This is a genomic window from Streptomyces sp. NBC_00237 (genome assembly GCF_026342435.1).
Lineage (GTDB): Bacteria > Actinomycetota > Actinomycetes > Streptomycetales > Streptomycetaceae > Streptomyces.
In genome coordinates this window covers 2703564-2759898 of sequence record NZ_JAPEMT010000002.1, presented here as the reverse complement: position 1 = coordinate 2759898, position 56335 = coordinate 2703564, and the positions used below count along the sequence as shown (strand labels likewise).

At 71.2% G+C, this 56335-nt stretch carries 54 protein-coding genes and 3 tRNA genes (1 of these 57 running past the window's edge); 34 read left to right on the top strand and 23 right to left on the bottom strand.

The annotated features are described in order from the left end of the window. Both OG897_RS26075 and OG897_RS26070 read left to right on the top strand, forming a co-directional pair. Positions 1-255, top strand: the end of a protein-coding gene (locus OG897_RS26075) for an ATP-grasp domain-containing protein (RefSeq protein WP_266659868.1). The gene continues 1029 nt to the left of window position 1, outside the view; only the last 255 of its 1284 coding nucleotides appear in the window; the start codon falls outside the window, past its left edge; the stop codon is at positions 253-255. Positions 256-312: 57 nt separating this feature from the next. Next, positions 313-1512, top strand: a complete 1200-nt coding sequence (locus OG897_RS26070) for an FAD-dependent oxidoreductase (protein ID WP_266659866.1) — start codon at positions 313-315, stop codon at positions 1510-1512. A gap of 540 nt (positions 1513-2052) precedes the next feature. Here OG897_RS26070 and OG897_RS26065 read toward each other — a convergent pair. Together OG897_RS26065 and OG897_RS26060 are read right to left on the bottom strand one after the other, a co-directional pair. Then, on the bottom strand, positions 2053-4044 hold the full coding sequence (locus tag OG897_RS26065) for a CocE/NonD family hydrolase (RefSeq protein ID WP_266660514.1): 1992 nt from the start codon (positions 4042-4044) through the stop codon (positions 2053-2055). A gap of 31 nt (positions 4045-4075) precedes the next feature. Next, complete coding sequence (locus tag OG897_RS26060) at positions 4076-5611, bottom strand: peptide MFS transporter (protein ID WP_266660512.1); 1536 nt, start codon at positions 5609-5611, stop codon at positions 4076-4078. Between the two features lie 229 nt (positions 5612-5840). On the opposite strand from OG897_RS26060, the gene OG897_RS26055 reads away from it, so the two are divergent. The 6 genes from OG897_RS26055 (at position 5841) to OG897_RS26030 (ending at position 12373) form a co-directional block, all read left to right on the top strand. Next, the gene (locus tag OG897_RS26055) at positions 5841-6851 is read left to right on the top strand and encodes a polyprenyl synthetase family protein (protein ID WP_266659864.1); all 1011 of its coding nucleotides are present in this window, start codon (positions 5841-5843) and stop codon (positions 6849-6851) included. A gap of 121 nt (positions 6852-6972) precedes the next feature. After that, on the top strand, positions 6973-7983 hold the full coding sequence (locus tag OG897_RS26050) for a CHRD domain-containing protein (RefSeq protein ID WP_266659862.1): 1011 nt from the start codon (positions 6973-6975) through the stop codon (positions 7981-7983). Between the two features lie 290 nt (positions 7984-8273). Beyond that, positions 8274-9560 (top strand): DUF2092 domain-containing protein, encoded by a 1287-nt coding sequence (locus tag OG897_RS26045; RefSeq protein ID WP_266660510.1) that lies wholly within the window; start codon positions 8274-8276, stop codon positions 9558-9560. A gap of 27 nt (positions 9561-9587) precedes the next feature. Beyond that, the gene (locus OG897_RS26040) at positions 9588-10640 is read left to right on the top strand and encodes an ABC transporter ATP-binding protein (protein WP_266659860.1); all 1053 of its coding nucleotides are present in this window, start codon (positions 9588-9590) and stop codon (positions 10638-10640) included. After that, positions 10627-11544 carry an ABC transporter permease gene (locus OG897_RS26035; protein WP_266659858.1) on the top strand — a complete coding sequence of 306 codons (918 nt, stop codon included), beginning with the start codon at positions 10627-10629 and terminating at the stop codon, positions 11542-11544. The genes OG897_RS26040 and OG897_RS26035 overlap by 14 nt, the downstream gene beginning before the upstream one ends. A gap of 238 nt (positions 11545-11782) precedes the next feature. After that, positions 11783-12373 (top strand): TetR/AcrR family transcriptional regulator, encoded by a 591-nt coding sequence (locus OG897_RS26030; protein ID WP_266659857.1) that lies wholly within the window; start codon positions 11783-11785, stop codon positions 12371-12373. A gap of 62 nt (positions 12374-12435) precedes the next feature. Here the strand turns inward: OG897_RS26030 and OG897_RS26025 are convergent, their stop codons facing one another. The 9 genes from OG897_RS26025 to OG897_RS25985 all read right to left on the bottom strand — a co-directional run bounded on the left by OG897_RS26025 (position 12436) and on the right by OG897_RS25985 (position 24665). Beyond that, positions 12436-13788 carry a M28 family metallopeptidase gene (locus OG897_RS26025; RefSeq protein WP_266659855.1) on the bottom strand — a complete coding sequence of 451 codons (1353 nt, stop codon included), beginning with the start codon at positions 13786-13788 and terminating at the stop codon, positions 12436-12438. Between the two features lie 198 nt (positions 13789-13986). Next, positions 13987-14487 carry a hypothetical protein gene (locus OG897_RS26020; RefSeq protein WP_266659853.1) on the bottom strand — a complete coding sequence of 167 codons (501 nt, stop codon included), beginning with the start codon at positions 14485-14487 and terminating at the stop codon, positions 13987-13989. 149 nt (positions 14488-14636) lie between these two features. Then, positions 14637-16256, bottom strand: a complete 1620-nt coding sequence (gene abc-f / locus OG897_RS26015) for a ribosomal protection-like ABC-F family protein (protein ID WP_266659851.1) — start codon at positions 16254-16256, stop codon at positions 14637-14639. A 302-nt stretch (positions 16257-16558) separates the two neighbouring features. Then, entirely contained in the window at positions 16559-17539 is a 981-nt protein-coding gene (gene rarD / locus OG897_RS26010; RefSeq protein ID WP_266659849.1) for an EamA family transporter RarD, read from the bottom strand. 166 nt (positions 17540-17705) lie between these two features. After that, positions 17706-18785, bottom strand: a complete 1080-nt coding sequence (locus OG897_RS26005; RefSeq protein WP_266659847.1) for a 2-oxoacid:ferredoxin oxidoreductase subunit beta — start codon at positions 18783-18785, stop codon at positions 17706-17708. Further along, positions 18778-20784 (bottom strand): 2-oxoacid:acceptor oxidoreductase subunit alpha, encoded by a 2007-nt coding sequence (locus OG897_RS26000; protein ID WP_266659845.1) that lies wholly within the window; start codon positions 20782-20784, stop codon positions 18778-18780. The genes OG897_RS26005 and OG897_RS26000 overlap by 8 nt, the downstream gene beginning before the upstream one ends. Positions 20785-21087: 303 nt before the next feature. Continuing rightward, positions 21088-21747, bottom strand: a complete 660-nt coding sequence (locus OG897_RS25995; protein ID WP_266660508.1) for a response regulator transcription factor — start codon at positions 21745-21747, stop codon at positions 21088-21090. A 183-nt stretch (positions 21748-21930) separates the two neighbouring features. Continuing rightward, the gene (locus OG897_RS25990) at positions 21931-23256 is read right to left on the bottom strand and encodes a sensor histidine kinase (RefSeq protein WP_266660506.1); all 1326 of its coding nucleotides are present in this window, start codon (positions 23254-23256) and stop codon (positions 21931-21933) included. Between the two features lie 230 nt (positions 23257-23486). Further along, positions 23487-24665 (bottom strand): sensor histidine kinase, encoded by a 1179-nt coding sequence (locus OG897_RS25985; protein WP_266660504.1) that lies wholly within the window; start codon positions 24663-24665, stop codon positions 23487-23489. Positions 24666-25068: 403 nt separating this feature from the next. On the opposite strand from OG897_RS25985, the gene OG897_RS25980 reads away from it, so the two are divergent. The 13 genes from OG897_RS25980 to OG897_RS25920 all read left to right on the top strand — a co-directional run bounded on the left by OG897_RS25980 (position 25069) and on the right by OG897_RS25920 (position 36890). After that, entirely contained in the window at positions 25069-25443 is a 375-nt protein-coding gene (locus OG897_RS25980; protein ID WP_266660502.1) for an NADH-quinone oxidoreductase subunit A, read from the top strand. Beyond that, entirely contained in the window at positions 25434-26063 is a 630-nt protein-coding gene (locus OG897_RS25975; RefSeq protein WP_266659843.1) for an NADH-quinone oxidoreductase subunit B, read from the top strand. The genes OG897_RS25980 and OG897_RS25975 overlap by 10 nt, the downstream gene beginning before the upstream one ends. Then, on the top strand, positions 26060-27217 hold the full coding sequence (locus tag OG897_RS25970; RefSeq protein WP_266659841.1) for an NADH-quinone oxidoreductase subunit C: 1158 nt from the start codon (positions 26060-26062) through the stop codon (positions 27215-27217). The genes OG897_RS25975 and OG897_RS25970 overlap by 4 nt, the downstream gene beginning before the upstream one ends. After that, positions 27214-28182 (top strand): complex I subunit 1 family protein, encoded by a 969-nt coding sequence (locus OG897_RS25965; protein WP_266659839.1) that lies wholly within the window; start codon positions 27214-27216, stop codon positions 28180-28182. The genes OG897_RS25970 and OG897_RS25965 overlap by 4 nt, the downstream gene beginning before the upstream one ends. A 2-nt stretch (positions 28183-28184) precedes the next feature. Then, the gene (locus OG897_RS25960) at positions 28185-28844 is read left to right on the top strand and encodes a 4Fe-4S binding protein (RefSeq protein ID WP_266659837.1); all 660 of its coding nucleotides are present in this window, start codon (positions 28185-28187) and stop codon (positions 28842-28844) included. Next, positions 28844-29494 (top strand): NADH-quinone oxidoreductase subunit J, encoded by a 651-nt coding sequence (locus OG897_RS25955; RefSeq protein WP_266660500.1) that lies wholly within the window; start codon positions 28844-28846, stop codon positions 29492-29494. The genes OG897_RS25960 and OG897_RS25955 overlap by 1 nt, the downstream gene beginning before the upstream one ends. Then, on the top strand, positions 29494-29907 hold the full coding sequence (gene nuoK, locus OG897_RS25950) for an NADH-quinone oxidoreductase subunit NuoK (protein ID WP_266659835.1): 414 nt from the start codon (positions 29494-29496) through the stop codon (positions 29905-29907). Before OG897_RS25955 ends, nuoK begins: the two co-directional genes overlap by 1 nt. Continuing rightward, the gene (locus OG897_RS25945; RefSeq protein WP_266659833.1) at positions 29904-31901 is read left to right on the top strand and encodes an NADH-quinone oxidoreductase subunit L; all 1998 of its coding nucleotides are present in this window, start codon (positions 29904-29906) and stop codon (positions 31899-31901) included. Before nuoK ends, OG897_RS25945 begins: the two co-directional genes overlap by 4 nt. A 3-nt stretch (positions 31902-31904) precedes the next feature. Then, positions 31905-33479, top strand: coding sequence for a NuoM family protein (locus tag OG897_RS25940; protein WP_266659831.1), 1575 nt, complete (start codon positions 31905-31907; stop codon positions 33477-33479). 17 nt (positions 33480-33496) lie between these two features. Continuing rightward, positions 33497-35074, top strand: a complete 1578-nt coding sequence (locus OG897_RS25935; protein WP_266660498.1) for an NADH-quinone oxidoreductase subunit N — start codon at positions 33497-33499, stop codon at positions 35072-35074. 150 nt (positions 35075-35224) lie between these two features. After that, positions 35225-36088 (top strand): zinc metalloprotease HtpX, encoded by an 864-nt coding sequence (htpX, locus tag OG897_RS25930; protein ID WP_266659829.1) that lies wholly within the window; start codon positions 35225-35227, stop codon positions 36086-36088. Beyond that, positions 36085-36477, top strand: coding sequence for a YccF domain-containing protein (locus OG897_RS25925; protein ID WP_266659827.1), 393 nt, complete (start codon positions 36085-36087; stop codon positions 36475-36477). The genes htpX and OG897_RS25925 overlap by 4 nt, the downstream gene beginning before the upstream one ends. A 140-nt stretch (positions 36478-36617) precedes the next feature. Then, on the top strand, positions 36618-36890 hold the full coding sequence (locus tag OG897_RS25920) for a GlsB/YeaQ/YmgE family stress response membrane protein (RefSeq protein WP_266659825.1): 273 nt from the start codon (positions 36618-36620) through the stop codon (positions 36888-36890). Here the strand turns inward: OG897_RS25920 and OG897_RS25915 are convergent. The 3 genes from OG897_RS25915 to OG897_RS25905 form a co-directional block, all read right to left on the bottom strand. Then, positions 36879-37544: an alpha-ketoglutarate-dependent dioxygenase AlkB gene (locus tag OG897_RS25915; protein ID WP_266659823.1), complete on the bottom strand. Its 666-nt coding sequence runs from the start codon at positions 37542-37544 to the stop codon at positions 36879-36881. The two genes, OG897_RS25920 and OG897_RS25915, sit on opposite strands and share 12 nt — an antisense overlap. Continuing rightward, positions 37541-38056 (bottom strand): methylated-DNA--[protein]-cysteine S-methyltransferase, encoded by a 516-nt coding sequence (locus OG897_RS25910; RefSeq protein WP_266659821.1) that lies wholly within the window; start codon positions 38054-38056, stop codon positions 37541-37543. Before OG897_RS25910 ends, OG897_RS25915 begins: the two co-directional genes overlap by 4 nt. A gap of 263 nt (positions 38057-38319) precedes the next feature. Beyond that, positions 38320-38808, bottom strand: coding sequence for a YajQ family cyclic di-GMP-binding protein (locus OG897_RS25905; RefSeq protein ID WP_266659819.1), 489 nt, complete (start codon positions 38806-38808; stop codon positions 38320-38322). 237 nt (positions 38809-39045) lie between these two features. Between OG897_RS25905 and OG897_RS25900 the strand changes: the two genes are divergently transcribed. Continuing rightward, positions 39046-39127 (top strand) — tRNA-Tyr (locus OG897_RS25900). A gap of 88 nt (positions 39128-39215) precedes the next feature. On the opposite strand, the gene OG897_RS25895 is transcribed toward OG897_RS25900, so the two are convergent. The 5 genes from OG897_RS25895 to OG897_RS25875 all read right to left on the bottom strand — a co-directional run bounded on the left by OG897_RS25895 (position 39216) and on the right by OG897_RS25875 (position 42757). Then, positions 39216-39722: a GyrI-like domain-containing protein gene (locus tag OG897_RS25895; RefSeq protein ID WP_266659817.1), complete on the bottom strand. Its 507-nt coding sequence runs from the start codon at positions 39720-39722 to the stop codon at positions 39216-39218. Positions 39723-39841: 119 nt separating this feature from the next. Then, entirely contained in the window at positions 39842-40498 is a 657-nt protein-coding gene (locus OG897_RS25890; protein WP_266659815.1) for an SDR family oxidoreductase, read from the bottom strand. A 91-nt stretch (positions 40499-40589) separates the two neighbouring features. Beyond that, on the bottom strand, positions 40590-41147 hold the full coding sequence (locus OG897_RS25885; RefSeq protein ID WP_266659813.1) for a hypothetical protein: 558 nt from the start codon (positions 41145-41147) through the stop codon (positions 40590-40592). Between the two features lie 51 nt (positions 41148-41198). Next, on the bottom strand, positions 41199-42443 hold the full coding sequence (locus tag OG897_RS25880; protein WP_266659811.1) for a hypothetical protein: 1245 nt from the start codon (positions 42441-42443) through the stop codon (positions 41199-41201). Positions 42444-42601: 158 nt separating this feature from the next. Further along, on the bottom strand, positions 42602-42757 hold the full coding sequence (locus tag OG897_RS25875) for a hypothetical protein (RefSeq protein ID WP_266659809.1): 156 nt from the start codon (positions 42755-42757) through the stop codon (positions 42602-42604). A gap of 352 nt (positions 42758-43109) precedes the next feature. Between OG897_RS25875 and OG897_RS25870 the strand changes: the two genes are divergently transcribed. The 5 genes from OG897_RS25870 (at position 43110) to OG897_RS25850 (ending at position 48200) form a co-directional block, all read left to right on the top strand. Then, entirely contained in the window at positions 43110-43454 is a 345-nt protein-coding gene (locus OG897_RS25870; RefSeq protein WP_266659807.1) for a hypothetical protein, read from the top strand. 44 nt (positions 43455-43498) lie between these two features. Next, positions 43499-45067 carry a cell wall metabolism sensor histidine kinase WalK gene (locus OG897_RS25865; RefSeq protein ID WP_266660496.1) on the top strand — a complete coding sequence of 523 codons (1569 nt, stop codon included), beginning with the start codon at positions 43499-43501 and terminating at the stop codon, positions 45065-45067. Next, on the top strand, positions 44997-45656 hold the full coding sequence (locus OG897_RS25860) for a response regulator transcription factor (protein ID WP_266660494.1): 660 nt from the start codon (positions 44997-44999) through the stop codon (positions 45654-45656). The genes OG897_RS25865 and OG897_RS25860 overlap by 71 nt, the downstream gene beginning before the upstream one ends. 317 nt (positions 45657-45973) lie before the next feature. Then, positions 45974-46594 (top strand): carbonic anhydrase, encoded by a 621-nt coding sequence (locus OG897_RS25855; protein WP_266659806.1) that lies wholly within the window; start codon positions 45974-45976, stop codon positions 46592-46594. Positions 46595-46688: 94 nt separating this feature from the next. Beyond that, entirely contained in the window at positions 46689-48200 is a 1512-nt protein-coding gene (locus tag OG897_RS25850; RefSeq protein WP_266659804.1) for a SulP family inorganic anion transporter, read from the top strand. A gap of 125 nt (positions 48201-48325) precedes the next feature. Here OG897_RS25850 and OG897_RS25845 read toward each other — a convergent pair whose 3' ends face one another. Further along, positions 48326-49576, bottom strand: coding sequence for an amidohydrolase family protein (locus tag OG897_RS25845; RefSeq protein WP_266659802.1), 1251 nt, complete (start codon positions 49574-49576; stop codon positions 48326-48328). 251 nt (positions 49577-49827) lie between these two features. Between OG897_RS25845 and OG897_RS25840 the strand changes: the two genes are divergently transcribed. The 6 genes from OG897_RS25840 to OG897_RS25815 all read left to right on the top strand — a co-directional run bounded on the left by OG897_RS25840 (position 49828) and on the right by OG897_RS25815 (position 52483). Further along, positions 49828-49900: transfer RNA gene (locus tag OG897_RS25840), tRNA-Thr, on the top strand. 48 nt (positions 49901-49948) lie between these two features. Continuing rightward, positions 49949-50021 (top strand) — tRNA-Met (locus OG897_RS25835). An 89-nt stretch (positions 50022-50110) separates the two neighbouring features. Further along, positions 50111-50275 carry a 50S ribosomal protein L33 gene (gene rpmG / locus OG897_RS25830; protein WP_007265873.1) on the top strand — a complete coding sequence of 55 codons (165 nt, stop codon included), beginning with the start codon at positions 50111-50113 and terminating at the stop codon, positions 50273-50275. Positions 50276-50443: 168 nt separating this feature from the next. Further along, complete coding sequence (locus tag OG897_RS25825; RefSeq protein ID WP_266659800.1) at positions 50444-50899, top strand: MaoC family dehydratase N-terminal domain-containing protein; 456 nt, start codon at positions 50444-50446, stop codon at positions 50897-50899. 1 nt (position 50900) lies between these two features. Then, on the top strand, positions 50901-51329 hold the full coding sequence (locus tag OG897_RS25820) for a MaoC family dehydratase (RefSeq protein WP_266659798.1): 429 nt from the start codon (positions 50901-50903) through the stop codon (positions 51327-51329). A gap of 98 nt (positions 51330-51427) precedes the next feature. After that, positions 51428-52483, top strand: a complete 1056-nt coding sequence (locus tag OG897_RS25815) for a UDP-N-acetylmuramate dehydrogenase (protein ID WP_266659796.1) — start codon at positions 51428-51430, stop codon at positions 52481-52483. A gap of 10 nt (positions 52484-52493) precedes the next feature. Here the strand turns inward: OG897_RS25815 and OG897_RS25810 are convergent, their stop codons facing one another. After that, a complete protein-coding gene (locus OG897_RS25810) occupies positions 52494-53126 on the bottom strand; it encodes an NAD(P)-dependent oxidoreductase (protein WP_266659794.1) in 633 nt (210 codons plus the stop codon). A 109-nt stretch (positions 53127-53235) separates the two neighbouring features. Between OG897_RS25810 and OG897_RS25805 the strand changes: the two genes are divergently transcribed. Beyond that, a complete protein-coding gene (locus tag OG897_RS25805; protein WP_266659792.1) occupies positions 53236-53868 on the top strand; it encodes a TetR/AcrR family transcriptional regulator in 633 nt (210 codons plus the stop codon). A gap of 1 nt (position 53869) precedes the next feature. Here OG897_RS25805 and OG897_RS25800 read toward each other — a convergent pair whose 3' ends face one another. Further along, on the bottom strand, positions 53870-54922 hold the full coding sequence (locus OG897_RS25800; RefSeq protein ID WP_266659790.1) for an adenosine deaminase: 1053 nt from the start codon (positions 54920-54922) through the stop codon (positions 53870-53872). A gap of 147 nt (positions 54923-55069) precedes the next feature. Continuing rightward, complete coding sequence (locus OG897_RS25795; protein WP_266659788.1) at positions 55070-56296, bottom strand: pyridoxal phosphate-dependent aminotransferase; 1227 nt, start codon at positions 56294-56296, stop codon at positions 55070-55072. Positions 56297-56335: the final 39 nt, after the last annotated feature.

The following is a 56335-nucleotide window of genomic DNA, read 5'->3' as shown; positions in this document are numbered from 1 at the left end:
GAGGGGGAACAGCGCGCCGGGCACCGCTTCGTGGTCGAGAACATCGACCTGCCCGCACTCCTCGCGTACCGCCGCAGCGGGTACACGACGCCGCACGTCCCGAGGCGGGCGGACTCCACGGAGCTGGCGTGGTTCGCGGCGGACGACCCGAAACCGGCGCTGGCGATGCTGGCGCGGATGGTGGGGCCGGGGACGCGGCACCTGTACGAGATGTACGGGGCGCGGCGGGCGGGGCGGCGCGGCACCGCCACATAGGGGTGGGTCGTGCCGGGTATGCAGTCTTTCTGTTTCACCCTGGGGAGGGGAACTTCTGTGATTCTGCCGGTCGTTGTCATCGGTGCCGGGCCCTACGGTCTGTCCACCGCCGCACACCTCAAGGCCCGCGGTGTCCCGGTGCGGGTCTTCGGCGACCCGATGGTCGCCTGGCGTACCAAGATGCCCGCCGGGATGCTGCTCAAGTCGACCCCGGCCGCGTCGAACATCGACGCGCCGCAGCCGGGACACGACCTGATCGACTTCTGCGCGGAGGCGGGGGTGCGGCGGTACGAGTCGGACTGGGACCTGATCCCGGTCGAGGACTTCGCCGCGTACGGGCAGTGGTTCGCGGGGCGGCTGGTTCCGGAGCTGGAGCGGGTGCGGGTCGTTTCGGTCGACCGGACGGGGTCGCAGTTCGCCGTGAAGCTGGACTCGGGCGAGGAGGTCCGGGCACGGGCCGTGGTGGTGGCGAGCGGGCTTTCGGGGCTGGCGAGGATGCCGAGGGAGCTGGTGGCGGCGGCGCCCGACGGGCCGTCGGCGAGCGGGCCGATCTCGCATGCCGCGCAGCATCGGGATCTGGGCGCTTTCGCGGGCAAGGACGTGCTGGTGGTGGGCGCGGGGCAGTCCGCGCTGGAGAACGCCGTGCTGATGGCGGAGGCGGGGGCGAAGTCGGTGCGGGTCGTGGCGCGGAGGAGGGGGGCGGTGGCCTTCGGGGATGCGCCGGACCGGCAGCCCCGGTTGCGGCCGGAGTCGCCGTTCGGGCGGGCCTGGTCGCTGTACGGGCTGACGTATCACGCGTCGTACGTGCGGGGGCTGCCCGCTCCGGCGCGGCACTATCTGGTGCGGCGGGTGCTCGGGCCGCTCGGGGCGTGGTGGCTGCGGGAGCGGTTCACGGGGCGCGTGCAGGTGACGGACGGGCGGCGGATCGTACGGGCGCGGGTGGAGGACGGGCGTCCGGTCCTCACGCTGGGGGGTGGTGAGGGGCCCTCGGCGGAGATCGGAGCCGATCACGTGATGGCGGCGACCGGGTACCGGACCGATGTCGCGGCCATGGACTTCCTGGGGGACGGGCTGCGGACGGAGCTGGTCACGTCCCGGGGGACTCCGGTGCTGGATGCGGGGTACGGGTCGTCCGTGCCGGGGCTCTTCTTCACGGGGGTTTTGGCGGCGGGGTCGTTCGGGCCTGTGATGAGGTTCGTGTGTGGGACGGAGTACGCGTCGAAGAGGCTGGCCACCGGCCTAACCCACCTCACCTGACCCCTCCCCGGGCTCCGCCCCGCCCCGCCTCCCTCCGGGCTCCGCCCCCACCCCGCCTCCTCCGGGCTCCGCTTCCGCCCAGCCTCCTTGGGCGGCGGGGCTCGCCCAGCCCCCTCCGACTCCGCCTAGCCCTCCGCCCAGCCCCCCCCTGGCGCTCCGCCTCGCCTCGCCCCCTTGGGCTCCGCCCTCCGCTTCCGTCTAGCCCCCTTGGGCGGCGGGGCCGCCCCCCGGGGGCGGGACGGGCGGGCAAGGGGGCGGCCCCCTCCGCTCCGGGCTCGCCCCGGAGCCGCCCGCCCTTACCTCCGCCCATGGGTGCGCCGCACCCCAGTGCGCCTGCGGCGGGCTGCCCCTCCCCGCCCCTTCACCTAAAGCGCTCGCCGCGCGGCTGTCCCGGAGACGTGCGGGTGCGTGGGGGCTGGTCGCGCAGTTCCCCGCGCCCCTCAAGGGGCGCACCCTCCCAGCCCCAGCGAAGCAGGGAGCGCCCCCGCGGCGGAGCCGCGTAGAGATACAGCCCCGCGCCCCTGCTTCGCAGCCCGAGAGCTAGCCCGCCGCACGCGGGATCCTGCGTTCCCACACCCTGTGGAAGACCACCTCGCCCCCCTCCCTGCACGTCACCTCGCTGTACGTCACGAAGTCCGAAGCGTCGCAAGTGATCTCGGACCGGGTGACCACCTCCGTGTCCCACGCCAGGTCCGGGCGGCGCAGCCGGATCGTCCAGTCGGAGCGGGTGCGCGCCGACAGGGGGTCCTTCTCGTTGATCGTGTACGTCTCCAGCGCTTCCTCGGTGAATTCGAGGCCGTCCGGGTAGATCCGCGTGCCGCCGTAGCGCGGGTCCACCTCCAGCTTCCACTCGCCCTTGGCCACGTCCCGTACGACCAGGCGCTCGGGGCGCTGGTCGGGGTCGGACGGGAACTCCACGTTCAGCGGAGGCGACTGTTCCGGCGCTTCGAAGCGAATCCCCGCGTCCTCCGTGTGCGCGCGCACCGGCAGTTCCAGCGACGAGCCCGCCGGGTCCAGGACGAAGCCCGCCGAGTCCGCCTGCGGCCAGATCCACGGCCAGTACGCCGAGGAGACGGAGAGGCGGACGCGGTGGCCCGGCGGGAAGGTGTGGCCGATGCCGTTCAGTTCGAAGGAGACGTCCTCGGTCGCGCCCACCGGCCATGCGTCCGCGCGGTCCCTGCCGTGGCGGGCCGAGAGGTTGAGGACGCCCCGGGTGACCAGCGTCGACGCGCCGTCGGGGGCGACGTCGCAGAGCCGGGCGACGGCCTGGCCGCGCGGCACGTCCATCGTCAGGCGCAGCCGGACCTTCGCCCGGCCCAGGATCTCGATCGGCGCGTCCGTGACGGGGAAGTCGAAGCTCGCCGACTTGGCGTCCTCGTCGCGCTGGTCCGGCGGCAGGTCGGAGTCGTTGCCGAACGGGAAGAAGCGGCCCGCGTCGAGGCCCGTGTTCATGGGCGAGTCGACGACCACGGGCGGGCCCTGGAGACCGTACGAGACGGGGGTGACGAGGGGGGACGGCCAGGACGTGTCACCGACCCAGCGGCCGGGGAGGGAGGGATAGGTCGTGGCGGGCGGGTGCGACTCGCTGATCCAGGAGCGGAGGAGGGGTTCGGCCATGATGCCGGTGTCCTCGTCCTTCAGGTGCTGGTCCCACCAGCGCAAGGTTTCCTGGAGGAAGCCGATCGCCGGGCCCGGCGGCAGGCCCCGGTCCGGGTACTGGTGCGACCACGGGCCGATCAGACCCCGTACGCGGGAGGGGTCGAGGTGTTCCACCAGGCGCAGGACCGTGTCGCGGTACGGGTCGTGCCACCCGCCCACCGCGAGCACCGCCGCGTCGATCGCGGAGTAGTCCTCACAGACGCTGCCGTGCTTCCAGTAGTCGTCGCGGGTCTGGTGGGCCAGCCAGGTGTGGATGAAGGGGTCGACCGCGTCGAGGCGCTTCAGCCACATGTCCTTCCACCCGTCCCCGACCTGCGCCGGGTCCGGCGGGCGGGACACGAAGGCGAGCATGGTGGCCGCCCAGGCGTGCATGTCGACGGCGAGGACCGAACCGCCCATGTAGTGCACGTCGTTGTCGTAGCGGTCGTCGGCCGAGCAGACGGTGACGATCGCCTTGAGGGGCTCCGGGGCGAGGGCCGCGATCTGGAGGGAGTTGAAGCCGCCCCAGGAGATGCCGAACATGCCGACCTTGCCCGTGCACCAGGGCTGTTCGGCGAGCCAGTTGACGACCTCGACGCCGTCGGCCAGCTCCTGGGCGTCGTACTCGTCGCCCGGCAGGCCCTCGCTGTTGCCGTGCCCCCGCACGTCGACGCGTACGGACGCGTAGCCGTGGCCCGCGTACCAGGGGTGGCGCTGCCAGTCGCGCGGCGCGGTCCAGTCGCTGAGGCGGTACGGGAGGTATTCGAGGAGGGCGGGGACGGGTGCGTCGGTGACCGGGCGCCAGATCCTGGCGTACAGGTGCGTGCCGTCGGCCAGCGGGATCGTGATGTCCTCGCGGGTCGTGGCGTACGGGAAGTCGGTGCGTATCTGCAAAGGACGCGTGGGATGCATGGGATGGGCCACCTCAGTGAACGGGGTGCATGGTGCGCTTGAGCCAGGGGGCGGCGGCGATGACGGCGATGCCCGCCGCGACCGCGACGGCGCCGTTGACGCCGAAGTAGGCGGGGTTGGAGACCTGGCCGTACAGCTTCACGGTCTGCGCCTGGATGCCGTTGGCGAGCGCGAGGGACAGGAACCAGAGGGCCATGGTCTGGCTGGCGAAGGCCCTCGGTGCGAGCTTCGTGGTGGCGGACATGCCGGAGGTCTGGAGCAGGATGTCGCCGAGTCCGAGGAGGAGGTACGAGCCGACGATCCACCAGGCGGCCATCTTGTACGTGTCGCTCGTGTGGCCGGAGGTGGGCAGGACCATCAGGAGGAAGGACAGGCCGCCGAGGATCACACCGATGGCGATCTTGTTGGAGGCGTGCGGCTGGTTCTTGCCCATCCGCACCCACAGCGCGGCGACCACGGGGGCCAGCAGCACCTCGAAGGCGCCCAGCGCGGACGCGTACCAGCTGACCGGGAAGGTGAAGCCGAGGATCTCCGTCTCGGTGTTCGTCTTCGCCAGGAGCATCATCGTCGAGTACGCCTGGAAGAGGATGAAGTTGAAGGCGACGGAGGCCAGGAACAGGACGACGTACGGGCGCAGTCGGCCCTTCTCCTCGCTGGTCACCCGGGGGCTGCGGAACATCACAGCGAAGTAGACGACCGGCGCGATCACCGAGATCAGGGTGAGGACGTCCACGAACCGGGACATCGTCAGCCAGCCGACCAGGGCGAGCAGCGTGCAGACGGCCGCGACCGCGACCAGGCCGATCACGATCATGCGTACGGTGGAGCGCATCTTCTCCGGCGGCAGCGCGAACTCCGCGCGGTCCTTGCGGCCCGCGAGGTGGCGGCGGCCCGCGACGTACTGGATCAGACCCAGCGTCATGCCGAGCGCGGCGGCCGAGAAGCCCCAGTGCCAGCCCTTGTGGTCGGCGAGCCAGCCGGTGACCAGCGGGCCGAGGAACGCACCGATGTTGATGCCCATGTAGTACAGGGCGAATCCTGCGTCGCGGCGCTCGTCGGCGGTCTTGTAGAGCTTGCCGACCATGCTGGCGACGTTCGGCTTGAGGAGGCCGGTGCCCGCGCTGATCAGGCCGAGGCCGATCCAGGTGAACGTGTCCGTCGGCACGGCCATCGCGTAGTGGCCGCAGGCGATGAGGACGCCGCCCCACAGGACGGCGCGGTACGAGCCCAGGATGCGGTCGGCGAGCCAGCCGCCCGCGACCGACACCAGGTAGACGAGGGTGCCGTACGCCGCACCGAGCGAGGCCGCGTTGCCCGCGTCCATGCCCATGCCGCCGTCCGCGACGGTGGCCGCGAAGTAGAGGACGAGGATCGCCTGCATGCCCAGGAACGAGAACCGCTCCCACACTTCCAGGCCCGACAGGGTCATCAGACCCTTGGGCTGGCCGAAGAAGGCGGTGTCGTCACCCGGGGGTGGCTGGGTGGAGTCCCTCGCTTCGGTCGCCGTCGCGGCGTCCGGGGACTCGTCGGGCTGAGGGTTGGGCTCCATATGGGACAAAGGGCTTACTCCTGGTCGTATCAGCTCACCACGAACATACCGGTGTGCTTCGGACCGTGCCCGAGGGGCCGGACGGTGGTGTGACGCCCGCGTGACGGTGGTGCGGGCAACAGGGCGGTGCCCTCGGTGATCGAAAGTCGACGGGATAGGCTGACTTGTTGAGTGATGCCAGCGACAGATCGACAATCCGTTTGATCGTCAGCAGACAGGAGTAACCCTCGTGACCGTCGTCGGGCCGTTCGGACTGAGCGTGCGGGACCAGGCTCTTGAGACCGATGTCCAGACCGGACTGGCAGCCGTCGAGGAGGGGCTCCTCGACGCGACCAAGAGCGAGGTCCCGTTCATCACGGAGGCCGCCCAACACCTCGTACGCGCAGGTGGCAAGCGTTTCCGGCCGCTCCTCGTGATGCTGTCCTCGCAGTTCGGCGATCCCTACGCGCCGGGCGTCGTGCCGTCGGCCGTGGTCGTCGAGCTGACGCATCTGGCGACGCTGTACCACGACGACGTCATGGACGAGGCGGACGTACGGCGCGGAGTGCCGAGCGCGAACTCGCGCTGGGGGAACTCGGTCGCGGTGCTCACCGGGGACTTCCTGTTCGCACGCGCCTCGCACATCCTTGCGGACCTGGGTCCCGAGGCCGTACGCATCCAGGCCGAGGCGTTCGAGCGCCTGGTCACCGGCCAGATCCTGGAGACGGCGGGACCGCGCGACGGGCGTGACCCGATCGAGCACTACCTCGATGTCATGTCCGGGAAGACGGGCTCGCTGGTGGCCGTCTCCTGCCGCTTCGGCGCGATGATCTCGGGTGCCGACGAGAGCGTCGTCGACATCCTCACGCAGTACGGCGAGCGCCTCGGCACCGCCTTCCAGCTCGCCGACGACGTCCTGGACATCGCCAGCGACAGCCACGAGTCGGGCAAGACGCCCGGCACGGACCTGCGCGAGGGCATCCCCACGCTGCCGGTGCTGCACCTGCGGGCCATGGCCGAGGCGCACGGCCGCCCCGAGGACATCGAACTGTGCGAGCTGCTCGACGGGGATCTGTCGGGCGACGCGGAGCTGAACGAGGTGCTGCGCAGGCTGCGCGTGCACCCCGCCCTCGCCCAGGCGCGCCGTGACACCGTGCGGTACGCGGAGGAGGCCAGGGCCACCCTCGCGCCGCTGCCCGACTGCTACGCGAAGTCGGCGCTGGCGGAGCTGTGCGACGCGGTGGTGCACCGGGCGGGCTGACACCCGCTCGCTGTGGTGTGACGCACGTCACATCTCTGGATTGAGTCCAGACTCGGATCGGATCCGTACCCCAGTGCAGAAGCTGACGCAGGGGGCGTCGGCTCCGGTACGGGGAGCAGTCATGACTAAGCGTATGAAGGCGATCTCTGTCGGTACGACCGCTGTCGCGGCTGCCGCAGGGGTCGCCTTCGCCGTTCTTCCGGCCTCGGCGGACGGGGGCGGCAGCGGGCACGCGGCGCACGGGGCGACCGAGGGGGTGGCCCTGCGGGCGGGTGCGCCCGGTGACAGCCGGGGTGCGGTCTTCTTCGCCGCCAGCCTGAACGGGGCCAACGAGGTCCCCACCCCGGGCGGCCCGGCCGTCGGCGACCGGGACGGGGTGGCCCTCCAGTTCGTGAAGGTCAGGGGCGACGTGGTGTCGTTCGCCGTGAAGTGGCGCGGCACCGACCGGCCGTCCGCCCTGCACATCCACCAGGGCGACCGGGGAGTCAACGGCGGCATCAAGGTCGACTTCAGCGGTGAGCTGGGCAGGAGCGGCGGCCGGACGGTGCAGGGCTCCGCACAGGGGTCCGCGCAGGGTTCCGTACGGGTGCAGGACCGGGCTCTGCTGGCGGCCCTCAAGGACAGCCCCACGGGCTTCTACGCCAACCTGCACACCCGGCAGTTCCCCGGCGGCGCGGTCCGCGGCCAGCTGCACAGGGTCACCCGCTCCTTCGACTTCGGGCGGGCGCTGGAGAACTTCCGGGCCCCCGTCCTGCGGGGCGAGCAGATCTACGAGTGCAAGAAGGCGGCCGACGGCACCACCTCCTTCCAGCAGCGCGACGTACGGGCCGTGCTCGCGGGCGGCATCGCGCACTCCTTCGTCGCCCCGAACTCCGGCACCCCGCAGTGGATCGCCAGGGACCGCAGCAAGGTCGTCGGCACCCTGATCTCCAGGAGCCCGAACGGCGCGGACAACATCCCCGAGCTGGACCTCGCGGGCCAGGCGTCCGGCAGGCCGGGCGGGCTCTTCTCCCGTACGACCGAGATCCTGCGGCTCAACACGGTGGGCGGCGTCGCCCCGGCCGGGAGCTGCACCCCGGGGTCCCTGTCAGGGGTGCCGTACCGGGCGGATTACGTCTTCATCCAGCGCTGAACCGACGCTGGGCACCTCTGACCTGCGGATTTCGGAAACGGGTCAGGGTCGGATCAGGGAGCCACCCCTCTCACGCACCGCAGAACGGGGGAGAGAGGGGTGGCTCCCGTCATCCCGTGGGTGGACATGAGGTTGATGCCGAGGGCTGACGTATCGCGGGCGCCTTTTTGGTCTGATTGACCTCACCACTCCTCACCAATCCGGGCGAGAATGGCGGCGCGGGGTGGGCACGAGTGCAGCGGAACACGGCCGCCAACCACGGAGGTAGAGCACACATGGCACCGAACGGCATGGCACCGAACGACACGGCACAGGACACCACGGGCACCACGGAGGGGACCGGCGCGGTGCGCCGTCGCAAGGCCGCGCGGTACGTCGTGCCGATCGCGGTGGCGGGAGTCGCGGCGGCGACCATCGGGCTCGTCCCGGCGCTCGCCAACGCGGGCGACCCGGACCTGCCGCAGCTCACCGCACAGCAGCTGATCGAGAAGATCGCCGCTTCCGACACCCAGCAGCTCTCCGGCAACGTCAAGATCAGCACGGACCTCGGTCTGCCGAACCTCGACGGGATCGCCAAGGGCCTCGGCGGGATGGACGGCGGCAAGGGCAAGGGCTCCGGCGCCGACCCGAAGGAGCAGCTCACCAAGCTCGTCTCCGGCACCCACACGCTGCGCGTCGCGGTCGACGGCCCGGAGCGGCAGAAGGTCTCGATCCTCGACGACGCCGCCGAGTACAGCCTCATCCACAACGGCGACGAGGTTTGGGCGTACGACAGCGGCTCCAACGAGGCGTACCACGCGAAGGCCCCGAAGGGCTCGGACGCCGCGAAGCCCGGCAAGCGGCAGAAGATGCCCGAGGGGACGCCGACCACGCCCAAGGAGTTCGCCGAGCAGGCGCTGAAGATGGCCGGCAAGGACACCTCGGTCACCGTCGACGGCACCGCGCAGGTGGCCGGGCGGGACGCGTACCAGCTGAGCGTGAAGCCCAAGCAGTCCGGCTCCACGGTCGCCGACATCCGCGTCGCGGTGGACGCCAAGACGGGTACGCCGCTGAAGTTCACGCTGCTCTCCAGCGACGGCGGCAAGCCGGTCGTCGAGGCGGGCTTCACCAAGGTCGACTTCGCCAAGCCGGACGCGAGCACGTTCGACTTCACGCCGCCCAAGGGCGCGAAGGTCACCGAGGCCGACAAGCTGGACCCCTCGAAGGGGAAGAACGGCTCCGGTCAGGACTTCGGCCTCGGCAAGGACTTCGGCAAGGAGTTCGGCCAGGACGTCGAGAAGGGCCTCGGCAAGGGCGGCCCCGGCCAGGACGTCAAGGTCATCGGCGAGGGCTGGACCTCGGTCGCACAGATCGGCACGAAGGGCGCCAAGCCCGCCACGGGCAACGGCAAGGACCAGCTGCCGCCGCAGGCACAGGGCCTGCTGGACTCGCTGGGCGACAAGGTCTCCGGGAAGTTCGGCGAGGGCCGGGTCTTCTCGACCCGACTGGTCAACGCCCTGATGACGGACGACGGCCGGATGTTCGTCGGCGCGGTCACCAAGGACGCGCTGGTCAAGGCGGCCAACGAGGCCAAGTAGGCATGATGTGACGGGAGTTGGGGTCGGATGGGGGACGGGTCGCCGTCTGCGGAAAGAGCAGCGGACGCCTCGGGCACGGACGGGCCGCCTGCTGCGGGCGACCCGTCCGCAGCAGGCGGCGCGGGGCCGGTGATCGAGACGCGCGGGCTCACCAAGCGGTTCCGTGGCGGGCAGCTCGCCGTCGACGGGCTCGACCTGTCCGTCCCCGCCGGAAGCGTCTTCGGCTTCCTCGGGCCCAACGGCTCGGGGAAGACCACCACCATCCGGATGCTGATGGGCCTGATCGAGCCGACCGAGGGGACGGCCCACGTGCTGGGCCGGGCGATGCCCGGTGCGGCTCGGACCGTACTGCCGAAGGTCGGGGCGCTCATCGAGGGGCCCGCACTGTACGGATTCCTGTCCGGTCGCGACAACCTCGTGCGGTACGACTCCGCCGACCCGGCCGCCGACCCGCGCACGCGGAAGGCGCGGGTGGCGGCGGCCCTGGACCGGGTCGGGCTGACCCCCGCCGGAGCCAAGAAGGCACGGGCGTACTCCCTCGGCATGAAGCAGCGGCTCGGCCTCGCGGCTGCGCTGCTGCAACCCCGTGACCTGCTCGTCCTCGACGAACCGACGAACGGCCTCGACCCGCAGGGCATGCGGGAGATCCGCGCCCTGGTGCGGGAGCTGGCCGACGACGGCACCACCGTGTTCCTCTCCTCGCACCTGCTCGACGAGATCGAGCAGGTGTGCACGCATGCCGCGGTGATGGCCAGGGGCCGCCTGATCGTCCAGGGCCCGGTCGCCGAACTGGCGGCGGGCGCACGGGGGCGGCTCGTGGTCACCACGCCCGACGCGGGCGAGGCCGCACGGGTGCTGAAGGAGCACGGTGTGACGGACCTGGAGGCGGGGGAGGGCCGGGTCACCGGCAGCCCGCCGGAGCCGGACGGGGCCGATGTCCCGGGTGGCCCCGGGCTCGCCGAGCTGAACGCGGCGCTGGTCCACGCCGGGGTGCGGGTCACCGGCTTCGGGGTCGAACGGGCCTCGCTGGAGGACGCGTTCGTCGCACTGACCGGGGAGGGCTTCGATGTCGCGGGTTGAAGGATCGCGGGCTGGGGGATCGCGGGCTGAGGCTCCGGCGGGGGAGGCCGCCCCGCGCGAGGTGAGCCCGCTGTGGACGTTCGGGCTGCTGCGGTCCGAGCTGGCGGTGACCTTCCGGCGCTGGCGCACCCTCGCGCTGCTGGCGGTGCTGGCGGGCGTACCCGTACTGATCGGCATCGCCATCAAGGTCGAGTCGAGCGGCTCCCCGGAGTCCGGCGGCGGAGGCGGTGGCGGCCCCGCCTTCCTCTCGCAGGTGACCCACAACGGGCTCTTCCTCGTCTTCGCGGCCCTGGCCGCGACCCTGCCGGTGTTCCTGCCGATGGCCGTCGGCGTCGTCGCGGGCGATGCGATAGCGGGCGAGGCGAACGCGGGAACCCTGCGCTATCTGCTCGTCGCGCCTGCCGGACGGACCCGGCTGCTGCTCGTCAAGTACGCGACCACCCTGGTGTTCTGCCTGGTCGCGACGCTGGTGGTGGCGGCGTCCGCGCTGGCGGTGGGGGCCTTGCTGTTCCCGGTCGGCGAGGTGATGACGATCTCCGGCGTGCCGATCGGGTTCGGCGAGGGCCTGCTCAGGGCCGGGGCGGTCGCGGTGGCCGTCGCCGCATCGCTCATCGGGTTCGCGGCGGTCGGGCTCTTCGTCTCGACGCTCACGGGCAGCGGCATCGCGGCGATGGCGACGACCGTCGGACTGCTGATCACCGTGCAGATCCTGAACGCGATCCCGCAGCTCGAAGGGGTCCAGCCGTACCTCTTCTCGCACTACTGGCTGTCCTTCGCGGACCTCCTGCGCGAGCCCGTGTACTGGGACGAGCTGGCGAAGAACCTCGGCATGCAGGGTGCGTACGCGGCCGTGTTCGGCTCGGCGGCCTGGGCGCGGTTCACGGCCAGGGACGTCACGGCCTGACCGAGGCGACCGTACGAGTCCGCGCGGGGAGCCGGCCTGCGAGGGCCGGAGGGGGGTACGGGCCGGGCCCGTACATTCCCCTCCGGCGTACGGGACCGGCCCTGAGCCTGTGCCGTACCGAGCCGTCCCCCGATGCGGCTCGACACGACACGGACCGTTCCCCCTCGGGTCGCTATTGTTGGAGTCTCTCGTTCCGCTGTCAACACGCTACGTATCGTCGCCCGGCTAGACTCCCCGCGTGAGCGCGACGCCTCCCAACCCGCAGCGGCGCAGCGAGAGGTCCCGGCAGGCGATCCTCGCGGCAGCCATCGGCCTGTGCACCGAGAAGGGATACGTCGGCGTCACCGTGGAGGCGATCGCCGCACGAGCGGGCGTCAGCAAGAAGACGATCTACCGCTGGTGGCCCTCGAAAGGCTTCGTGCTGCTGGAGGCTCTCGCCCAGCGCACCGACTCGAACGCGCCCTTCCCGGACACCGGACACCTCGCCGCCGACCTGTACACACAGATGACCGGAGTCGTCCGGCTGCTGACGACGCCGCCCTTCGGACCCGCGTACATCGGCATCCTCTCGGAGCTCCACCACGACGAGGAACTCACGAAAGCCGTTCACGAAATCTTCATCACTCCGCGCTTCACGGCGGCGGTGAACCGGCTGAAGAGCGCCCAGCGGCAAGGACGGCTGCCCGAGGGCGCGGACCTGGAGCTGGCCGTGGAACTGCTCTACGGCCCGCTGTACTACCGGTACGCGCTGCGCAAGCCCGCGCACACCCCGGAGCGGATGGCGGAGCTGGTCGACCACGTGCTGCGGACGTTGGACTGCCGCCCCTGACGCGGTAGTCGGCGCGCGTCGGGGGCGGCAGGGTATTCAGGGCCGGAGCCCGCTCACGGGGTTCAGAAGGTGAGCTTCCAGCTGTTCAGCGTGCCGGTGTCCTGGGCCGCGACGTCCTGGACGCGCAGCTTCCACGTCCCGTTCGCCACCTCGCTCGACGCGTTCACCGTGTACGTCTCGACGATGTCGTCCGCCGAGTCGCCGCTGCTGGAGTTCTTCAGCCGGTACGCGGTCCCGTCCGGGGCGAGGAGGTCGATGACCACGTCACCGCGCCAGGTGTGCTTGACGTTCACCGACACCTTGAGCGTGGCGGGCGCGTTGCCCGTACGGCCCGCGACGGGGATCGACGAGGTCACGGCCGCACCGGCGTCGGGTATCGCGACCGGCGTGGTGTTCTCGTAGTCCGTGCCGCCCGGGGGAGTGGTACCGCCGGTCGACAGCGTCCAGAGCGCGTGCGCGACGGCGTCGCTGTTGCGGTCCAGGGCGGTGTCGTTGATGTTCGTCAGGCTGTCGCACGAGGAGTGGTAGCAGCGGTCGAACGCCTGGCCGGAGGTGCCGCCCCACTTCTGGGCCTGCGCCGCCGACTTGGTCCGGCTGGCACCGGTGAACAGACCGCCGACCGGGATGCCGACGGCCTTGAACGGGGCGTGGTCGGAGCGGCCGTCGCCCTCGGTCTCGATCTCGGTGGGGACGCCGAGGCCCGCGTAGTAGTCCTTGAAGGTCTTCTCGATGGCCGGGTCGTCGTCGTAGACGAAGTAGCCCGGGTTCGGCGAGCCGATCATGTCGAAGTTGAGGTAGCCCGCGAACTTCGTGCGCTCCGTGGACGGCAGGCTGTTCACGTACGCCTTCGAGCCGAGCAGCCCGAGTTCCTCGGCGCCCCACCAGCCGAACCGCAGGTGCTTGTCCGGCTTCAGCTGGGCGCGGGAGACGGCGAGGGCGGTCTCCAGGACGGCGGCGGAGCCGGACCCGTTGTCGTTGATGCCGGCCCCGGAGGACACGGAGTCCAGGTGCGCACCGGCCATCAGGACCTTGTTCGGGTCGCCGCCCGGCCAGTCGGCGATCAGGTTGTAGCCGGTGGCGCCGCTCGCGGTGAAGGTCTGGAGCGAGGTGGTGAACCCGGCCGCGTCCAGCTTGGCCTTCACGTAGTCGATGGACGCCTTGTAGCCGGGGCGGCCGTGGGCGCGGTTGCCGCCGTTGGCGGCGGCTATCTGGGAGAGCTGGGTGAGGTGCGCCTTGACGTTGGCCAGCGGGATGTCGGGCGCGGCAGCCGCTGCCCCCGCTGTCGTACGGGTGGGAGCGGGCGCCGCGGCGGTCGCACCGGCGGTGGTGGCGAGCAGACCGGTCACGGCGAGCGCGGACACGGCCGCGACCTTGAGCGTGCCGGATCTGCTGCGGGTGAAGGTGGAGAGCGTCATGTGGGGGCTCCGGATTCCGAACGGGGACGGGACGGAAACGTACGAGAACTGGCCGAACAGGTGGGTCTGGTGCGGCAGTTGAGCGGTGACGCGTGCGCTGTGCGTGCCTGATGTTCAGTGAGAGTTCGTCTCACCGTCAAGGGCGCTTTCCGGTCAAGGTCGTTCGGATAACGGACATGGTCGGTCGGGACCGGTCGATCACTGGCGTCGTACGCGATAGGCCGTGCCGACCCGGTCTCCGTCCTTCACGTCGATGTCGACGTCGAGCGTGCGCGTGGCCGGGGTCAGTTCGACGCTCGTCACGCCCGCTGTCGTGGTCCCGCCGCAGTCGAGGCGCTTGCTGACCTTCGCCTTGCCCGAAGAGAGCACGAAGGTGGCGGTCCCCTTCCCCGTGCAGGTGAGATCGGCCGTCAGCGTCCTGCCGGGCGTCACCCTCGTGTCCTGGTCGTGGCTCGAACCCGTGGACGAGCTGAGCAGTACGAAGGACCCGTCGTCCGTTTCGGCCGTGTCGAGCCGCTTCCGCGCGGTCCTCTCCAGTTCCTGGTCGGAGGGGGCCGTCACCCGGGCCGATGGGGTGGGCGGAAGTGCGTCCAGTTCGAGGGGCGGCGCCGTCGGGGAGGTGGTGCACGCCGTCGCCGTACCGGCGAGCAGCGCGGCGACGGTCAGTACTCCGGCCATGCTTCTGGTGAGGTGCGGCATGGGTCCCCCGTGGTCGGTCGGTGAGAGCGGGTGGCGGAGGCGGTCTCGTCCCGTCCTCGCGTGCGGTGATCATTCCGTGCGGGGGGCGCCTCTAATCCTGGAAGCGCACACCGGTGCGAAGGTGAGACAACGGGTCCGCCACCCTCCGCTCACCCCACGGACACCACTCGTCCCGCCGCCAACTCGATCTCCCCGCCCGCGAATCCGCTCCGGAACCGCCGGTCGTGCGAGACGACCACCACCGCCCCGGGGTAGCCGGTCAGGGCCTCCTCCAGTTCCTCCACAAGGGCGAGCGAGATGTGGTTCGTCGGCTCGTCCAGTACGAGGAGGTCGGCGGGCCGCGTCACCAGCCGGGCCAGCTCCAGCCGCCGCCGCTGCCCCACGGACAGCGCGGACACAGCGACCCCCAGGTCGGCGGGCCGGAACAGCCCGAGGGCGAGCAGCTCCTCCTCGTACTCCTCGGGAAAGCCGGGCCGTCCGGCGGCGAACCCGGCCAGCAGGGTCCGCCGGTCGTCGGACCGGTCCGGCTCCTGGCGCAGCAGGCCGAGGTGTTCGGGGCGTACGACGGTGCCCGCGTCCGGAGCGAGGTCACCGGCCAGGACGCGCAGGAGCGTGGACTTGCCCGCACCGTTCGGGCCCGAGATCAGCAGCCGCTCGCCGGACGTGATGCTCAACTCGGGCACGTACAACCGTTCCCCGACGCTGACGTCCTTCAACTCAGCCAGTGAAGACGGCTGTTCACCGGCCACCTCCAGTTTCACGTGAAACGAAAGCGGAACAGGCGGCGCCGGTACGGGGGATGCCCGCAAGGTCTCCAGCCGCTGCCGGGCCGCCCGCACCCGGCCGGACAGTTTGGCCTCACTGGAACGGCGGTGTTTGCCGAAGCCCTGACCGGGGTCCTTGCCGGTGGCCGCGAGCCGCTGCCCGGACGCCTCGACCAGGGCCTCGGTGCGGGCCAGCTCGTCCACCCACTCCTGGTGTTCCTGCACCCAGCGGGCGCGGGCGGCGGCCTTCGCCGTGCGATACCCCGCCCAGCCGTCCCCGTACCGACTGACGGTTCTCAGGTCGCGGTCCACCTCCAGGACGGTGTCCGTCACCCGCTCCAGGAAGGCGCGGTCGTGGGTCACCGCGACGACGGTGCCCCGATGGGCGCGCAGCCGGTCCTCCAGCCAGGCGGTGGCGTGCCGGTCGAGGTGGTTCGTCGGCTCGTCGAGGAGCAGCAGCTCGGGCTCGGCGGCGAGGACGCAGGCCAGGGCCAGCCGGGACTGTTCGCCGCCGGAGAGGGAGCCGAGGGCGCGGTCGCGGGGGATCCGGGCCAGCCCGAGGTTGTGCAGGGCGGAATCGACGCGGGCATCGGCCTCGTAACCACCTCGGTCCTGGTAGGCGGCGAGCAGTTCGCCGTACGCGTCGAGCGCGTCCGGTGTCGCCTCGCCGAGGCCCGCCTCCGCTTCCCGGAGGGCCGCTTCCAGGGCGCGCAGCTCGGCGAGGGCGGCGTCGACGGCGTCCTGGACGGTGAGGTGGTCGGGCAGGTCCAGGGTCTGGGCGAGATGGCCGACGCCGCCGGGGAACACGACGGTGAGCCCGCCGTCGGGGTCGGGGTCGGGCTTCTCGACTCCGGCGATCAGGCGGAGCAGAGTCGACTTTCCGGAACCGTTCTCGCCGACGACACCGGCTTTCTCGCCGGGGCGCAGGGAGAGGGTGACGCGGTCGAGGACGGTGCGGTCGCCGAAGGTCTTGGAGACGGCATGGAGGGAGAGCTGGGCGCGCATGGGGATTCCCCTGAGGTACGAAGGTCTACGGTCTGCGATCCCTTTTCAGGGCACGCGGACGTCTCGGCGGGGGAGGGGCTCATGCCCCTTCGACCCGGCCGCGTCCGCGGGGGGAATCACAGAAAGTAGTAGTGCCTAGCCATGCTGCCGAGGCTAACGCGGACGGTCTTGGTCTGTCGTGCGCATTTCCCGTGGGGGTGGGGGAGGCGACGGCCGCACCGGGGCCGGTGCCACTGCCTGGGCCCACGCCCCGCGCAGCGGTCTGAACCCCAGCCCCCATCCCGCCGAGGGGCAAGCCCTCACTACCGCCCCGGCTTCACCCCCTCCGCGACCAGCACCGCTTCCGGAGCCGCAGCCGCGCCAGGAACCGGAGCCACCCTCACCCGCGCAGCCCTCGCGGCCCGAGCAGTCCGCACCGCATCCCACGTCAACAACGTCAACGCCAACCACACCAACCCGAACCCCGCCCACCTCTCCACGGGCATCGCCTCCCGGAAGTACACGATCCCCAGTACGAACTGGAACACCGGCGCCAGATACTGCAACAGCCCCAGCGTCGACAACGGCACCTTCACCGCCGCCGCCCCGAAGAGCACCAGCGGCACCGCCGTCACCAGCCCCGTCGCCGCCAGCAGCGACGCATGCCCCGCCCCGTACTCGCCGAAGGCCGACGCACCCGACGACCCCAGCCACACCAGATACCCGAGCGCGGGCAGGAACAGCACCGCCGTCTCCGCCGCGAGCGACTCCAGCCCGCCCAGGTTGACCTTCTTCTTCACCAGCCCGTACGTGGCGAACGAGAACGCCAGCGCCAGCGAGATCCACGGCGGCTCCCCGTACCCGATCGCCAGCACCAGCACCGCCGCCGCGCCGATCCCGACCGCCGTCCACTGGAGGGGCCGCATCCGCTCGCCGAGCAGCAGGACGCCCATCGCGATGGTGACCAGCGGGTTGATGAAGTAGCCGAGCGAAGCCTCCACCACGTGACCGGAGTTGACCGACCAGATGTACAGACCCCAGTTGACGGTGATGACGGCTGCCGCTCCGGCTATCAGCCCCAGCTTCTTCGGCTGCCGCAGCAACTCCCGCACCCACGCCCACCGCCGCACGAACAGCAGCGCGACGGCGACCACGCCCAGTGACCACACCATCCGGTGGGCCAGGATCTCGATCGCCCCGGCCGGTTTCAGCAGCGGCCAGAAGAGCGGGACCACACCCCACAGCCCGTACGCCCCGATGCCGTACAGCAATCCCGTCCGCTGTTCGTTCTCTTCCTTCTCCACCGGCCTGGCCTCCCACCCCGAACGCACCCTGAATTCCGAAGGTAAGCCTGCCCGACCCCGCATGTCATGTCCGTTCCGCGATACGGTCATGACCGGCCGAGGGCGCCCGGAAGCACGAAAGGGCGCCCGGTCGCAAAGGAACCGGACGCCCTTCCCAGCGGAGGATTCAGCCGATGACGGTCCAGGTGTCCTTGCCCGCGAGGAGTGCTGCCAGGTCGCCCTTGCCGTCGCGTTCGATGGCGGTGTCGAGCTGGTCGGCCATGAGGGTGTCGTAGACCGGGCGTTCCACGGAGCGGAACACGCCGATGGGGGTGTGGTGGAGGGTGTCGGGGTCGGCCAGGCGGGAGAGGGCGAAGGCGGTGGTCGGGGAGGTGGTGTGGGCGTCGTGGACGAGGATCTGCGACTGGTTCTCCTCTGTCACCGCGATTACCTTCAGGTCGCCGGTCTGGGTGTCCCGCACGACGCCCTTGGCGCCGTCCGCGCCGAAGCGGATCGGTTGGCCGTGCACGAGGCGGATGACGGCTTCTTCTGCCTGTTGTTTGTCCTTGAGGACTTCGAAGGCGCCGTCGTTGAAGATGTTGCAGTTCTGGTAGATCTCGACGAGGGCGGTGCCGGGGTGGTCGGCGGCCTGGCGCAGGACCTCGGTGAGGTGTTTGCGGTCGGAGTCGACGGTGCGGGCGACGAAGGAGGCTTCCGCGCCGATGGCCAGGGACACCGGGTTGAAGGGGGCGTCGAGGGAGCCCATGGGGGTCGACTTGGTGATCTTCCCGACCTCGGAGGTGGGACTGTACTGGCCCTTGGTGAGTCCGTAGATCCGGTTGTTGAACAGCAGGATCTTCAGGTTCACGTTGCGGCGCAGCGCGTGGATGAGGTGGTTGCCGCCGATGGACAGGGCGTCGCCGTCGCCGGTGACGACCCAGACGCTCAGGTCGCGTCGGGAGGAGGCGAGTCCGGTGGCGATGGCGGGGGCGCGGCCGTGGATGGAGTGCATCCCGTAGGTGTTCATGTAGTAGGGGAAGCGGGAGGAGCAGCCGATGCCGGAGACGAAGACGATGTTCTCTTTCGCCAGGCCGAGTTCGGGCATGAAGCCCTGGACGGCGGCGAGGACGGCGTAGTCGCCGCAGCCGGGGCACCAGCGTACTTCCTGGTCGGACTTGAAGTCCTTCATGGTCTGCTGTGCTTCGGCGCGGGGGACCAGGGAGAGCAGGGGGTGGGGGTGGTCGCTCGTCGTGACCGTGTCAGTCATTGATGGCCTCCTTGAGGGCCGTGGCGAGCTGCTCGGCCTTGAACGGCATTCCGTTGACCTGGTTGTAGGAGAGGGCGTCCACGAGGTACTTGGCGCGGAGCAGGGTGGCGAGCTGGCCCAGGTTCATCTCCGGGACGACCACCTTGGCGTAACGTCCCAGGACTTCCTGGAGGTTTCCGGGGAAGGGGTTGAGGTGGCGCAGGTGGGCCTGGGCGATGGGCTGTCCCTCGGTGCGCAGGCGGCGTACGGCGGCGGTGATCGGCCCGTAGGTGGAGCCCCAGCCGAGCACCAGGGTGCGGGCGTTGTCGGGGTCGTCGACCTCGACGTCGGGGACGGTGATGTTGTCGATCTTGGCCTGGCGGGTGCGGACCATGAAGTCGTGGTTGGCGGGGTCGTAGCTGATGTTGCCGGTGCCGTCCTGTTTCTCGATGCCGCCGATGCGGTGTTCGAGGCCGGGGGTGCCGGGGATCGCCCAGGGGCGGGCCAGGGTCTGCGGGTCGCGTTTGTAGGGCCAGAACACGGCGGTGCCGTCGGCCAGCTGGTGGTTGGGTCCGGTCGCGAACTGCACGCGGAGGTCGGGGAGTTCACCGGCCTCGGGAACCCGCCAGGGTTCTGAGCCGTTGGCCAGGTAGCCGTCGCTCAGCAGGAACACCGGGGTGCGGTAGGTCAGCGCGATCCTCGCCGCGTCGAGGGCCGCGTCGAAACAGTCGGCCGGGGTGCGCGGGGCGATGACCGGGACGGGGGCCTCGCCGTTGCGCCCGTACATGGCCTGGAGCAGGTCCGCCTGCTCGGTCTTGGTCGGCAGGCCGGTGGAGGGGCCGCCGCGCTGGATCGCCACGATCAGCAGCGGCAGCTCCAGGGAGACGGCGAGGCCGATGGTCTCGGACTTCAGGGCCACACCCGGGCCGGAGGTGGTGGTGACCGCGAGCTGGCCGCCGAAGGCCGCCCCGAGGGCGGCGCCGATCGCGGCGATCTCGTCCTCGGCCTGGAAGGTGCGGACACCGAAGTTCTTGTGCTTCGACAGTTCGTGCAGGATGTCGGAGGCCGGGGTGATGGGGTAGGAGCCGAGGTAGAGCGGCAGGTCCGCCTGGTGTCCGGCGGCGATCAGCCCGTAGGCCAGGGCCAGGTTCCCGGAGATGTTGCGGTAGGTGCCCGGCGGGAACGCGGCGGTGGCCGGGGCGACTTCGTAGCTGACCGCGAAGTCCTCGGTGGTCTCGCCGAAGTTCCAGCCCGCCCTCAACGCGGCCACGTTGGCCTCGGCGATATCGGGCTTCTTCGCGAACTTCTGTCGCAGGAACGCTTCGGTGCCCTCGGTGGGGCGGTGGTACATCCAGGACAGCAGGCCCAGCGCGAACATGTTCTTCGAGCGGCCCGCGTCCTTGCGCGACAGCCCGAAACCCTTCAGCGCTTCCACCGTCAGCGTCGTCAGCGGCACCCGGTGCACACTGTAGGCGTCCAGGGTGCCGTCCTCCAGGGGGGAGGTGGTGTAGCCGACCTTGGCCATCGGGCGCTGGGTGAACTCGTCGGTGTTGACGATGATTTCCGCGCCGCGCGGCACGTCGGCGATGTTCGCCTTGAGTGCGGCGGGGTTCATCGCGACCAGCACGTTCGGGGCGTCCCCGGGGGTGAGGATGTCGTGATCGGCGAAGTGGAGCTGGAAGCTGGAGACGCCGGGCAGGGTACCGGCGGGGGCACGGATCTCGGCGGGGAAGTTCGGCAGGGTCGACAGGTCGTTGCCGAACGACGCGGTCTCCGACGTGAAACGGTCACCCGTGAGCTGCATACCATCACCCGAGTCACCCGCGAAACGAATGATCACCCGGTCCAGACGGCGGACTTCCTTCACCGGAGGCACCGGAGGCACCAGCGGCACCGAGGACTCCGGGGCCGCCGAAGGCTCCGGGGGCCGGGTCGCACCGGCTGTCGGGGGCCGGTTCTCCCCCTCGTCCCCATGGGACCCGTCGGCCTGCTCGGCCGGGCTACTGACCTGGCTGGTCACTGAACTGGACCTCCCTCAGAGGCGGCTGTTCGGGGGCGACCGGCCGACCGGCCGCCCGTGGCCACCCTACGTCCGTACGGGGCGGCCTCCGGGGGTTCTTCGCAGGTTGGACGTGCTTTTGAGACACCGAAGTGCCCTGATATCGCATGATCACGCCCCCCTCCTCCCCTCCGAGTACCCCCGGAGGGGAGGACGCCCCAGCTCATTCTTTGGTTCTGGTCCCAAAGTCCCGTCGGGCGAAGGCCCGTTGGACCCATTGGCTGACGCCCCGTCAGGGATCAGGGGAGCGGGCGACCGGCGCGGTCAGGAGTTGAGATACGTGAGCACCGCCAGCACCCGGCGGTGGTCCCCGACGCTGGGCGAGAGGCCCAGCTTCAGGAAGATGTTGCTCACGTGCTTCTCCACCGCTCCGTCGCTCACCACCAGCTGCTTCGCGACCGCCGAGTTGGTCCGGCCCTCGGCCATCAGGCCCAGGACCTCCCGCTCGCGCGGGGTCAGCCCGGCGAGCACGTCCTGCTTGCGGCTGCGGCCGAGCAACTGGGCCACCACCTCGGGGTCCAGGGCGGTGCCGCCCCTGGCCACCCGTACGACGGCGTCGACGAACTCCCGCACCTCCGCCACCCGGTCCTTGAGGAGGTAGCCCACCCCGGTGCTCGACCCGGCCAGCAGTTCGGTGGCGTACTGCTCCTCCACGTACTGCGACAGCACCAGCACCCCGATGCCCGGGTGGTCCTTGCGCAGCCGCACCGCGGCCCGCACGCCCTCGTCGGTGTGCGTCGGCGGCATCCGTACGTCCGCCACCACCACGTCCGGCAACTCCCCTCGCGCGGCGAGGTCCGCGACCGTCTTGACCAGCGCGTCCCCGTCCCCGACACCCGCGACCACGTCGTGCCCGAGGTCGGTCAGCAACCGGGTCAGACCCTCCCGGAGCAGCACCGAGTCCTCGGCGATGACCACACGCACCCTGTCTTCCACGACCACGTCTCTTCCTGCCCCCAGTAACCGGTGCGGACCGCCGTCGCGGTCCGTCTCGGGACCCAGCATCCCAGCATCCGGACCCGACCACGCCCGTATGTGCGGCTCCCGTACACAGAGCTGTGCCCCCCCGGAGCTTCCGGAGGGCACAGCTCTGCGTGCGGTACGACGTCAGCCCCGCCAGGGCAGTTCCGCGGTGATCGTGGTCGGGCCGCCCACGGGGGAGTCCACCACCAGGACCCCGTCCACCGCGTCCAGCCGCTCGCCGAGACCCGCCAGGCCCGAGCCGCGCGTGGTGTCCGCGCCGCCCCGCCCGTCGTCCCCGACCTGGAGCATCAGGCGGCCGCCCGTCTCCCACACGTCGACCGAGGCGCGAGTGGCCTGCGCGTGCTTGCTGACGTTCTGGAGGAGCTCCGAGACGGTGAAGTACGCGATGCCCTCGATCGCCGCGGCCGGACGGGCCGGGAGGTCCACCTCGACCTGCACCGGAACCGTGCACCGGGACGCCACAGCCGACAGCGCCGCGTCCAGACCCCGGTCGGTGAGGACCGCCGGGTGGATGCCCCGGGCCAGGTCACGCAGCTCCTGCAACGCCACCTTCACCTCGCCGTGCGCCTCGTCCACCATCTTCGCGGCGGCCTCGGGGTCCTGCGCCAGCTTCTCCTTCGCGAGCCCCAGGTCCATGGCGAGGGCGACCAGGCGGGCCTGCGCCCCGTCGTGCAGGTCGCGCTCGATGCGGCGCAGGTCGGCGGCGGCGGTGTCGACGACCACGCCCCGGTCCGACTCCAGCTCGGTGACCCGGTGGTCGAGGGCGGACGCACCCAGCAGCGAGGCCACCGCGAGACGGTCCACGGACACCAGAGCCCGGGTGATCCACGGGCAGGCCATCAGCACGACCAGACCCACGGCGCAGGTCAGGGCGATCTCGGCGGGGTTGCTGAGGAAGATCTGGTGGCCCATGTCGGCGTACAACTGGATGCCGCGCTGCCCGTCCCGGCCGGAGATCGTCCACCAGTACAGGGGGTAGGCGGAGGCCATCAGTCCGAAGGTCCAGAAGACCACCGCGACGCTGAACGAGAAGACCGCCCACGGCAGGTGCACGATGCTGTACACCAGGTGCCGCCAGGACACCCCGCTCTTGAGGACCGCCCCGATCCAGCTCATCGCACCCGGCTTCGCGCCGCGCTCCGGACGCGGGGAGGCCACGTCGAGACCGAGCATCACCCGCGCCCGGCCCCGCTCCAGCGCACCGAAGGCCCGCAGCAGGAGGAAGCCCGCCGCCAGCACCGGGATGCCGACGAAGGTCACCAGCAGACCGGCCCCGAGCGAGACCGTGGTGACCGCGACGACGAAGGTGACGATGGCGATCGGCAGGCCGAGCAGTACGTAGCCGAACTCCAGCCAGGCGCGGGCCTCGAACGGCGCGCGCAGCACCGCCGGGACGCGGTGCCCCCGGGGCCGGTGTTCCCGGGTGAGAGGTGCGTAGTCCGTGGCCATGTTCCCGTCCGTTTCCTGATGACTGCTCTGCTGGTCTGCTACCGGTCTGCTGCTGGTCCGGCCGGTCTGCTTGCCGGTCCGCACTGCTGGTCGGCCTGCCGGTCCGCACTGCTGGTCGGCCTGCTGGTCTGCTTGCTTCAAGACTGCTGGTGCGCGGGGCCGGGGGCCATGCGGTCAGTCACCGTCTCTTACGGGGGTTTTCCCTACCGTGAGCCCGGCCGGGCCCGGACCTACCTGGCCGACCTGGCCCGCCACGGCAGCTCCGCCGTCACCGTCGTGCCCACACCGGGCGGCGAGTCCACCGTGAACAGCCCGTCCACCGCGCCCAGCCGCTCCGCGAGCCCCGACATCCCGGTGCCGCCGTCCAGCCGCGCGCCGCCGCGCCCGTCGTCCCGTACCTGAATCAGCAGCCGGGCCCCCGACCGCCACACCTCGACCTCCGCCGTACGTGCCCTGCTGTGCTTGCTGACGTTCTGGAGGAGCTCCGAGACGGTGAAGTACGCGATGCCCTCGATCGCCTCGGCGGGCCGCTCGGACAGTTCGGCGTTGACCTTCACCGGCACCGTGCAGCGCGAGGCGATCGCGGAGAGGGCGGCGTCCAGGCCCCGGTCGGTCAGCACCGCCGGGTGGATGCCGCGCGCCAGGTCCCGCAGCTCCTGCAGGGCCAGCTTCACCTCGCCGTGCGCCTCGCCGACCATCAGCGCCGCCGCCTCCGGGTCCTCCAGCAGCTTCTCCTTCGCCAGACCGAGCCCCATCGCGAGGGCGACCAGCCGGGCCTGCGCCCCGTCGTGCAGGTCCCTCTCGATACGGCGCAGATCGGCGGCGGCGGTGTCCACGACCACGCCCCGGTCGGACTCCAGTTCGGCGATACGGCGCTCCAGCTCGTCGGACGGGAACAGCAGGCCCCGCACCATCGCCCGGTCCGCATTGGCCATGCCCCGCGCCACGTACCCCAGCACCGGCCACAGCACGAGCAGACTCACCAGCGTCAACGCGAACGTCAGCACGCCCCACGGCAGCCGCACCACCGAGTACAGGACGGCCCGCCAGGCCACCGGGTCCTTCAGCGTCGACCACAGCCACGGGAAGAAACCGTCCTGCGCCCGCCCCGCCCGCAACGGACTCGGCTCCTCCACCCGCACCCCGAGCAGCGCCCGCGCACGGGCCCGCTCCACGCGGCCGATCTGTCGCGCCCCCATCAGTCCCGCCGCGAGCAACGGCAGCCCGACCACCGTCACGGACAGCCCGAAGCCCAGGGTGACGACGAGAACCGCGTAGACGAACCCCAGCAGCGCCACGGGCAGGTCGAGCAGCAGGTGCCCGACCTCCTTCCAGGTGTGCCGCCCGTAGGCGAACGCGGCGGGAGGGGGCAGCGGGGGACCCGGCGGCAGCGGCGGGACGCCCGGCAGGTCTGCGGGCGGGAGGAGCGGGGAGCCGGGCGTGTGCGCACCGGAGCTGGGGGTCATGGGACAAGCCTGCCGGGTCCCGGCGGCGTCCCGCCATGGGGTGGGCGGGCCGCCGGAGGTAGGGAGAACCCCACCCCACCCCTGCGAAGGCCCGCACGACCCCTATACCGGGCATCCCCGAGTTCTCGGCTCCGCTCGAACAGGGAGAGGCCCCATCTCAGGCTCTAGACTCCCCTCTCGTACGGATCTCGTACAGATCGACGACGGACGGCGCCCACGGCGGGTGCCGCGGGGCCCAGGGAGTGAGGTTCGGGACGTGCCGAAACCGACCGTGCCGATCGATTCGGTGGCCGACCAGGCGCACCACTTGGACCAGGCGCACCACTTGGACCAGGCGCACCACCTGATGGCCGCCCCGTACTTCCAGAGCTACTCGGTCGTCGGACTGCTCGCCGTGATCGGCGTGCTCTTCGTCGCCGTGGCGTTCGGCGCGGGCCGCCTGCTGCGTCCGGTGGTCCCGACCCCGGAGAAGCTCCTCACGTACGAGTGCGGAGTCGACCCGGTCGGCGAGGGCTGGGCGCACACCCAAGTCCGCTACTACGTCTACGCGTTCCTGTACGTGATCTTCGCGGTCGACGCGATCTTCCTCTTCCCGTGGGCGACGGTGTTCGCGGCGCCCGGATACGGCGCCACGACGCTGGTCGAGATGTTCATCTTCCTCGGCTTCCTGGCCGTTGGTCTGCTGTACGCATACAAGAAGGGCGTCCTCGAATGGACGTGACCCCCGCCCCTGGGAGCACCCCGGTGGACCTGCCCGTTCCGCTTGCTCCGCAGCGCCTCGGAGTCCTCTCCCGGCTCGCTCCCGAGCCGATGAAGGTGGTCCTCAACTGGGGCCGCCGCTACAGCCTCTGGGTCTTCAACTTCGGTCTGGCCTGCTGCGCCATCGAGTTCATCGCGGCCTCCATGGCCCGCCACGACTTCATCCGTCTCGGCGTGATCCCCTTCGCGCCGGGCCCGCGCCAGGCCGACCTGATGGTCGTCTCGGGCACGGTCACGGACAAGATGGCCCCGGCGGTGAAGCGTCTGTACGAGCAGATGCCCGAGCCGAAGTACGTGATCTCCTTCGGCGCGTGCTCCAACTGCGGCGGCCCGTACTGGGACTCGTACTCGGTCACCAAGGGCGTGGACCAGATCATCCCGGTGGACGTCTACGTCCCGGGCTGCCCGCCGCGCCCCGAAGCCCTCCTCCAGGGCATCCTGAAACTCCAGGAGAAGATCGCCCGCGAGTCCCTGGCGGACCGTTACGGGAACTCGGCGGCGGCCCCGTCCGTTGCCGCTCTACGGAGCGACCTGTTCACGCCCCCGCCCGCCCCCTCCCCGGCGGGAGGCGAGACCCGATGAGCGCCTACGACGGCCTGCCCGACACCGTCACCGAGGTCTTCGGCGAGGAGGCCCGCGCGGAGCGCGCGTACGACCTGCTGACGGTCGACGTGCCCGTCGGCGGGTGGATCTCCGCCCTCGAAATCGCCCGCGACAAGCTGGCGTGCACCTACTTCGACTGGCTGAGCGCGGTCGACGAACCCGGCACGGGCTTCCTGGTCTCCGCCCACCTGGTCTCCCTCGAAGGCCGTACGGTCCGCCGCCTCCTGGTCCGCACCACCGTGCCCCACACGGCTGCCGCCCTTCCCACCGCCGTGGAGGTCTTCGCGGGTGCGGCCTGGCACGAGCGCGAGACGCACGAGATGTTCGGCATCGACTTCACCGACCACCCCCACCTGGCCCCGCTCCTCCTCCCGGACACCTTCGAGGGCCACCCCCTCCGCAAGGACTTCGTGCTGGCCGCGCGTGTGGCCAAGGCATGGCCCGGCGCGAAGGAACCGGGCGAGTCCGAGCACGGCGGCCCCAAGCGCCGCCAGATGCTCCCCCCGGGCGTCCCGGACCCGAACGAATGGGGCCCCCTCAAGGGCCAACTCCCGGCAGCCCCGGCCCGCCCGGCCCGGGGCGCCGCCCGCGCGGCCGGAGCCACTGCGGACCGCCCGGCCCGCCGTACGAGGAGCGTGGGCGAGGGCTCAGCCTCCCAGACCACTCCGCCGGAGGTCCCTCCGGCGGCCACCGCTCCGACGGCTACCGCTCCGGAGACCGCCGCTCCGGAGATCACCGCTCCGGAGACCGCTGCCCCGGCCCGCCCGGTCCGCCGCTCCCGCACCGCGAGCGACGGCTCGGCCTCCCAGACGCCTCCCGCCTCCCAGACGCCTCCCGCCTCGCAGACGCCCCCCGCCTCGCCCAGCCCCCTTGGGCAGCGGGGCCGCCCCCCGGGGGCGGAACGGGTGGGCAAGGGGGCGGTCCCCGGCGGAGCCGAACCCCTCGACGCCCCCCGCCCCACCCCCGAGGACCCCGCCCCCGCGAGCCCGGACGCCCCCTGGCACCACGCCCGCCCGGCCTTCGAGCCCCCGGCCCCCGAGCCCGTACGCGAAACGCCCCCGGACGCCCCGGACCGGCCCGACACCCCCCAAGACGACACCCCCGACACCCCCGCCGGAGGCGATCCCGCGTGAACGACGTACTCGACGTCGCCCTCCGCCTGCTCATCGTCTTCGTGCTCTTCCTGGTCCTGCCCCTCCTGGTCGGCCAGACCGAGCACAAGGTGATGGCTCACATGCAGGGCCGCCTCGGCCCCATGTACGCGGGCGGCTTCCACGGCTGGGCCCAGCTCGTCGCCGACGGCGTGAAGTTCGCGCAGAAGGAAGACGTCGTCCCCAACGGGGCCGACCGCCGCATCTTCCAGCTCGCCCCCGCCGTCGCCCTCCTCCCTTACCTCCTGGTCCTCCTCGTCATCCCCATCGGCCCGAGCGAGTCCGCCGTCGGCCAGCAGATCGACGCGGGCATCTTCTACGTGCTCGCCGTCATGGGCGTCGGCGTCCTCGGCTCCCTCATGGCGGGCTGGGCGTCGGCGAACAAGTTCTCCCTCCTCGGCGGCCTGCGCACCGCCGCCCAGCTCCTCGCGTACGAACTCCCCATGCTGCTGGCCGCCGCCTCGGTGGCCATGGCGGCGGGCACCCTCTCCCTCCCCGGCATCCTCGACGCCTGGCAGTGGTGGTGGCTGCCCTGGCAACTGATCGGCGCCTTCGTCTTCTTCACGGCCGGTCTCGCCGAGCTCCAGCGCCCCCCGTTCGACGCCCCGATCGCCGACTCGGAGATCATCTTCGGCGCGTACACGGAGTACACGGGCCTGCGCTTCGCCCTGTTCCTGCTCGCCGAGTACGCGGGCATCGTGATCGTCTGCGGCCTGACCACCGTCCTCTTCCTCGGCGGCTGGCACGGCCCCTGGGGCGCGGACGGGCTCGGCTGGGTCTGGACCCTCCTGAAGACCGCGATCCTCGCGTTCGTCGTCATCTGGCTCCGCGTCAGCTATCCCCGCCTGCGCGAAGACCAGCTCCAGAAACTCTCCTGGACCGTACTCATCCCCCTTGCACTCGCGCAGATCGCGCTCACCGGCATCGTGAAGGTGGCGATCCAGTAGTCATGGCACCCCCCATCCCCGGGAGCGGCCTCGCCAAGGGCCTCGCCGTCACCCTCCGCACGATGACGAAGAAGACCGTCACCGCGCAGTACCCGGAGAAGCAGCCCGAACTCCCGCCCCGTACGCGCGGCGTGATCGGCCTCTTCGAGGAGAACTGCACCGTGTGCATGCTGTGCGCGCGCGAGTGCCCCGACTGGTGCATCTACATCGACTCCCACAAGGAGACGGTGCCGCCCGCCGCCCCCGGCGGCCGCGAACGCAGCCGGAACGTCCTCGACCGCTTCGCCATCGACTTCTCGCTCTGCATGTACTGCGGGATCTGTATCGAGGTGTGCCCCTTCGACGCCCTCTTCTGGTCGCCGGAGTTCGAGTACGCGGAGACCGACATCCACGAACTCACCCACGAGCGCGACAAGCTCCGCGAGTGGATGTGGACCGTCCCCGAACCCCCGGCACTCGACCCGAACGCGGAAGAGCCCAAGGAGATCGCGGCAGCCCGCAAGGCCGCCGACAAACTCGCCGCCGCCCAGCAGGCGGAAGCGAGCCAGACCACCCAGCCCGGACCAGCCGCTCAGCCCGGACCAGCCGCTCAGCCCGGACCAGCCGCCCAGCCCGGACCGGCCACCCAGCCCGGCCAGACGGAACAGGAGGGCCCCGCGTGATGGTCACTCTCTCCGCCGCCACCGGCCCCGGCTTCCTCTCCCCGACCGGCGTCGAGATCGCGTTCCTCCTGGTCGGCCTCGTCACTCTCGGGGCGGCCGTCATCACGGTCACCACCAAGCAGCTCGTGCACGCCGCGCTCTGGCTGGTCGTCGCCCTCGGCGGCCTCGCCGTCGAGTACCTGCTCCTCACGGCCGAGTTCATCGCCTGGGTCCAGGTGCTGATCTACGTCGGCTCCGTCGTGGTCCTCCTCCTCTTCGGACTCATGCTCACCAAGGCCCCCATCGGCCGCTCCCCGGACGCCGACTCGGGCAACCGCCCGGTGGCCCTCGCGGTGGCCGTCGCCGCGGCGGCCGCCCTCGTCTGGGTGGTCGTCGACGCCTTCCGCACCACCTGGATCAACCTGGACGGACCGGTCCAGGGCTCCACCAAGGTGACCGGCGAGATCCTCTTCCAGCACTGGGTGCTGCCCTTCGAAGCCCTCTCCGTCCTGCTCCTGGCCGCCCTGGTCGGCGCGATCGTCCTCTCCCGCAAGAACACGGCAACCGAACAAGCCGAAGCCGAAGCCGAAGCTGAAGCAGAAGCCGACGAAGCGGCAGCCCGCGCGGCCGAAGCGTCCTCCAGCGAGCCGACGAAGAAGGAGCAGCGCTGATGCACCTCGCCTACCCGGCCGTCCTCGCCGCCCTCCTCTTCTGCGTCGGCCTCTACGGAGTCCTCGCCCGCCGCAACGCGATCCTGGTCCTGATGTCCGTCGAGCTGATGCTCAACGCCGTCAACCTCAACCTGGTCGCCTTCGACGTCTGGCTCCGCGACGCCCTGCACGGCGGCCAGGCCCTCACGCTCTTCACCATCGCCATCGCCGCCGCCGAGATCGGCATCGGCCTGGCGATCGTCCTGATGGTCTACCGCAACCGAGGCACCTCGGACGTCGACAGACTCCGCGACACCACCGAGACCCCCGACCCGACCGACCCGCCCGACGACGACACGGACGACACCGACACGGACGCCGTCGGCACAGCCACCGGCGCCCCGGCCCCGAAGGCAGCGGAGGCCGCCGCGTGACCACCACGACCCTCGCCGTCCTCGTCCCCCTCCTCCCCTTCCTCGGCGCGGTCGCGGGCCTCCTCCTCGGCCGCACCATCCCCGGCTTCGTGCGGCCCCTCGCGCTCCTCCCCACCGTCGCCGCGCTCGCCCTCGCGATCACCGTCGCCGTCCACCAGGGCGGCGGAGCGGCCATCGACGCCGCCACCCGCCTCACCCCGACCGGCTCGGTCCCCATCGACCTGGCCCTGCACATCGACGGCTTCGCGGCCCTGGTCGCCGTCCTGGTGACCGTCGTCGCCACCTGCGTCCAGGTGTACTCGACGGCCTACCTGCGCGACGACCCCCGCTACGCCTCCTACGCCGCTCTCGTCTCCCTCTTCACCTCCGCGATGCTGCTCGTCGTCTACTCCGGCGACCTGATGGTGCTGCTGGTCGGCTGGGAGATCATGGGCATCTGCTCGTACTTCCTCGTCGGTCACTACTGGGAGACGCCCGAAGCCCGCGCCGCCTCCCTCAAGGCGTTCCTGGTCACCAAGCTCGGCGACGTCCCCTTCCTGTTCGGCCTGTTCGCCCTGGCCGCCGACGCGGGCACCTTCCGCATCACCGGCATCCTGGACGCCGTCGCCACGGGCGGCCTCGACCACCCCACCCTGATCGCCCTCCTCCTCATCGCCGGTGTCGCGGGCAAGTCCGCCCAGTTCCCGCTCCACACCTGGCTCCCGGACGCGATGGCGGGCCCCACGCCCGTCTCCGCGCTCATCCACGCCGCGACGATGGTCGCCGCCGGTGTCTACTTCGTCGCCCGCCTCCTCCCCGTCTTCGCTGCCTCCGCCGCCGCCATGACCGTCCTCGCCGTGACGGCCGCGGTCACGATGGTCGGCTCGGCCCTCGCCGCGCTCGCCCAGGACGACATCAAGCGGGTCCTCGCGTACTCGACGATCGGCCAGCTCGGCTACATGACCGGCGCCCTCGCGGTCGGCGACCGCGGTGCCGCCGTCTTCCACCTCCTCTCGCACGGTGCCTTCAAGGCCCTCCTCTTCCTCGGCGCCGGCGTGATCATCCACGCCGCGGGCACCAACTCCCTGGCCGCCATGTCCCGCATGGGCGGACTCCCCAAGCGCATCCCGGACGCCTACTGGACGATGACGATCGCGCTCCTCGCGCTCGCCGCCATCCCTCCGTTCGCGGGCTTCTTCTCCAAGGAAGCCGTCCTGGTCGCCGCCGAGCACACCGCCCTCGGCGACTCCGCGACCAGCCCCTCCGGCGCGGGCTGGATCGTCCTGATCTCCGGTCTCCTCACCGCTCTCCTCACCGCCGCCTACGCCACCCGCCTCTGGCTCCTCGCCTTCCGAGGCCACGGCCCGGCCGCCCCCGACCACGGCCGCCAGCCGGTTGCCATGACCACCGTCCTCTGGCTCCTCGCCGTCCCCTCCCTCGCCCTCGGCCTGACCGTCGGCCAGCTCGCGGGCTGGTTCGACGTCCACTCCCTGACCCCGACCGTCACCACCGCCATCCTCGGCACCGGCGTCGCCGTCGTCGGCGGGATCATGACGTACGCCTCCTGGCGCGCCCTGCGCTACAGGGCGGGCACCAACACCCCCCTCGGCGCGATCGCCGCTCACCCGGAAGCCGACCCGGCCACCTCCGAAGAGGAAGCCATCGCCACGCACGAAGCGGCGTACAGCGACATCGCCTCAGCCCCCGACCCCGGCGACCCCGGCCGCCTCCTCCTGGGCCCCCTGCACCGCCACGCGGCCACCGGCTTCCACCTGGACGCCCTCTACGCCGCCCTCTTCGTCCGCCCCGTCCAGGCAGCAGCCGAACTGGTCAGGTTCCTCGACCGCGAGGTCGTCGACACCTACGTCCGCGCCGCCGGAACCCTCCCGCGCTGGCTCGGCATCGCCGTCCGCCGCGCCCAGACCGGCAACGTCCAGACCTACCTGGCCGCCCTGCTCGCCGGTTCCGTCGTCCTGGCGATCGCCGCCGTCCTCGTCGCCGCCGCCGGAGCGTGAGCCATGATCGATATCAGCGAATCCGTGATGCAGTTCCTTCTCGCACTGATCGTCGTCGGCCCGCTCATCGGCGCCGTCGCCGCCCTCCTCCCGGCCCCGCCAGGACTGAAGGGAAAGTCCCCGGACCAGGCCGTGCTCCGCCACGGAGTCGTCGTCACCGGTGCCGTCCTCATCGCCGCGATCGTCCTCGCGCTCGGCTTCGACCGCGACCACCCCGCGAAGATGCAGGCCAGCACCGACATCAGCTGGATCCCGGCGCTCGACATCCGCATCCATCTCGGCATCGACGGCATCTCGCTCCCCCTTCTCCTCCTGACCGCGCTCCTGACCTTCCTCTGCGCGCTCTACAGCTACTTCAAAATGCCCGAGGGCCCGTCCCCCAGGGCATTCGTCGCCCTCCTCCTCGTCCTGGAGTCCGGCACCCTCGCCACCTTCGCCGTCCTCGACCTGATCCTGTTCTTCCTGGCCTTCGAGATGGTCCTCATCCCGATGTACTTCCTCATCGCACGCTGGGGCGGCGCCCAACGCGTCCAGGCTGCGTGGAAGTTCATCCTCTACACCCTGCTCGGCTCCGTCGTGATGCTGCTCGGCCTCCTCCTCATCGGCCTGAAATCCGGCACATTCGACATGGTGGCACTCGCCACTGACAACGGCCGAGGACTGACAACATCCGTGCAGGTCACGGCAGTTCTGGCGATCGCCGTCGGCCTCGCGGTGAAGACCCCGATGTGGCCCCTGCACAGCTGGCTGCCGGACGCCCACACCGCCGCCCCCACCGTCGGTTCGGTCCTCCTCGCCGGAGTCCTGCTGAAGATGGGCACGTACGGCTTCGTCCGCGTCGCCCTGCCCATCGCCCCCGAGGGCATGCACGCCTTCGCGCCCTACCTCGCCGCCTTCGCCGTCGTCGGCATCCTCTACGGCTCCCTCGCCTGCCTCTCCCTGGCCCGCAAGGGCAACAAGGGCGACCTCAAGCGCCTCATCGCGTACTCGTCCGTCGGCCACATGGGCTTCGTCCTCCTCGGCATCGCCTCCATGACCCCCACCGGCGTCAACGGTGCGCTCTTCGCCAACATCGCCCACGGCCTCATCACCGGCCTGCTCTTCTTCCTGGTCGGCGCCCTCAAGGACCGCTACGGCACCGCCGACCTCGACACCCTCGCCGGAGCCACCGGCGCCGCCCTGTACGGCCGCGCCCCCCGCCTCGGCGTCCTCCTCGCCTTCGCCGCCGTCGCCTCCCTCGGCCTCCCCGGACTGGCGGGCTTCTGGGGCGAGATGCTGACGATGTTCGGCGCGTTCGACCCCGCTGAGGGCCTCAGCCGCCCCGCCTTCCTCACCTACATGGCCCTCGCCGGACTCGGCACCCTCCTCACCGCCGCGTACCTGCTGATCGTCGTACGCCGCGTCTGCATGGGGGAGCGGGACCCCAAGGGCCCCGCCGTCGCCGACCTCCAGGGCTACGAGGCCGCCACCTGGACCCCCCTCGTCGCCCTCACCGTCCTCGCCGGCCTCTGGCCCGCAGTCCTCCTCGGCCTGACCGACCCGGCCGTCCAGAAGCTCCTCGCAGGAGGCAAGTCGTGACCGTGGCCACCGAAGCCGTGCCTCCCGCCGTCAGCGCGTTCGCGCAGGCAGCGGCCCCGTCGGCGAGCCTCGTCCAGTCCGTCGACTGGCTGGCCGTCGCCCCGCCCGTCATCGCGGCCGTCGCCGCCCTGCTCGTCCTCGTCGCCGACCTCTTCGTACGGGAGAACCGCAAGCACCTCCTCGGCATCGGCGCGGTCGCGGGCCCGGCCCTCGCGCTGCTCGCCCTGCTGCCCCTGCGCGGCGGCCACCGCAAGACCTTCTGCCTCGTCGACGACGACACGGTGTGCAGCTACACCGCCGACCAGTTCACCCTGGTCATCCAGGCCCTCGTCCTCGTCGGCGCCCTGGTCACCGCCCTGCTCTCCCTCACCCTCGCCAAGGACGACAAGAAGCTGCCCGCGGGCGAGTACTGGTTCCTGCTCCTCTCCTCCGCCGCCGGAGCGGCCCTCCTGCCCGCCTCCCGCGACCTCGCCACCCTCGTCGTCGCCCTCGAAGTCGCGTCCCTGCCCGCCTTCGCCCTCGTCGGCCTGCGACGCGGCGACAAGCGGTCCTCCGAAGCCGCCCTGAAGTTCTTCCTGTCCTCCGTCACCGCGACCGCCGTGATGCTCCTCGGCGTCAGCTTCGTGTACGCCGCGACCGGCACCCTCCACCTCACCGAGATCGCCAGCCGCCTCGACGACGTCCCCGCCCAGCTGGACACCCTCGCCAAGGCGGGCGTCGCCCTCACCCTCGTCGGCTTCGCCTTCAAGACGGCGGCAGCGCCCTTCCACTTCTGGGTCCCCGACACCTACGTCGGCGCGCCCCTGCCCATCGCCGCGTACCTCTCCGTCACCGGGAAGGCGGTCGGCTTCTCCGGCCTCATCCTGGTCACCGTCGTCGCGTTCCCCTCGTACGCCGACGTGTGGGGTCCGGCCCTCGCCGTCCTCGCCGCCCTCACGATGACCGTCGGCAACGTGGCCGCCCTGCGCCAGAGCGCCACGCGTGCGCACAGTGCGATCCGCCTCCTCGCCTGGTCGTCCGTCGGGCAGGCGGGCTACCTCCTGGTGCCGATCGCGGCCGCCGCGTACTCCAGCGACGCCCAGATCGGCTCCACCGTCGCGTACGCGCTCATGTACGCCGTCGTGAACCTCGGGGCCTTCGCCGTCGCCGCCCTCGTCTCCCGTACGCACCCGGGCGGCCGCCTCACCGACTACCGGGGCCTCTACGCCCGCAGCCCCCTCGCCGCCCTCGCCCTCGGCTTCTTCCTGCTCTGCCTCGCCGGACTCCCGCCGGGCCTCATCGGCCTCTTCGCGAAGGTCACCGTCTTCTCGGCGGCCGTCGACGCGGGCCTGGCCTGGCTGGCCGTCGTCATGGCCGTCAACGTCGTGATCGCGCTGTACTACTACCTCCGCTGGACGGCGCTCCTCTTCCGCCCGGCACCTGCGCAGGACGCAGCACAAACACCCGCAGGGCACGCACCTCAAGAGGAGCGAGCACGCCACCGCCTCCCCGCCCCCCTGGGCACCGCGATCGTCCTCACCCTCATCGCCGCGATCGCCCTCTCCGGCGCCCCCCAGCTGATCCTCCGCTTCGCCACAGGCACCCTCTTCGACTAGAGCCCGGCCCCCGGACGGCCTAACCCGCTCACCGGTGCACAAGGGAACTAGTGACCCTCGCCTGGCGTTGACCAGTGAGGAAGGGTCCACTGAACGTGGAAGCACCACCCGGTCAGGAGTTCCCCTGCCGCACTACTTGGAGGGCCTACCGTGCACCGCCGGCACAACGGGTTGAAGACAGCCGTACTCCTCGGGGGCCTGTCCGCGCTGATCCTCGTCATCGGCAGCTTCTTCGGCCGTACGGGACTGCTCGTCGCGCTCCTCGTGGCGCTCGGCACCAACGCGTACGCGTACTGGAACAGCGACAAACTGGCCCTGCGCGCCATGCGAGCCCGCCCCGTCAGCGAGTTCGAGGCCCCCGCCCTCTACCGCATGGTCCGCGAGCTCTCCACGGCCGCCCGCCAGCCCATGCCCCGCCTCTACATCTCGCCGACCCAGGCCCCCAACGCCTTCGCCACCGGCCGCAACCCGCGCAACGCGGCCGTCTGCTGCACCGAGGGCATCCTCCAGATCCTCGACGAGCGCGAACTGCGCGGCGTCATCGGCCACGAGCTCAGCCACGTCTACAACCGCGACATCCTGATCTCCTCCGTCGCCGGAGCGCTCGCCTCCGTCGTGATGTTCCTGGTCAACTTCGCCTGGCTGATCCCCGTCGGCAGATCCAACGACAACGAGGGCCCCGGCATCTTCGGGATGCTGCTGATCATGATCCTGGGCCCGCTGGCCGCCTCGATCATCCAGCTCGCCGTCAGCCGCTCCCGCGAGTACGAGGCCGACGCCTCCGGCGCGCAGCTCACCGGCGACCCTCTCGCCCTCGCGAGCGCGTTGCGCAAGCTGGACGCGGGTACGAAGCAACTACCGCTGCCCCCCGAGCCCCGGATCGAGACCGCGAGCCACATGATGATCGCGAACCCGTTCCGCCCCGGCGAGGGCGCGGCGAAGCTCTTCTCCACCCACCCGCCCATGGCGGAACGTATCGCCCGACTCGAACAGATGGCAGGCCACCGACCGTGAAGACACTCCTCAACCTCATATGGCTGGTCCTGAGCGGCTTCTGGCTCTTCCTGGGCTACCTGGTCGCGGGCCTCCTGCTCTGCATCACCATCATCGGCATCCCGTTCGGCCTGGCGGCCTTCCGGATCGGCATCTACGCCCTGTGGCCCTTCGGCCAGACGGTCGTGGACCGCCGCGACGCGGGCGCGCCCTCCTGCGTCGGCAACGTCCTGTGGCTGGTCCTCGCGGGCTGGTGGCTCGCCCTGGGCCACATCGTCACCGGCATCGCCCTCTGCATCACGATCATCGGAATCCCGTTCGGCATTGCGAACTTCAAGCTGATTCCGGTGTCCCTGCTGCCGCTCGGCAAGGAGATCGTCCCGACCGACCAGCCCTTCGCCGCGCGCTGACGCCCCGCTGATCCGCGTCCCCCTCGCCTGACCTGGCAACCTTCCCGGCGCGCGATGCGTCTTGCCGTACGAGAGCGGGCAGGAGCACCACACCTGCCCGCGCGCACCGCACGGCACATCGCACCCACGGGGGGACCCTCATGAGCATCCTGGGCTGGATCGTCCTCGGCCTCGTCGCCGGCGTCATAGCCAAGGTCCTGCTGCCTGGACGCGACCCGGGCGGGCTGATCGGCACCACGCTGATCGGCATCGCGGGCGCGTTCCTCGGCGGCTGGATCTCCACGAAGTTCCTGGACCGCGAGATCGCCAACCAGTTCTACGACGGCCCGACCTGGATCGCGGCCGTCGGCGGCTCGCTCGTCCTGCTCATCGCGTACCGCATCCTCTTCGGCCACTCCCGCTCACGCCGCTAGCCCGGTTACCCGCAGCGTGACGTTCAGCCGTCCGGCGGCCATCCCGGTCGCCGGATCGCCCGTACCCGGCAGCACCTTCGGCACTCCGTGGTACGCGAACCGCGAAGGCCCCCCGAACACGAAGAGGTCCCCGGACCTCAACTCCACATCCGTATAGGGGCGTCCACGGCCCTGCGTGTTCCCGAACCGGAACACGCAACTGTCGCCGATGCTCAACGACACCACCGGCGCCCGCGACCGTTCTTCCCGGTCCTGGTGCATCCCCATCCGGGCGTCGCCGTCGTAGAAGTTCACCAGCCCGGCGTCCGGCGCGTACCCGTCACCGGCGCGCTCGTCCTCGTACGCGTCGACCAGCGCCCGGCGTCCCACGTCGCCCAGCCACGGCGGGAAATCGGCCACCCGCGCACCGTTGACGTCATCCGCCGTGCGGGAGTAGCGGTACGGCTGCCAGTGCCAGCCAAGATGCACCGACCGCACCGACATCAGCCCGCCCCCGGGCAGCCGCGTCTGCCGCAGCGGCACAGGACCGGTGGCCCACCGCCGGCACGCCACCACCAGCTCCTGCTGCTCCTTGAGCGACAGCCACCCAGGAACGTGCACCGCTCCCGGTGCCACCTCCGCCCGCTCCCGAGGCAGCTCGAACAGCTCCCTCACCGCACCGGGCCGCCCTCCAGCTCCAAGAGCAGCCGCTTCCGCTCCAGCCCGCCCGCGTACCCCACGAGCGACCCGTCCGCCCCCACGATCCGGTGGCACGGCCGCACCACCAGCAGCGGATTGCGCCCGATCGCGGTCCCCACCGCCCGGACCGCCGCCCGCGACGCCCCGATCGACTCGGCGAGCTTCCCGTACGACGTCGTCTCCCCGTACGCGATGGTGTCCACCGCACCCCACACCCGGCGCTGGAACTCCGTCCCGGCCCCGTCCGCGTACGGGATCTCGAAGTGCGTCAGCTCCCCGGCGAAGTACGCCTTCAGCTGCGCCGCCAGCCCGCCGAACAGCTCCGGCGCGCACCGCCACCGGTCCTGGACGACGGCCCCGCCCTTCTGGCCCGGCACCGACAACGACACCAGCGCGATCCCGCCGGGCGCGGTGGCGGACTCCTCGCCCACCACCAGCAGCTCGCCCAGCGGGCTGTCGAGGGTCGCGTGAACCGTGCACGCCGTCATGACCCCATCCTCTCCGCGCAGTGCTCACCACGCTTCTCGCCGTCGAGTCTGCGCCCGCGCCCGTCCCCGGGCTGGCGGAATTCGGACATCACGCTGACGGTCGTACGGTCCGGGCGTCCGGGCACGCGAAGGGGGCGGGGAGTCGGCCCGGAGCCGCCCACCGCCCCCGTCCGAAGGCTCACTCCCGCGTCGACGCATCGGTTGCATCAACGCATCAGTTGCATGAGCGCATCAGCGCATCAGCGCATCGCGGGAGAAACGCATCAGCGGTAGTTCGTGTACTGGATCGCGAAGTCCAGGTCCTTGCCCTTGAGCAGGGCCTGGATGGCCTGGAGGTCGTCCCGGCTCTTGGAGCTGACGCGCAGCTCGTCGCCCTGCACCTGCGCCTTGACGCCCTTGGGGCCCTCGTCGCGGATGATCTTGGCGACCTTCTTGGCGTTGTCCTGCGAGATCCCCTCCTCGATGGAGGCGAAGATCTTGTACTCCTTGCCGGACAGCTGCGGCTCACCGGCGTCCAGCGACTTCAGCGAGATCCCGCGCTTGACCAGCTTGGTCTCGAAGATGTCGAGGATCGCCTTGACGCGCTCCTCGCCGTTCGCCTGCATCAGGATCTTCTCGCCGGACCAGGAGATCGAGGCGTCCGTCCCCTTGAAGTCGTAGCGCTGCGAGATCTCCTTGGCGGCCTGGTTGAGGGCGTTGTCGACCTCCTGCCGCTCGACCTTCGAGACGATGTCGAAACTGGAGTCGGCCATGTCCTGTGGCTCCTTGGTGTGGGTGATGGATGGGTGACGGGTACGGCGCGGACGCGGTGCAATCCCTTGGAGGGACACCCGCGCGTACACCTGGGCGTACGCCGCAAAGCCTAGCCACCCGGACGGACGGCGGGCGCAGATCAATCGAGTGGCGGAGCACCCCTGGTCATCAGGTATTGTTTACGTCGTCCCCAGGGAAAAGCGCCGCGAGGCGAAGATCCCCCGGTGACGTCCCATGGCGGTGTGCCCGAGTGGCCAATGGGAACGGACTGTAAATCCGTCGGCTTAGCCTACCCAGGTTCGAATCCTGGCGCCGCCACAAAAGAAGGCCCCTGATCAGCGGAAACGCTGGCCAGGGGCCTTCGGGTTTTCCCCGCCGGGCGGTAGCCCCGCCCGCTATCCGCCCGCTACCCGTCCGCCAGCCGGAACGCGAGCCGCGTCTCCCACTTGTTCGGGTCCGGTTCCACCCGGGGGTCGGTCAGGAACGTCTCCGTCCGGCCCACCCAGTGCTCGCCGTCCCCGGCCTCCGTCATGTCCCACTCCAGGCCCTGCCTCCCCGCCCAGGCGATCAGCTCCTCCGTGACGCCGACCAGCTCGTCGGGGTGGCCGACGTGCGTCAGCGTCGCGTACCGGCCCGCAGGCAGCACTCCCGAGCGCACCTCGCCCTCCGGTTCCGGTGCCACCGCCACTGGAACCCCCGCCTCGACCTCCAGCTCCCCGTCCGAACCGATCACGTTGTACCGGAGGAACGGACCGCCGAGCGGTTCGGTTCCCCGCGCGGCGAGCCAGCCGTAGAGCTCCGGGATCCGGTCGGCGATCGCGGCGAAACCGTCCGGCCGCACCCGCCCCAGGACGCTCACGTAGGGCTGCTCGCCGCGTTCCACGATCGCGGGGACCTCGGGTTCGTACCGCATGGCGCTCCTTCGTTCGGTCTGTGCCGTCGTCGTACCCGGCCGTCACGGGTGACGACTGTGCGGCGGGTACCGAACTCGTCGGTCCCGCCGCACAGTTGCGCCTCCGGCCGTCCTGCCGGTCAGTTGCCCGCCACGTCCTTCACCGCCACCGACACCGGCACGCTGCCGCCGATCAGTTCCAGCGTCAGCCCCGCCGTCGACGGCGTCTCCAGCAGCTCCGCCAGTACGGCCGCCACGTCGTCCCGCGTCACCGGCCCGCGCCCCGTCGAGGCGCCCAGCTGCACCAGCCCGGTGCCCGCGTCGTTCGTCAGTTGGCCGGGCCTCAGGACCGTCCAGTCCAGGCCGCTCCTGGCCCGTACGTCCGCGTCCGCCGCACCCTTGGCGCGCAGGTACACGTCGAAGACCTCGTCGCCCGGGTGCTCGGGGTCGGCGCCCATCGAGGACACCACCACGTAGCGGCGCACGCCCGCCCGTTCCGCCGCGTCGGCGAACTTGACGGCCGCGTCCCGGTCCACGGTGTCCTTGCGGCCGACCGTGCTGCCCGGACCCGCGCCCGCCGCGAAGACCGCCGCGGAGGCCCCTTGAAGGGCCGCCGCGACCTCCTCCACGGACGCCGACTCCAGGTCGAGGACGATCGGTTCGGCGCCCGCCGACCGCAGGTCCTCGCTCTGCTTGGCGTCGCGGATGATCCCCGCGACCTCGCCTCCGCGTGCGGCGAGCAGACGCTCCAGCCGCAACGCGATCTGACCGTGTCCACCAGCGATGACAGTGCGCATGCCTTCGACCGTACGCCCATGGCCCCGCTCCCGCTCAGAACGCCGCACACGCCCGGGAAACGTGTACGCCCGCTGTGTTCACGCCGTGGGTCTACGCCGTGGCCACGGGCTTCAGGCCCGCGATGTCCGCGAGGGAGAGTTTCATCTGCTCGTGGAGGAATCGCACCATGGTCCAGTGGGGGAGTGCGCCCTCGTCGAACGGCCCGAATTCGCGGCAGTACAGGGGAATCCAGCGCAGTGCCTCCTCCAGTGCCTGTTCGCGTCCCGGTTCTTCCTGGTAGTCCTCGTAGGCGATGCTGCGGTGCTCGATGAAGAACCGCCCGGGGAGTCGCTCCTCGCACAGTGCGCGGTACTCGCGGGTCTGGAGAATGAGGTAGTGCCAGATTTCGTCGATGTCCTGCTCGACCGGCAGAAAAAGACCGCTGAGTTGTTCTCGGTGCCGGGAGACGAGGTAGAGATAGCGCAGACATTCGGTGACCTGGCGCTCCACGAAGTCCTGAGGGAGGGCCGGTGTCTTTTCGTGAAAATACCGCACCACTTCGGTGTGCAGTGCTTCTCCCAGAAGGGATTTCAGGTCGTCGGGGGAGAGAGGGGAGGGAGGGGAGGGAAGGGAGACGTTGGAGGGGAGGGTGGGGGCGGGGGTGGTCATGGCACTCCGTTTCCTGGAGCGGGCGGTGAGGGAGAAAAGGGGTGCGGGGCCTCAGGAGGTGTCGTCGTCGGCCAGCCAGGCGTACTTCCCCGAGCGTCCGACGGGGATGTGGGTGCGATGCTCGATACGGCAGCGTCGTCCGGTCAGCTCGTCGATGCCCTGGCGCAGGGTCACCGCCTGGGCGGCGTCGACGGGCTCGCCGTCGAACGTGGTGTACCGCAAGGTGGCCTCCGTACCGCCGTGCAGTCGCAGCTGGTGGAGGAAGACCCGGTCGGAGGCGTCGCCGATGAGCCGGTCGAGGTCGCCCTGGGCGACGGGCCCGTGCGGCGTGCTCAGCAGCTCCTTCACCCGGCCGCAGAACTGGGTGATCGCTCCGGGGTCCGGGGAGCCGTCCTCGGTGCGGACGCAGTCGCCGGACCGGTAGCGGACCAGGGGCATGTACGGGTTGCGGATGCTGGTGACGATGAGCTGATGGATCGTGCTGCCGGGGGCCACGGGCAGGAGTTCCACGCTCATCCCGTCGAGGTGCGGCCGGTAGTCGCCTTCCCGGTCGCTGTAGTAGAGGTAGCCCAGCTCCGTGCTGCCGAAGAGGTCGATGACCGGGCAGTCGAAGTGCCGGTGCAGGAAGCGCCGTACGTTCACCGGTGTGTACTCGTAGGCGTGGATGATGCTGGCCGGTGCCGGGAAGGCGTCCCACAGGCCCCAGGCCGCGGCCTTGCGGATCAGATGCGCCAGGTGGTAGCCGGAGCAGTCGAGGTGGTACTGGCCCTTCGGGTGCCCGTGCCGCGCCCGGTCGATCTCGCCGAGCATCCGTGTGACGTCCTCGCGGTCCCACAGCGCCGGGTCGAGGCGGAGGTTCAGGTAGCAGGTGCGCTCGTCGAGCCAGCGGTCGTCCAGGGTGGGTACGGGGTCGGGCTCGACGCCCCGCCGGGCGGCGTTGACCCGCGCCACGTGCTCCGTCGCGAGCACCGTGGTCAAGGAGACCCGGCGGCAGCCCGACGCCCAGGTGCCCGCGATGTCGGGGTGGCCGCGCCACAGCGCGTAGTAGGAGCGGAGCAGGAAGTACGGCGGCCGGATGATCTGCATCCTGGCGTGGTTGGTGCCGGTGGACAGCACGAACTCCGCTTCGCCGGACTCCAGCGCCGCCGACAGCCGGGGCGTCATCCAGTTGTCGGGGAAGCCGCGTGCGATCTCCGGCTTGTCGAGCAGCGGGAAGTGGCCGTTGGCCAGGGACTCCTGGTAGAGGGGGATGTCGCGGACGTGCTCGATGACGTCGGCTGTCGGCCAGCTCTTCATTAATTCCTTCTCATGGAACGCATGGCTGAAGAAATATGGGTAAGAGAAGTCGAGCGCGGGACGCCCGGGAAACGTATCGGCGCGGGACGCCCGGGAACGTGCCGCGAAGGATGAGGAGCCTCTCGCGGAGCTGTTCCCGGGCGTCCTGCTACCGCCGATCAGGAGATACAGCCGGCTTTCGGTGCCGCGCTGATGCAGCCGCTCTTGGGGGCGGCACTGATGCAACCGCTCTTCGCCGCCTGCTGGGCCGAGTTGGCGGCAAGCCAATTCTGCCAGACCTGGTCCTGGGCCATCTTCTTGATGAGCTGTTCCATGGGTGCCTCCGGTGATGGTTCGGAAGGGTCACTTGTAGCGGGACAGGTAATGAATGAATTGCTTCCCGACCCGCTTCCGTGAATTTAGAAGCGTGATCGGAGAACTGTCAAGGAATGGCAAAGGGGTAACCCCTGGAAATGAGCCTCCCAGGGGTCGAATATGGCGTGAATCCAGTGCTTCGACGGTGTGCCGGAGTGCCCTCGCCGCCGACTCGGCTCCCCGTGTGACGTGGTCCGCAGCCGGTGTCCCGCCGCCCCCGGCTGCCGGGGGCGGAGCGCGGCGGCCGTCGTCGTTGATGAGAATGCTCTCCTCGTTACGGCCCCCGGCACTTCACGGAGGCAGACTGAGCCGATGCAGTGGCGCAGGATGGGGTCGGTACTGGCGGGTTGCGGGGCGGGCGCACTGGTGCTGCTGGTCGTGTGGCTCTGGCCCGGGCAGCCCGTGCCGCCCGCCCTGGGCCCCGCGGTGATCGTGCCGGTCAGGGCCTCGGTCCCGCCGAGCCCCACCCCGGCCCCGGCCCGCTCCGCCCCCACTCCGGCCACCCCCACTCCGGCCCCTCCGCCCGCCTCTCCCCGCCCGACCTGCACCGGTTCCGGCGGCCGGGCGGTACCGCCCGCACCCCCGCCCGCGGCCGGCCGTCAGGACGCCGACGACGCAACGGACGACGAGGAAGCGGACGACGAGTGGGACGACTGAGGCTCAGGCCGTCGGCCAGCGCACGGTCCCGGATCGTGGGCTGGATGCTCCTGCTGCTCGGCGGGGCGCTGGCCGTGCCCGTCTTCGGCATCACGATCTTCTGGCAGTCGGAACTGGACCGCGAGGTCGACGCGCAACTGCTCTCCGAGGCCGACAAGTTGCGTACGTTCGCCCGTACCGCACGCGATCCGTACACCGGCGAGCACTTCGCCTCGGCCGCCTCGCTGCTGACCGCGTTCATGGCGGTCCACCGCCCCGAGCACGACGCCGCCTTCTTCAGCGTCGTCGGCGGTCGGGTGGACCGGCGCAGCCCCGGCCCCCTCCCCGCCCGGCTGGACCGGGACCCGGCCGTGGTGGCCCTGATGGCGGCCGTGGCCGACACCCGTATCCGGTGGCTGGATTCCCCGGCGGGAAAGGTCCGTTACGGCGTCGTACCGGTGCAGGTGGCGGGAGACCCGGTCGACACCCGGCTCGTCCTGCTGGCCTTCCGGGACCAGCAGCTGCGGCAGGAGCGCCAGATGGCGCAGATGCTGCTGGCCTCGGGTGCCTTCGCCCTGGTGGTCGCGGGGCTGGCGAGCTGGCTGGTCGCGGGCAGGGTGCTGGCGCCGATCCGGCTGGGCCGCCAGACGGCCGAGCGGATCAGCGAGACGGACCTGGCCCAGCGGCTGACGGTGCGCGGAAGCGATGACGTGGCGGCGCTCGCGGAAACGTTCAACCACATGCTGGACCGGCTGTCGCACGCCTTCTCCGCCCAACGCCGGTTCCTGGACGAGGTGGCGCACGAACTGCGAACCCCCATCACCGTCGTCCGCGGACACCTGGAGCTGATGGACCGGGAACTGATGGACCGGGAGGCGGCCAAGGAGCGCGCGGGCAAAGAGCGCCCTGACAAGGAGCGCCCTGACAGGAACCCGACCGACCCGGACCCCGACATCCAGCACCACCACCAGACCCGTGCCCTGCTCCTCGACGAACTCGACCGGATGAGCCGGATCGTGGAGGACCTGCTGCTCCTGGCCCGTGCCGGGCGCCCCGGCTTCCTGACCCTCGGCCCGACCAGCCTGACCGACCTGGTGGTCGACGCGGCGGCCAAGGCGCAGGCGCTGGGCCCCCGGCACTGGAAGGTGTCCGAGGTCGCCGATGCCACCGTGCACCTGGACGGGCAGCGGGTGACCCAGGTCCTGATGCAGCTCGCCGCCAACGCGGTCAGCCACACCATGGCGGGCGACACCATCGAGATCGGGTCGCGGCTGCGGCGCGGTCGGGCGGTGCTGTGGGTGGCCGACACCGGGCCCGGTGTGGCCCCGGGGGACCGCGAGCGGATCTTCCACTGCTTCTACCAGGCAGGCACCAGCTACCCCGGCCGGACCGCCACCGGCATCGGCATCGGCCTCGCCCTGATCCGCGAGATCGCCCAGGCCCACCACGGCACCGCCCACGTCGAGGACGCCCCCGGGGGCGGCGCGCGATTCGTCATCGACCTTCCCGCCCACGCCCCCGCCCCCGCACTCGCACCGCACCTCACGACCGAAGGAAGCCATGGTGAGCAGGATTCTGATAGCCGAGGACGAGGCGCGAATAGCCGCCTTCGTCGAGAAGGGACTGCGCCGTAGCGGGTACGTCACCCGAGTCGTCGCCGATGGCATCTCCGCCTACGAACACGCGCGCGGCCGGGACTTCGACCTGCTGATCCTCGACCTCGGCCTGCCCGGCTACGACGGGCTGACCGTCCTGCGCAAGCTGCGTGACGCGCGTAGCACGCTGCCCGTGGTGATCCTCACCGCCCGGGACAGCGTCCGGGACGTGGTGGCCGGCCTGGAGGGCGGCGCCGACGACTACATGCCCAAGCCGTTCGCCTTCGACGAGCTGCTGGCCCGGGTACGGCTTCGGCTGCGCCGCGAGGAGCCGCCGGAGAACTTCCTGCTGCGGGTCGGCGATCTGCTGCTCGACCTCCGCACCCGCAGGGCCCGGGTGGGCGAGCGGGTCACCGACCTGTCCGCCCGCGAGTTCGCCCTCGCCGAGATCCTCATGCGCAACCCCGACCGGGTCCTGTCCCGTGAGCAACTTCTCAGCCAGGTATGGGGGTTCGACTACGACCCCGGCTCGAACATCGTCGACGTCTACATCCGCTACCTGCGGCGCAAGATCGGAGCCGAACGGGTCGAGACCGTGCGCGGCGTCGGCTACCGGCTCCGGGCCTGACCGGCCGCCCACAAGGGCAGACCCCGAACGCCCCACCCCCTCATGAGACTTGTCTCACAGCCGTCTCACCGTCAGCTCATCGCCCGCCCCGAGACTGGCGGCTGACGGGCAGTCACTCGTGCGACGCCCGTGAACGGCGCGCACGATCACCGCGGCCGCCGCCCGGGACACGGGCGGCGCCCGCAGCCGTACCGGAGCAGCCCAGAGGCGACCCCCCGGCTGCTCCACGGCGCGAGAAGCCGCCCGGCGCGACACCCCCGCCCCTTCCGCACGCCCGTACGCCCGCACATCCGTACGCCTGTCTGGAGGACATTTCCGTGCGACAACTCATCGACCACACCCGCACCTTCCGTTCCCGCTACCACGGAGCCGGGCGTAATCTCCAGGACTTCGCCGGCGGCCAGCGGCCCTCCGCCATGTTCATCACCTGCTCCGACTCGCGGGTGGTCCCCACCCTGCTGACCGGCAGCGGCCCCGGCGAGCTGTTCGAGCTGCGCACCGCGGGGAACATCGTTCCGGCGTACGACCCGGACGCCGCCACCAGCGAGATGGCGACGATCGAGTACGCCGTCTGCGTCCTTGAGGTGTCCGACATCATCCTCTGCGGGCACTCCCACTGCGGCGCCGTCGGAGCCCTGGCCCGGGGCGAGGACCTGGCGACCATGCCCGCGGTCCGCGGCTGGCTCGACCGGTCCACCCCCGCGGGCGGCGGCTTCCGCTCTCCCGAAGGCATCGAGGAGCCCGACGACTTCGGGCCCGACGTCGCACGCCCCGTACAGCGCCACGTGGTGGCACAGCTGGAGAAGCTGCGCGCCTACCCGTGCGTCAGCCAGGCCGCCGGCGAGGGCCGGCTCGGGCTGCACGCCTGGTACTACGAGGTCCACACCGGCGCCGTCCAGTCCCACCGGGTCTCCACCGGAACCTTCTCCTCCCTGTGACAGCGGCGTGCCGGTGCACGCACGGACAGCCCCGCCGCCACCCACCGCTCCTCCCCCCCCCCACGTCCCCCACCCCCCAGGAGCTGAAGTCCCCATGTCCCTGCCACGTCTCCCGTTACGCCCGGGTGCCCTGTCCGGCGGCACCCTCTCCGGCGGCACCCTGGCCCGTGATCTCCTCGCCTCCGTCGTGGTGTTCCTCGTCGCCGTACCCCTGTGCGTCGGCATCGCGGTCGCCTCCGGCGTCCCCGCCGAACTCGGCCTGGTCACCGGCATCGTCGGCGGACTGCTGGCCGGTGCGATGCCGGGCAGCTCGCTTCAGGTCAGCGGCCCGGCCGCAGGACTCACGGTCCTGGTGTACGAGGCCGTGACCACCCACGGCGTCTCCGCGCTCGGCATCCTCGTCCTGACCACGGGTCTGCTCCAGATCCTGCTCGGCGCGGTCGGCCTGGGCCGCTGGTTCCGCGCCATCTCGACCTCCGTCGTGCACGGCATGCTGGCCGGGATCGGCCTCGTCCTGATCTGCGGTCAGCTGTACGTCGTCGCGGGCGCCGACGCGCCGGGCAGCAGCATCGACAACCTGGCCGGGCTGCCCACCCTGCTCACCCGGTTCACGGACGGGGCCCAGGCCCTCTCCTCCACCGTGATCGGCGTCGCCACCATCGCCGTACTGATCCTCTGGAAGAGGCTTCCCGGACGCCTGCCCCAACTGCTCCCGGGACCCCTGGTCGCCGTGGGTCTGGCCACCGCCGCGGTGGCGGTCCTGAACCTGCCCGTCGCCACCATCACCGTCCGCGGCCTGCTCGACTCCCTGCGTCTGACCGGCATCGGCGACTTCGCGTTCCTGGCCGACCCCGGACTGCTGGGCGTCGTCCTGGCCTTCACCCTCATCGCCTCGGCCGAGTCGCTCTTCAGCGCCGCCGCCGTGGACCGGATGCACGACGGCCCGCGCACCCGCTACAACAAGGAACTCATCGCCCAGGGAGCCGGAAACACCGTGTGCGGCTTCCTCGGCGCACTGCCCATGACCGCCGTCATCGTGCGCAGCGCCGCCAACGTGCAGGCGGGGGCGCGCACCAAGGCGTCCCGGATCCTGCACGGCGTGTGGCTGCTGCTGTTCGCGGCCCTCTTCCCGGCCGTACTCGGCCTGGTCCCGGTGGCCGCGCTCGCCGGGGTGCTCATCCACGCCGGAGCCAAGCTCGTCCCCGTCGCGACCTTCCGCCCGCTCTGGCGCGAACACCGTGGTGAGGCCGTGGTGCTGGTGGTGACCGCGCTGGCCATCATCGTCACGGACATGTTCCTGGGCGTCCTGCTCGGCATCGGGCTGGCCGTGGTCAAGACCGCCTGGGAGACCTCCGCCGTCCGCCTGGACGTCCAGGAACACGACGACCGCACCACGGTCGCCCTCAGCGGCAGCGCCACCTTCCTGCGCCTGCCCCTGATCCTCGACACCCTGGAGGCCCAGCCCAAGGACCGCCCGGTCGAGCTCGACCTCTCCCGCCTGCGCCACCTGGACCACGCCTGCCGCACCGCCCTGGAGTCCTGGACCACCCACCAGGGCACCGCTTCCCGAGAACCCGCGAGCGCGGGATCCCCCGCCGGGAAGTAGCCCGGTCCGGCCACCCAGTCAGCCCCCACGGCCCCGCGGGGCGTCGGCGATCCCCCCCGGACACCGCCACCGCCGCACGCCCCGCACGCGCCCCCAGAGCGCCGTACCAGCGCCCCGCCCGCAGCTCAGGGACCCGTCTCCGCCCTTCCCTGGCGCGGCAGTTCGAGCTCCACGGCGGCCACCGTGTCGCAGTACTCGCGCACCGCACTGGTGCGCGCCACCACCCGCCCCCGGTGCACCACGATCCTGCTGTACGCCAGCGACAGCACGCCCGCCAGCCGCTCGCCCCGCACCGCCACCAGCTCCGCCGGGAACCCCGCCTCCAGCCGTACCTCCGGCAGCCCCATCGCCTCCCGCGCCGTCGCCGCCACCGTGTCGTACGCGTCCGGGGCACGCATCCCGCTCTGCGAAGCCAGCAGGTACGCCGCCTCCAGCGGGTCGCCGCGCCCCACCGGGTTCGCCACGTCCCGCAGTGCCCCGCTGCCCGCCGCGAGCCGCACCCCGGCCGCCCGCAGCAGCCGCACCGGAGCCACCCCGCGCGCCTCCACCCCGCCGCAGCCGCCCTGCGGCTGGCACACCACGCTCACCCCGGCGGCGGCCAGCTGGTCCGCCGCCCGCGTCGCCACCTCAAGGGGCAGCCGGGACAGTCCGCCGCACGGACCGATCGCCACCCCCGGACGCAGCCCGCCCGCCATCGCGGCCAGCCGCGCCAGCCGCGCCGGATCGTCACCCTCCGTGTGCAGATCCACGGGGCAGCCCTGCTCGGCGGCCACCTCCAGCACCCGCTCCACGTACCCGGCCGGATCGGGGTCCAGGTCCGGGCAGCCGCCCACCACGGAAGCGCCCATCTTCACGGCGTCCCGCAGCATCGCGAGCCCGTCCGCCCCGGCCACCCCCGTCAGCAGCCGGGGCACCGCCACCGCCGACAGGTCCAGCAGCCCGCGCAGCGACCGCCGGGCCTGGAGCACCGCCTCCATCGGCCCGAGCCCCTGGACGTCCCCGATCCGCACGTGGGAGCGCAGCGCCGTCGCCCCGTGCCCGAGCTGGAGCAGCGCGGCCTGTGTGGTGCGCCGCTGCACGTCCTCCCGTGCGTACGAGACCGGGCCGCCCTCGTCGGCCGTCAGGGCGGTGGCGCTGTGTGCGTGCGGCTCCGCGGGGGCGGGCAGCAGCAGGAAGCCCGAGAGGTCCACCCGGGAGGCCGTCCGCGCGGGGAGGCTGCCCGCCGTGCCGACCGCCTCGATGCGGCCCTCGCTGAGCCGCACGTCGACCGTGCGGCCGTCGGTGAGCCGGGCGCCGCTCAGCAGGAGGGCGGTGGTGCTCTCCTCGGCCCCGGAGTTCCCCGGCCTGCGGGACGGCTGCGGCTGGCTGTCGGACATCGCGCTCCTGGCGGGGGCTCGGGCGGAGAGGGGCGCATCGCCGGGGCGGCCGACGCCCAAGATCACGCAGCGTGCGATCGAGCCTAGGGGGCCCCGTTCGGGCCTTCGAGGAAGAGCGGAATAGTCGTACCGGAGTGACCTCCGGTGGCCTACGTGACGGGTGATGGGAACCCGTCGGAGAGGGCGTCGGGGAGGGCCCTGGATATGGATTTGGGGGATCGGCGCAGACCCGTGTAATGTCTTCATCGCTCGCCCCAATAGCTCAGTCGGTAGAGCGTCTCCATGGTAAGGAGAAGGTCTGCGGTTCGATTCCGCATTGGGGCTCTGGTGTTCGGAGATCCTCCCCCTCGGGGGAGGTGATCCAGACATCAAAGCGGTGTAGCTCAGTCGGTAGAGCAAGCGGCTCATAATCGCTGTGTCACCGGTTCAAGTCCGGTCACCGCTACGCGCAGTAGCCGATTGCAGGGTCGGTCCTCCGATCGGCTACTCTTTTTTGCGTTCATCCGTACATCCGTCCGTCCAAGGAGCACTCACGTGGCTGCCACCGACGTCCGCCCGAAGATCACGCTGGCCTGCGTGGAGTGCAAGGAGCGGAACTACATCACCAAGAAGAACCGGCGTAACAACCCGGACCGCATGGAGATGAAGAAGCACTGCCCGCGTTGCAACTCGCACACGGCGCACCGCGAAACGCGCTAAGCACAGGCTCGTACACGAGGCCGTCCCCGAATTCTGGGGGCGGCCTCGTGTCGTATGTCACGACGATTCACGTCACTCGGATCACTCAGATCACCCAGCAGATCACCTAGATCACTCAGTTCACTCAGTTCACTCAGGTCACGACGATTCACAGGAGGTACGAGTTCCATGGCGCTCGACCAGTCCTTCGTGGGGCGGTCCTATCCGCCCACCTCGGCGTACGAGGTCGGCCGGGAGAAGATCCGCGAGTTCGCCGAGGCCATCGGCGACGGCAATCCCGCGTACACCGATCAGGAAGCCGCCAAGGCACTCGGGCACCCCGATGTGATCGCCCCGCCGACTTTCGTGTTCGCGATCACCTTCAAGGCCGCGGGCCTGGTCATCGAGGACCCGCAGCTCGGCCTCGACTACAACCGGGTGGTGCACGGCGACCAGAAGTTCGTCTACACCCGCCCGGTGCGCGCGGGGGACCGCCTGTCGGTCACCTCGACCATCGAAGCGATTCGGTCGATGGCCGGGAACGACATCCTGGACATCCGTGGCGAGGTCCACGACGAGAGCGGTGAGCACGTCGTGACCGCCTGGACGAAGCTGGTGGCGCGCGCCGCCGCCGAGGAGGCGTGAGATGACTGCCACAGTGCGTTACGCGGACGTCGAGGTCGGCACCGAGCTGCCCGCCCAGTCCTTCCCCGTGACCCGCGCCACGCTCGTGCGGTACGCGGGCGCCTCCGGCGACTTCAACCCGATCCACTGGAACGAGAAGTTCGCGGTCGAGGTCGGCCTCCCCGACGTCATCGCGCACGGCATGTTCACCATGGCCGAGGCGATCCGCGTGGTCACCGACTGGGCCGTCGACCCGGCCGCCGTCGTCGAGTACGGCGTGCGCTTCACCAAGCCCGTCGTCGTCCCCAACGACGACGAGGGCGCCCTGATCGAGGTCACCGGCAAGGTCGCCGTCCTCCTCGACGACAACAAGGTCCGCGTGGACCTCGTCGCCATGAGCGCCGGCCAGAAGGTGCTGGGCATGTCCCGCGCCGTGGTCCAGCTCGGCTGAGCGACGACCGTACGGAGAGTAAGGGGCGGCCTCCCGGAGGCCGCCCCTTACTTCGTGCCCGCGCGGAGGCCCTCCCCGGCTCTCGTACGCTGGACCCCGTGCAGGAACTCCACGATGCCCCCCTCGCCCCCCTGACCACCTTCCGCCTCGGCGGCCCCGCGACCCGGCTGGTCACGGCCACCACAGACGACGAGGTGATCGCCGTTGTCCGGGAGGCCGACGCCTCCGGCACCCCGCTGCTGATCGTCGGCGGCGGCAGCAACCTGGTCATCGGCGACGAGGGCTTCGACGGCACCGCCCTGCGCATCGCCACCAGGGGCTTCCGCCTCGACGGTACGAAGCTGGAGCTGGCCGCCGGCGAGGTCTGGACGGACGCCGTCGCGCGCACCGTCGAAGCGGGCCTCGCGGGCGTCGAATGCCTCGCCGGGATCCCCGGCTCCGCCGGTGCGACCCCGATCCAGAACGTCGGCGCGTACGGCCAGGACGTCTCCAGCACCCTCACCGAGGTCGACGCCTACGACCGCCGCACCGGCGAGCGTGTCACCCTCACCAACGCCGAGTGCGCCTTCTCGTACCGCCACAGCCGGTTCAAGGAGGACCCGGAGCGCTACGTGGTGCTGCGGGTCCGCTTCGAGCTGGAGGACGCGGGCGGCCTCTCCGCGCCGATCAAGTACCCGGAGACCGCGCGCACGCTGGGCGTCGAGGCGGGGGACCGGGTGCCCGCCTCCGTCGCACGCGAGACGGTGCTCGGGCTGCGGGCCGGCAAGGGCATGGTGCTGGACCCCGAGGACCACGACACCTGGTCGGCGGGCTCCTTCTTCACCAACCCGATCCTGGACGACGCCCGGTTCGCCGACTTCCTCGCGCGCGTCCACGACCGGCTCGGCCCCGACACCGCCCCGCCCGCCTTCCCGGCGGGGGAGGGGCTGACCAAGACCTCGGCGGCCTGGCTGATCGACCGCGCGGGCTTCACCAAGGGATACGGCGAGGGGCCCGCCCGCATCTCCACCAAGCACGCCCTCGCCCTCACCAACCGGGGCCACGCCACCACCGAGGACCTCCTGGCCCTGGCCCGAGAGGTCGTCGCGGGCGTCCGGGACGTCTTCGGCGTGACCCTCGTCAACGAGCCCGTGACGGTCAACTGCGCCCTCTGAGCGACCCGGTTCAGTACGCCACCCCGACGCCCTGCCGCACCGTCGCCGGGTCGTCCAGCGCCGCCAGCATCGCGTGGGCCACGTCGGACCGCGCGATCTTGCGTCCACTGCGCGGGGTCCCGCCGACGACCGTGCGGTACGTGCCGGTCAGCGGCGCGTCCACCAGCTTGGGCGGCCGTACGGACGTCCAGTCGGTCCCGGAGCGCAGCAGGTCGGCCTCCATGACGCGCAGGTCGTCGTAGATCTTCCTGAGCACCGCGCTGACTCCGGCCCCGATCACCCGGTCCACCAGCGGCTGGTTCGCCGGAGGGGGACCGACAGGTGCCGCACTGACCACGACCAGCCGCCGCACCTCCTCGGCCTCCATCGCCGCCAGCACCAGACGGGTCAGCCGGTGCGTGATCCCCGCGTCCTTCATCGACCGCGCACCCAGCCCGGAGAGGACCGCGTCCCGTCCCGCCACCGCCTTGCGCACCTGCTCGGGCTCGGTCAGCGAGGCCGCGAGCACCTCCAGCCGCTGGCCGGTCACCGGCAGTTTCGACGGGTCCCGCACGACCGCCGTGACCTGGTGCCCCGCGGCCAGCGCCTGCCGGACGATCTCCTGCCCGATGCCGCCTGTGGCACCGAATACCGTGAGCCTCATCGCACAACCTCCCCAAGGTGGGTGAGCGTTCACTCACCCTTCCTCTAGAGTGGGTGAGCATTCACTCACCCGTCAACCCCCGACCGCCCCCGATCCCGCCGGAGTCCCCATGCAGAAGCCCACCCGAGAGCGCATCCTCGACGCCGCCCACGAGCTGATGCGCACGCTCGGACTCGCCCGCGCCACCACCAAGGAGATCGCCCGCGCGGCGGGCTGCTCGGAGGCCGCCCTCTACAAGCACTTCACGAGCAAGGAAGACCTCTTCGTCGCCGTGCTCAGCGAACGCCTGCCCCGGCTCACCCCACTGCTGTTCCGCCTCGTCGCCGACCCCGGCGCGCGCACGGTCGAGGAGAACCTCATCGAGATCGCCCGCCAGGCCGTCCTCTTCTACGAGGAGAGCTTCCCGATCGCCGCCTCGCTCTACGCCGAGACCAAGCTCAAGGCCCGCCACGACTCCGCGATGCGGGACATGGGGCTGGGCCCCCACACGCCCATCGAGGGCCTGGACGCCTATCTGCGCGTCGAACTCGCCACGGGGCGGATCGCACCCGACGCCGACACCTTCGCGGCCGCCTCGCTGCTCCTGGGCGCCTGCGCGCAGCGCGCCTTCGCGTACGACTCCGCAGGTGAGATCGGCAAGAAGCCGCCGCAGGACGTCGACGGCTTCGCCGCGTCCCTGGCCCGCACCCTCCTGAAGGGCATCGACCTGACGGGCATCGACCCGAAGGGCATCGACGGCTAGTTCACGACGCCAGCCACGCGTCGATCCCGCCGAGCAGCTTGTCCTGCACGTCGACCGGCGCGGCCGACCCGCGCACCGACTGCCGCGCCAGCTCCGCCAGTTCCGCGTCGGTGAAGCCGTGGTGCTCCCGCGCCAGCTCGTACTGCGCCGCCAGCCGCGACCCGAACAGCAGCGGGTCGTCCGCCCCCAGCGCCATCGGCACGCCCGCCTCGAAGAGGGTGCGCAGCGGCACGTCCTCGGGCTTCTCGTACACCCCGAGCGCGACGTTCGACGCCGGGCACACCTCGCACGTGATCCCCCGGTCGGCGAGCCGCTTCAGCAGCCGGGGGTCCTCCGCCGCCCGCACGCCGTGCCCGATCCGCGAGGCGTGCAGATCGTCCAGGCAGTCCCGTACGGACGAAGGGCCGGTCAGCTCACCGCCGTGCGGTGCGGCGAGCAGCCCGCCCTCGCGCGCGATGGCGAAGGCCCGGTCGAAGTCCCGCGCCATCCCCCGGCGTTCGTCGTTCGACAGCCCGAAGCCGACGATCCCCCGGTCCGCGTACCGCACCGCCAGCCGCGCCAGCGTGCGCGCGTCCAGCGGATGCTTCATCCGGTTCGCCGCGACGAGCACCCGCATCCCGAGTCCGGTCTCCCTGGACGCGCTGTCGACCGCGTCGAGGATGACCTCCAGCGCCGGAATCAGACCGCCGAGCAGTGGCGCGTACGACGTCGGGTCGACCTGGATCTCCAGCCACCCCGACCCGTCCTTCACATCCTCCTCGGCGGCCTCGCGCACCAGCCGCTGGATGTCCTCGGGCGTGCGCAGACAGGACCGCGCCGCGTCGTACAGCCGCTGGAAGCGGAACCAGCCCCGCTCGTCGGTCGCCCGCAGTTTCGGCGGCTCACCGCTGGTCAGCGCCTCGGGAAGATGCACACCGTGCCGGTCGGCCAGGTCGAGGAGGGTCGAGGGCCGCATCGAGCCGGTGAAGTGCAGGTGCAGATGAGCCTTGGGAAGCAGAGACAGATCACGTACACGCGGGGGGTTCGGGGGGTTTCCCCCTGAAAGAACACGCATCCCCGGATCTTGCCGCACGCGCGACGCGCCCGGAAGCGGCTTTTCCCCAACGGGTGCGCCCCCGAACGCAGAAACGGTCCTCCGGCCAGGGGGGCCGGAGGACCGTCAGAGCGTCACGCCACGCGCACGACGCGTCGCGCGCCACCGTCAGTCGCGCGCCTCCGCCAGGAGCTTCTGAACGCGCGAGATGCCCTCGACGAGGTCCTCGTCGCCCAGCGCGTACGAAAGCCGCACGTAACCGGGGGTGCCGAAAGCCTCGCCCGGAACGACCGCGACCTCCACCTCCTCCAGGATCAGCGCGGCCAGCTCGACCGAGGTCTGCGGGCGCTTGCCGCGGATCTCCTTGCCGAGCAGCCCCTTCACCGACGGGTACACGTAGAACGCGCCCTCCGGCGTCGGGCAGACCACTCCGTCGATCTCGCTGAGCATCCGCACGATCGTCTTGCGACGGCGGTCGAAGGCGGTCTTCATCTCCTCGACCGCGTCCAGCGGCCCGGAGACGGCGGCCAGCGCCGCGACCTGCGCCACGTTGGAGACGTTGGAGGTGGCGTGCGACTGGAGGTTCGTCGCGGCCTTCACGACGTCCTTCGGACCGATGATCCAGCCGACCCGCCAGCCGGTCATCGCATACGTCTTCGCCACGCCGTTGACCACGATGCACTTGTCGCGCAGCTCGGGCACGATCGCGGGCAGCGAGGTGAACTGCGCGTCGCCGTAGACCAGGTGCTCGTAGATCTCGTCGGTGAGGACCCACAGGCCCTTCTCGTGCGCCCAGCGGCCGATCGCCTCGGCGTCCGCCTCGCTGTAGACCGCGCCGGTCGGGTTCGACGGGGAGACGAAGAGCACGACCTTCGTACGCTCCGTGCGCGCCGCCTCCAGCTGCTCGACGGAGACCCGGTAGCCGGTCGTCTCGTCGGCCACGACCTCCACCGGGACACCGCCCGCGAGCCGGATCGACTCGGGGTACGTCGTCCAGTACGGGGCCGGGACGATGACCTCGTCGCCCGGGTCGAGGATCGCGGCGAACGCCTCGTAGATGGCCTGCTTGCCGCCGTTGGTGACCAGCACCTGGGAGGCGTCGACCTCGTAACCGGAGTCGCGCAGCGTCTTCGCGGCGATCGCGTTCTTCAGCTCGGGGAGCCCGCCCGCCGGGGTGTAGCGGTGGTACTTCGGGTTCGAGCAAGCCTCGATCGCGGCCTGGACGATGTAGTCCGGCGTCGGGAAGTCGGGCTCGCCCGCGCCGAAGCCGATCACCGGTCGCCCGGCGGCCTTGAGGGCCTTCGCCTTCGCGTCCACGGCAAGGGTGGCGGACTCGGAAATGGCACCGATGCGGGCGGAGACCCGGCGCTCGGTCGGAGGGGTAGCAGCGCTCATGGAGCCCATCGTCCCAGACCCCCGGACCCCTTCGTACAG

Excerpts from the sequence above, each read along its gene's own strand:
- OG897_RS26025 (WP_266659855.1), bottom strand. The coding sequence starts at position 13,788 with ATGACGCTCTCCACCTTCACCCGCAGCAGATCCGGCACGCTCAAGGTC.
- OG897_RS25880 (WP_266659811.1), bottom strand. The coding sequence starts at position 42,443 with ATGAAGAGCTGGCCGACAGCCGACGTCATCGAGCACGTCCGCGACATC.
- OG897_RS26060 (WP_266660512.1), bottom strand. The coding sequence starts at position 5,611 with ATGGAGCCCAACCCTCAGCCCGACGAGTCCCCGGACGCCGCGACGGCG.
- OG897_RS25795 (WP_266659788.1), bottom strand. The coding sequence starts at position 56,296 with ATGAGCGCTGCTACCCCTCCGACCGAGCGCCGGGTCTCCGCCCGCATC.
- OG897_RS25865 (WP_266660496.1), top strand. The coding sequence starts at position 43,499 with ATGCTCCTGCTGCTCGGCGGGGCGCTGGCCGTGCCCGTCTTCGGCATC.
- nuoK (WP_266659835.1), top strand. The coding sequence starts at position 29,494 with ATGCACCTCGCCTACCCGGCCGTCCTCGCCGCCCTCCTCTTCTGCGTC.
- OG897_RS26005 (WP_266659847.1), bottom strand. The coding sequence starts at position 18,785 with ATGACTGACACGGTCACGACGAGCGACCACCCCCACCCCCTGCTCTCC.
- abc-f (WP_266659851.1), bottom strand. The coding sequence starts at position 16,256 with ATGCGCGCCCAGCTCTCCCTCCATGCCGTCTCCAAGACCTTCGGCGAC.
- OG897_RS25885 (WP_266659813.1), bottom strand. The coding sequence starts at position 41,147 with ATGACCACCCCCGCCCCCACCCTCCCCTCCAACGTCTCCCTTCCCTCC.
- OG897_RS25825 (WP_266659800.1), top strand. The coding sequence starts at position 50,444 with ATGGCGCTCGACCAGTCCTTCGTGGGGCGGTCCTATCCGCCCACCTCG.
- OG897_RS25990 (WP_266660506.1), bottom strand. The coding sequence starts at position 23,256 with ATGGCCACGGACTACGCACCTCTCACCCGGGAACACCGGCCCCGGGGG.
- OG897_RS25970 (WP_266659841.1), top strand. The coding sequence starts at position 26,060 with ATGAGCGCCTACGACGGCCTGCCCGACACCGTCACCGAGGTCTTCGGC.
- OG897_RS25805 (WP_266659792.1), top strand. The coding sequence starts at position 53,236 with ATGCAGAAGCCCACCCGAGAGCGCATCCTCGACGCCGCCCACGAGCTG.
- OG897_RS25955 (WP_266660500.1), top strand. The coding sequence starts at position 28,844 with ATGGTCACTCTCTCCGCCGCCACCGGCCCCGGCTTCCTCTCCCCGACC.
- OG897_RS25960 (WP_266659837.1), top strand. The coding sequence starts at position 28,185 with ATGGCACCCCCCATCCCCGGGAGCGGCCTCGCCAAGGGCCTCGCCGTC.
- OG897_RS26040 (WP_266659860.1), top strand. The coding sequence starts at position 9,588 with ATGGGGGACGGGTCGCCGTCTGCGGAAAGAGCAGCGGACGCCTCGGGC.
- OG897_RS25980 (WP_266660502.1), top strand. The coding sequence starts at position 25,069 with ATGGCCGCCCCGTACTTCCAGAGCTACTCGGTCGTCGGACTGCTCGCC.
- OG897_RS25850 (WP_266659804.1), top strand. The coding sequence starts at position 46,689 with ATGTCCCTGCCACGTCTCCCGTTACGCCCGGGTGCCCTGTCCGGCGGC.
- OG897_RS25890 (WP_266659815.1), bottom strand. The coding sequence starts at position 40,498 with ATGCGCACTGTCATCGCTGGTGGACACGGTCAGATCGCGTTGCGGCTG.
- OG897_RS25910 (WP_266659821.1), bottom strand. The coding sequence starts at position 38,056 with ATGACGGCGTGCACGGTTCACGCGACCCTCGACAGCCCGCTGGGCGAG.
- OG897_RS25920 (WP_266659825.1), top strand. The coding sequence starts at position 36,618 with ATGAGCATCCTGGGCTGGATCGTCCTCGGCCTCGTCGCCGGCGTCATA.
- OG897_RS26035 (WP_266659858.1), top strand. The coding sequence starts at position 10,627 with ATGTCGCGGGTTGAAGGATCGCGGGCTGGGGGATCGCGGGCTGAGGCT.
- OG897_RS26045 (WP_266660510.1), top strand. The coding sequence starts at position 8,274 with ATGGCACCGAACGACACGGCACAGGACACCACGGGCACCACGGAGGGG.
- OG897_RS25895 (WP_266659817.1), bottom strand. The coding sequence starts at position 39,722 with ATGCGGTACGAACCCGAGGTCCCCGCGATCGTGGAACGCGGCGAGCAG.
- OG897_RS25800 (WP_266659790.1), bottom strand. The coding sequence starts at position 54,922 with ATGCGTGTTCTTTCAGGGGGAAACCCCCCGAACCCCCCGCGTGTACGT.
- OG897_RS25940 (WP_266659831.1), top strand. The coding sequence starts at position 31,905 with ATGATCGATATCAGCGAATCCGTGATGCAGTTCCTTCTCGCACTGATC.
- OG897_RS26050 (WP_266659862.1), top strand. The coding sequence starts at position 6,973 with ATGACTAAGCGTATGAAGGCGATCTCTGTCGGTACGACCGCTGTCGCG.
- OG897_RS25810 (WP_266659794.1), bottom strand. The coding sequence starts at position 53,126 with ATGAGGCTCACGGTATTCGGTGCCACAGGCGGCATCGGGCAGGAGATC.
- OG897_RS25870 (WP_266659807.1), top strand. The coding sequence starts at position 43,110 with ATGCAGTGGCGCAGGATGGGGTCGGTACTGGCGGGTTGCGGGGCGGGC.
- OG897_RS25975 (WP_266659843.1), top strand. The coding sequence starts at position 25,434 with ATGGACGTGACCCCCGCCCCTGGGAGCACCCCGGTGGACCTGCCCGTT.
- OG897_RS26020 (WP_266659853.1), bottom strand. The coding sequence starts at position 14,487 with ATGCCGCACCTCACCAGAAGCATGGCCGGAGTACTGACCGTCGCCGCG.
- OG897_RS25875 (WP_266659809.1), bottom strand. The coding sequence starts at position 42,757 with ATGGAACAGCTCATCAAGAAGATGGCCCAGGACCAGGTCTGGCAGAAT.
- OG897_RS25845 (WP_266659802.1), bottom strand. The coding sequence starts at position 49,576 with ATGTCCGACAGCCAGCCGCAGCCGTCCCGCAGGCCGGGGAACTCCGGG.
- OG897_RS25820 (WP_266659798.1), top strand. The coding sequence starts at position 50,901 with ATGACTGCCACAGTGCGTTACGCGGACGTCGAGGTCGGCACCGAGCTG.
- OG897_RS25905 (WP_266659819.1), bottom strand. The coding sequence starts at position 38,808 with ATGGCCGACTCCAGTTTCGACATCGTCTCGAAGGTCGAGCGGCAGGAG.